Origin of the sequence: Streptomyces sp. NPDC032161, from assembly GCF_040636995.1 — a bacterium.
Lineage (GTDB): Bacteria > Actinomycetota > Actinomycetes > Streptomycetales > Streptomycetaceae > Streptomyces.
In genome coordinates, this window is the sequence record NZ_JBEZVN010000023.1 from 1 (window position 1) to 52893 (window position 52893).

Here is a 52893-nt window from a genome sequence, read left to right on the forward strand (position 1 = left end):
CGCGGACGATCGCGTCGTACTGCGCCTTGGGCCAGGGGTCCTTGCCGTCGCCGAGGTTCTCGCACTCCCAGCCGTAGAACCGGGCGTTGCCGTCGACCCCGTTGGCGTTGCCCTTCGTGGGAGGGGTCGGACGGCTGCCGTACGACTCGGCGATCACCTGGTCCAGGACCCGAGGGTCGCCGCCCCCGGCGTGGTTCGTCCGGCCCCAGCCGACCATGTGAACCCGGCCGTCCTTCGCGATCATCCCGTGGCACAGCGGGCCGGGGAGATCGTCGTACCCGTCACGGCAGAGGAACACCGTCGAGGTGGTGCCCTTGGTAACCGTGTGGTGCACGATCGATCCGTTGACGGGGCCCCACGCGCCCTTTGAATTTCGGTTGTGCGTCCGCCAGTTTCCGACCTCGACGACACGGACGCCCTCGGCGCGCAGCGCGGATATGACAGCGGCAGCGGACAGTGGTGTAGCCATGTCAGCCCTCCTTCTTCGGTACGGGGGTTGTTCTGGGCACCCGGAGTCGGTCCCACGCCGCCTTGTCCGGAATACCGCTGGTGTCTCCGCTGCCCTCCAAGCGGAGCGTGCGCTGGAAGGCGGCGAACGCCCGCTTGTGCCCGTTCGTCCAGTCCGGGCCGGCGCTCTGGCCGGTGTCCCAGTGGCCCGTCTGCTTCAGGCGGCGGGCCATGGCCTGAATGACAGGGCTGTTCCGGCCCCCGTGGAAAAAGCCGGTGCCCGGGTACGGCTCGTACAGGGCGCTGTCGTCTGTGGACGAGCCCCCCGAGTCGGGGCTGGCCGCTGGTTCGGCGGCCGTTGGGGCGGCCGGTTCGGGTGTGCTGGATGCGTCTGGCTTGGCGCCGCGGTTCATCGGTGGCTCCCGGAGTCGATGCGGGGCTGATGCCGGTCGCTCCGTCGCAAAGAGGCAGGCGTGTGCGGCGCGTTGTGCGTGCGGATCGTGAGATCGGTGGGCACTGTGCCCGTGCTCCTGCACTCCCCGCGCCCAGAGCTGTTGGCTGGTGTGCTGCTCCGGTGTGGCCGGTCGCAGTCCCTCGAGGATTGTGCGGGGGCGGAGGGTCGCCTTGCGGTTCAGCGTACGGGTGTGCGAGTGCGGTGTTGCCCCTGGTGATGGTGTGATCAGGGTGCGGTGTCGGCAGGGGAGGGCTCCACGGGGGTGGGGGCGGGCGTGTCCGGGGCTGGGTCCGGCACGGGTTCGGGAACGGGACGGAGGTCGGTGATGGGCTTTCCGCACCGGCCGCACTGCCCCATGTACCGGGGCGGATCGTATGTGCCGTACGGGTAGTACGTGCCGATGAACTCCTGCCCCTCGACGGGGCATCCCGATGTGTGGCAGACAGCGATGAGCTGTACGGAGGGCGGGAAGTCGTCGCCCGGGTCGTCGGTCATCGAGGCTCCTCAGGTGTTGTAGCCGTAGACGAACCAGTGGACGGATACGGCGGTGGTGTTCTGGCGGGTGGCCCAGATGGTGAGGCCGGCGGAGGTGAGGTTGGTGAATCCGACGCCGGTGACGCCGTTGTTGGCGGCGGTGTAGCCCGGGGCCGGGTTGGCGATGGACACGAAGGCGCGCAGGGTGTTCCCGGCTACGGCGAGCCCGGTGACGCTCACGGACGTGGGGGTATTCGCCGCTGATGGGGTGATGGCGACCGACCCGCTGGCGAAGTTCTTCGCAGCCATGATCCCGTTGACCGTGGTTACGGGTGACCGCATGTAGATCTCGTCGCCCTTGACCTGAAGGACCGAGCTGCCGCCCGATGTGCCATTCTGCGCGTACAGCTCCAGGAGCGACGTGCCGGCTGCGGCCCCGTCTGCTCCAAAGATGTAGGCGTAGTCGCGTGAGGTGGAGGTCGTCACCTTGAACTGCCCGCCCTGGCCGACGGCGGGTGACGCAAGGTCCAGGCGCGCGCTGCCGGAGTCGACGTACGGGGCTTGGACGACCGTCATGGGCTGGGTGGCTGTGCCTACGGTCGTAACCGCAGACCAGAGGAGTCCGGGTGCGGTCTCGGCGGCGGCGCCGGAATACAGGGCAACCCCTGGGATTCCTGTGCCCCCGGCGTTGGGCCCCATGGTGAGGCGGGTTCCGGTGGTTCCGGTCTGGATGACGGACCCGGTCACGGTTCCGCCGGTGATGGTGCCGCCAGTGATGGTCTTCCCGTTGAGGGCGTCGACTGCGATCAGGTCGGCGGTGATGCTCCCGGCGACGAGGTCAACGGTCGCTGCCTTCCGCGGCGTCCCGGCCACGGCCGGGGTTGCCTCGGACACGGCGCCACTGCTGCTCCGCGAGCGGAGCTTGACGTGCCATTCGGTGTACGGGAGAGGGATCGAGGCCGTGCCGCCCTGCGGAGTTTCGATCGTGTCCCGCAGCGTCCCCTGGGCAGGGACGAAGTCGGGCGTGGCCCCGACGTGGACCTCGCACCGCATCCAGTCCAGCGGGGCCGCCGCCGCACCGTCGAAGGTTCCGTTCCATGTGACGGTCAGCGCCGCGAGCGCCGAGGCGACCGCAGGCGGGGACGGGACGGGTGGCACCGGTCCGTTGACGATGTTGACGGCGGTCGTACCGTCACCCTGCTGCCCGACGATCGCCCGGAGACTGCCGTCGCTGTCGCGTACCTCGAGGGCGGTGTCGTCCAGAGACGCGGAGGACAGGCGTGCGGAGCGTTCGACCGCGGCGAGTCTGCGCTCGATCCGGGCGAGGGTGGCGCCGATGTCGGTCATGAGACCCCTCCGTACTTGTAGGCGTCTGCGGGCTTGAGGTCGATGACGGCTTGGGGTCCGCCCGGGGCGTCCGGTTTGAGGGTCCAGCCGGTGACGCGGCGCCAGCCGACGTAGTCGACCCAGGCGTTGTGGACGCGGACGTACACGTCGTCGCCGACCTGCCAGGACCCGAAGGGGGCGGCCGGGGTGTCGCGGATGGTGATCTGGTCGACGGATCCGAGTACCTCGCGGCGCCCGCGCTCGGCGGCGGTGAGGGACGCGAGGACGTCATTCCCCTTGGTCTCCGGGTAGTCGGCGACGTGCTCGAGGCGAAGTCGGCCGTTGCGGACGGCCGAGATCTGGCGGCGTTTCGCACTCCCGTCACCGGCGCCCATACCGATGACGACCTGCGCGTATTCATCTCCGCTGAACGGGACCTCGGGATCTTCGATGATGTTCGTGCCGGTGGTGAAGGTGATGTCGGTGCGGCGGGCCCCAAGGCGTGGCCAGCCGAGCCGGATCCGTCGCACCGGAGCGGTCTTGGCGGGGTCCCAGGCGGTGGTGCAGGTGTAGTCGGGGCTGGCCTCGGCGGACACCATGTCGTCAACGATGTCGCCGAGGGCGCGCCCGTCCCACCAGGTCGAGTCGTAGCGTTCGGCGGGGGTACCGACCGTGGAGGTGGAGGTGGTGGGGTCGACGACGACGCCCAGGCTGCCGTCGGTGATGGACTGGGCGTACGCCCATACGTCGCGGATGACCTTGCACCGGTCGGCGTTGACGTAGGGTCCGCGGCCGCCGAGTTGCCCGTCCACGTCGTACCGGTGCATCAGGTACGAGGACCAGCCGGCGGCCTCGATCTGAAGGGTTTCACCCTGGGGCCGGATGTCCCAGATGATGCCACCCCACCGGAGCTGTCCGGCGGCCTCGACGTAGATGAGCGTGTTGCCGGGGTCGATGAGGGCCGGGGCCTGGGAGAGGAGGCGGGGTGACAGTGTTCCGGTGAGGGCCCCGGGCCCGTTGAGTTCGTCACCGTACTCCAGTTCCTGCACGGGTAGGGCCAGGCTCAGCCACGCCCCTGTCAGGGCGTGCTGGGTTAGGACGCGGTCCGGGACGGGGGAGGTCACCGGGGCCCCTCTTCGAACTCGACTTGGGCGACGAGCGTTGCGGCCGCATCCACGTTCATTCGCCCCGTGTTCCCGGTGGCTCCGGCGCCCTGCGCGCGGAGGAGTTGCGTGGTGCCGCGGTAGGCGTCGGGGATGGTGAGGGTGTCGGCGGCGAGGGTGTTGATGCGGCGGGTACCGGACTGGTTGTCGTCGAGCGTGGTGGCCTGCACGATGAGGGACGCGCCGAAGGTGGCTCGGAGCACGCCGTAGAAGGGGTTGACGGTGAGGCGGAGGCCCGCGACGTCCAGGCGGATTCGGGCGGTGCTGGCCCAGGTGGGGACGGGGATGTTCCAGCCTGCGGCGGTGGTGAAGTAGGCATAGGCGAGGGAGCTGCCTGTGATGTCGGCGGAGGCGGTTGCCGGGGATTGGGTGAAGAGGCGGCTCTCTCGACGTGGTGCGGCCATTTGCCGAATGTCCTTGATCATGGCAGTGGTGATCGTGGACGTGGAGGCCGGAATGTCGATGCGGGCCAGCGCAATGCCGGTGCGGCCGTCGGGGATCGTTGTCGCGGTCGAGGAGACGTTCGGGATGACCTCGAAGTAGTTGACCTGGTCAACGGCGGGGTTGAGGGTTCCCTCGTACTCGGGGTCCTCGACCCGCAGGATCACCATGTCCGACCGGGCAGTGCCGCCCGTAGCAGCGATCGGAACGGTGGCGGCACCGATGTTGCAGACCGAGTACGTGCCCTGGAACGCGTTGACGCGGCCGCGGACGACACCGGATCCGTCGCCGACCTGGACGCTCGCGCCGGGGGTGGGGAGTTGGGTGACCTTGAGGTCGGCGCCTTGGGTGATGCCCTCGGCGCCGGATACGAGGTCGCGGACCATCATGCGGAACTGCTGCGCGGGGTGTTTGGCGCCGTTCGTGAGGATCGGCACGGGGAAAAGGGCCATGGTGTGTGCCTCCTCAGAGGGCGGTGTAGGCGTCGCGCCAGGTCAGGCGCATGCGGGCGGTGTTCGTGTTGTCGTAGCCGGTCCAGCGCATCTCGGACTGTCCGGGCGGCAGGCTGAACAGGTCGATGCGGGAGGCCGGGGCCAGGAGGGCGGCGGCGTTACCGCCGTTCTCCCGGATGACGGTGCGGTACCCGGGCCGGGTGTCGATCTCCACCCATTGGTCGGCGGACGTGAGGCTCAGCATCGGGAACGACAGCTGCCGACCCGACGCGACATGCGTGATGGTGACCGTGGCGACCGGGCCGGTGATCCGAATGACCGGCCACGCGTTCCCCGTGCCACCGTTCATGACCCAACCAGGCCGGTCCGCGGCCGTTGTCCCAGACTGCACGTAGATCGGAGCGACGACGGGGGCCTTGAAACCGCCACCGGTCAGCCACCCCAAGGGGATCTCGGTGGTGGTCTCAGTGTCGGCGTAGAACGTGGGGTCGGTGGCGATGAACTCGATGTCGATCGGCACGTATCCGTGGATGGCCTGCTTGAACTCCGGGTCGAGCTTTCTCAGCCGCCCGTTGAGGACCTTTACAGGCCGGCCGGGACGCAGGATCCGCAGCGGCATCGTCGCACCACCGGTCAGGCGCACGGCCGGGTCGTCGGCGGCGGCCTGAAGGGCGGCGACGATGTCGTGGCAGGCTGCCGGATCCCCGGGAACCCGGACCGCGGCGTCGAACTGCACCTGCCGGGCGGCGTAGTAGTCGGGCCCGGCGAAGACGCCGTCCATGCCGGGCTGGTCGGCGTCGTTGTCCCGTACTGGCGGCCGTCCCAGACCCGTAGTCTCCATCACCTGGACGCTGGTACCGGCACCCATGAGGACACCGCCCAGCTCGTACTGCCAGTCCGTGAGGTCAAGCGGCGGCACGGGCGTTCACCCCTCCCCTGCGGGCCCGACGTACAGAGCGTCCGACCTGCGATGCGATGTCGGTGGCGGATGCTCCTGTGCGTACGGCGGTGACGTTGACGTTGGTGTCGCCGCTCTCGCGGACCACGACGACCGGCCGGGTTGCGGACATGTCGGTGAGGCCGAGCCCGAACCGGCCTGCGACGTCGTGGAGGACGCGGGTTGCCGCGGACCGCTTCGAGGGGCCGAGCGGGATGTACGCCTCCCCGCCGGTCTCCGGTTCTGCGAAAGTGACGGCGCCGGCGCGGGTGGCGTAGATCCCGGACCGGATGCCGCCGTCCGCGTAGCTCAATCCCCTGTTTGCGCGGGCCAGGTCGGCGAGGAACTGAGCGGCTCGGGAGCCGAGCGCGTTCTTGATCTGGGTGGTTGCCTTGTTGGCGATGGTGATGATCTCGTCCTCGCCGTACCCAGTCGTGTCCGCGACGGTGTGCAGCCCGGTCTTGCTGGTCTTGACTGCGGCGATGATGGCGACGAGCTGCTGCACCTGGTCCGCGGTGAGCGCGTTGCTCGCGGTCTTCGCGGCCTTGTTCGCGCTGGACGCCTTCTTGTTGTCCTTCACCGCCGCGGCGGCGAGGTCGGCGGCGGCCTGGTCGCCTTGGGCGGCGAGCTGCTTGGCGAGGTCTCCGTACCCCTTCGCAGACAGGGTGATCAGGTTCTTCGCGAAGGCGGCGTCGGCGGTGTTCGCCTTCGACAGCTGCCGGGTGTAGTCGGTCAGGGACGCCTTCGCGGTGGCGGCAAGGCCACGCAGCGCCTTCGACATCTCGTTGACGTATTTGGTGGAGCCCTTGGCCATCTTCGCGGTGAGCTTGATGCCGTCCTCACCCATCGCGGCGAGGGCATCCGCGACATCGGCGCCGGCCCGGTCCGCGACCGTGGTCAAGTTCTTCGCCCAGGTAGCGGTGGTCTTGGAATTCGCCTTCAGCTTCTTCTCGAGGGCTGCCAGGTCGAAGTACTCGACCTCTTTCGTCTTCGTCTTGCCCTTGGCCTTGTATTTGACCTTCTTCGTCTTGTGGGCGGCCTGTCCGGCGTCGGAGGGGGAGTACAGGGACCCGGTCGCCGGGTCGTAGGTCCAGTCGGTGACGTTGCCGTCCGCGTTCCACTGGACGCTGCGGGGGTCTCCCCCGAGGCGGCGGATGGTTTCCTCGGCGATGGCGCGGGAGCGGCGCCGTTTGGATGCGGCGAGGGGGATGTACGCCTCTCCCCCGGTCTCTTCCTCCGCCCAGACGCGCCAGGCGCCAGCTGGGGCGATCTGGGCGGTGTGGTTCTCTCGGATGCCGCGGCGGTTGGTGCCGCCGTCGGCGTAGAAGTCGAGGACGGAGCCGCGAGCCTGCTGGGCTTGGATCATGTCGGGGACGCCGTTGGCGTCCTTGTCGGAGGCGGTCGCGGACAGGTAGACGCCGATGCCGACCTGCTTGCCGTGGATGTTGTCGATGGCGTTCTGGATGATGCGGGCGTTGTATACGGCGTCGCCGGTCGGCACGGCGATGGTGACGGTCTTGCCCTTGGTGTTCTTGATCTTGAAGCCGAGGTCTTCTAGGTTCTGCCGGGCTTCGTCAGTGGGGGCCTTGATAGAGAGGGTCTTACCCTTGGTGGCCCGGACCTTGTCCTGGATCGACTGGAGCTCAGACCGCACCTTGCCGGTGGGCGCAGTGATGGAGAGGGTCTTGCCGTTCGTCTTGCCCAGCTTCGCGATCAGCAGGTCCAGCTCGGCGCGGGCCGCCGCAGTCGGGGCAGTGATCTTGTACTCGCGGGTGCCGGGAATCAGCTCGATCTGATAGCCGATCTCCTCGAGCTCCTTCTTGGCGTCTGCACCGAGAGCTTCGACCTTGACGGTTTTCTTGTCGGGGAACCGCTCGAACTCGGCCTGGACCCCGAGGAGCTCCGCGAGGGTGGTGTCGACGCCTTCGGTCTGGAGGAGGATCGACACCTGGCCGGGAATGAGCCCCATGGCGTCCGCGACACCGGCGGCCTGCTTCGAGTCCAGCCCGTATGCCTTGCTGAGCTTGATCGCTTCGTCGCGGGCGCGCTGCATTTCCCGTGTCGCAGCCTGAATCGACTCCGGTACCGACTTGTGCTGCGACTGTGCGAAGTCGTAGGCGGCGATCGCGGCGGACGAGGAGCTGTCCGCGATCGTGTTGAGCGTCGAGAAGAGCTGTTGACCGTTCTTCGTGGTCGTGTCCAGGGCGCCGTTCACGCCGACGAGCGCCTTGCCCCATCCGTCGGCCCGGTTGATTCCGGACGCCATGGCGTCGTTGGCCTGGGTGAGCGCCTCGTTGACGCGAGCCTGGGCGGCCTGAAGGGATACTGACCCGCCAGACAGTAGGTCCAGGGCATCTCGGAGAGCGCGGGTGCGGGAGTCGGCGTCGGCGGTCTTGTCCGCGAGCGCGGCCACCGCGTCCTTGAGCCGGGTGTACGCGCTGACACCGTCCCCGGACTTCGTCGCGGCGTCGAGCGACTTTGCCTGTTTCGCGGCCTCGGAGGCGTCGCCGGACATGGCCCGGAGCTGTTTCGCCGCGAGCCCGTACTCGGCGGCCCGCTTCAGGGCCTCGCTGTCGCCCTTCTGCAGCTCCTTCTTGGCGAGGGAATCCATCTCCGTGGCGAGCTTCTTCACCGAGGAGCCCTGGCCGAGGTAGGCGTCGGTGACCTCGGACAAGGTATGGCCCTGACGCTCCAGGACCTTCATCAGGTTCGTGTTGACGCCGAGGTTCTGCTGCTTCAGTTTCGTGTCCGCCAGGGTTTGCGCGGCCTGGGCACGGACGCTGGAGGTGATTGCCCCGTTGGACTCCCTCAGCGCCGTCGTCAGTCCGTCGACGGACGCTTTGTGCTGGGACGCTGCTGCGGCGGCATCCTGCTGCACGTCCATGTATGTGCCGAGGAGCACGGTCGCGCCCATGACGGCCAGACCCCACGGCCCGCCGAGCGCCCCGGTCAGGCCGCTCATCGCGCGCTGCAGGCCGCTGCCAGCCGCCGCGGTCACCCCGCGCAGGGTGCCAGCAAATCCGGTGCCTTGCGCAGAGGCGTTCCGGAATGCGGCCCCCATCGCGCCGATGGCTGGGACCCGTGTCTGGAGGACGGCCATTGCGGCCCCGTACCGGGTCAGGGACTGCCCGGCCGACGCGGCGAGCGACCGCTGTACGGCCATCTGCTGGCCGAGGCTGCGGAACGCGCCGACCGTACGCCCGCCGACCGTGGTAGCAAGCTGAGCCATCATCGGCTGCACCCGGCGGAACAGCAGCATCGCGAAAACCGCCGTTTGAACCGGGCCGGGAAGGCTGGCGAACAGCGACACCAGGCCGCCGACGACGTGCCCGATCGGGACGAGGACTCCGGACAGGGCGGACACGGCCGTCGCAGCGGCATCCAGCGCGGCTACGACGATGTCGAGTGTGGTCGCGGCGCCGCTCCCCTCCCCCACGAGGTCGCCAAGCGCGGATACGACCGGCTCCACCCCGGCGGCTAGGTTCTTCAGGACATCGACCACCATCTGTCCGGCAGTGAGCAGCACGTGCAGCACGGACGCGACCGCGTCGCCGCCGAGTTCCTTGAACGGTGCGAGCATGCCTGCCGCAGCGTCGCCGATCGCCCCGAACTCGCGGCGGGCAGCGGCGGCAATGTCGGGACCGAACAGGGCGGCGGCGTCGTTGACGTACTGGAAGAATGCCTCGATCTTCGGGATGGCGCTGGAGATTCCCGAGGTGACCCCGCGGATCAGGAACTCCAGACCGGGTGCCATTCCCGTGTACAGGGCGAGGCCAGCCTGCTCGCTCTTGGCCTTGAGCTGAACCATGGCGCCGGCGAGTCCCTTGCCCTTCGCGGCGGCGATGTCGGAAGCGGCACCGGTCTGGGACACCGCCTGCATCAACGCGTCGAAGGAGTCGGTTCCCTGATGGGCGAGGGCGATGGCGCCGGACATGGCGGGCTTGCCCATCGACTTCTTCACCGCGGCGGCGAAGTCCTGCTGGGACATGCGGTGCTGGGCCTTCGAAAGGCCGTCAATGACGTACCGGAGCCCCTTGAATCGGCCCTGGGCATCCCATGCCTGGATGCCCATGTCCTCAAGGCCCTGAGTCATCTGCTTCGTGGGCGCGGCGAGGTTCGCCATCATGCCGCGCAGGGTCGTACCGGCGGTCTGGCCGAGGATGCCCGCCTTGCCGAGCATGCCGACCGCGCTTGCGGCTTCCTGCATATTGACGCCGAGACCGTGGGCGACGGGCCCGGCGTACTTCATGGCGTAGTAGATGTCGATGATGTCACCGCTGGCGCTGTTCGCCGTGGCGGCGAGGGTGTCCGCGGCCTTCCCGGCCTGGTCGGCTCCCATCCCGAATTGGTCCATCATGTCGCCCAGATATCTGGCGCTGTCGGCGGCGCTGACATTAGCGGCAGAGGCGAGGGTCAGAGAGGCCCGGGTCGCGGTGATGGCCTGGTCGGTTCTGAAGCCCGCCTTTGCCAGTTCGACCATGCTCTCGGCTGCGCCTGCTGCGGTTGCGGCGGGGAGTTTCAGGTCACCACCGAGTTCGTTCGCGGTCGCGGCCGCGCGCCGCATCTGCAGCGCGGTGGCTCCGGTGACCGCCCCGAAGGTGTTCATGCTCTGCTGGTATTCGTTGCCGTGCTTGAGCATCCCCCCGAAGCCCATGACGAGGGCTCCGCCCGACATGAGGGCGGCCACGCCGGTCATCTGCTGTCGGAGGCGCCCGGACTCGGTAGTCATGCGCCGCAGGCTGCGAGTGCCGCCGTCTCCAACGGTCCGCATGTGAGTGGAGGCGCGCTGGGCGGCCTGGGCCAGGCGGAGCAGGTCCCGGACGGCTGTGTCGATCTGTCGTGACACGGAGGCGAGTTGCCGTCCGGTGGTGCGGGAGTTGTCGCCGAGGCTGTTGACGTGCCGGTTCGCGGTGCGGGCGGCGTCTCCGTATCGGCCGAGCTGTCGTCCGGCGGTGCGGGCGTTGTTCCCCAGGGTGTTGAGGTGGCGGCCGGTGGTGCGTGCGGCTGTGCCGAGGGTGCGGATGTGCCGAGTGGCGGCCTGGGATGCCTGCCCGAGTTCCCGAACCTGGGTCTTCGCGGTCTTCGCTGCGGTGCCCAGGGTGCGGGCGTGCTTGGCTGCGCTCTTGAGGGACTGGGCGAGGTCGTTGCCGTGACCGCGCAGGTCCACCGAGAGGTTCCAGTTCGCCACCGGCCCGGCCCCCTTCCTTCTCTGGTCGCTCAGTCGTGCGTGTGCTTCGTGGTGAGTTCTCGGTGCGCCCGGAGCGCGGCGGCCTGGGCTGTCGGAATCAGCGCGATCTTGACGCCGTGGGTGTCAGACCCGTGGTCAGCGAGTTCGGCTTGCTTGTCGGCGATGACTTGGCAGCCCACACACCGCTGCGCCGTGACCGCGTACGCGTCCTCCTCGCCGGGCCCGCCGTGGTCCCAGTCGTCGTACCGGGTCCCGCACTGCGAGCACACGGTCCGCTGGTACTCCAGGTACGCCATCGCTTTGGCCCGGTCACGTGCCGTCCAGGTGCCGTCACCAATGCCGCGGAACAGGGAGTGCGGGATGCCCCACCGATCGCAGAGTTCGAGTTCGCGACGCAGACGCTCATCCCGGGTCAGCCTTTTCCCAGGTCCATGCGTGCGGTTTCCTGAACGTTCCACGCGGCGTTGAACAGGGCCGCGGCTTCGGCCTCCGACCAGGTGTCGAGGTACTCGCGGGCGTCGTCCACCGTCATGCCGTCCATGGAGGCGGCTGCGATCAGGTCTGGGCCGAGCGTCTCAACGTTGAGGTCGTGCCCGTCCTCGGCCTGCTCCTCCGTTGCCGGATGTCTCTTCTTCAGTGCTTCGAATTCCAGGCGGGGCAGCGCTTGGAACCGCAGGACGATCGCCGCGGCGTCGTAGGTTTCCTGGGCGTCCGCCAGGTCCCGTTCGGCTGCGGCAACGGCGGCCGGGCCGGTGGTGTCGTCCGGTCGGTCCTCGGCGGCGGCCTTGATACGGCGCAGGGCGTGCTTCGCGGACTCCAGGACAACTCGGATGTCGAGGTCGTCACAGATCGTCAGTGCGATCGTCGGGCGGTTGCGGTTGCGGAGCTTTTCCCGGGTGGCAGTCCAGTGGGCGTCCTTCGCGACGGCAGCAGCCGGCGGGGCGATGACGGTTGTCTTGGCGGGCATCGTGGTCCTCCATTAACGGGGAAGGGGACCCGGCCGGGCGCCGCGCGGCGCCCCTTCCCGAACGTCGTCGGGCCCGGCCGGGAGTAAGCGGGAGGCGGGTCAGGGGCCGGTGGGGACGGTCGCGTTAAGGAGCGGCCGGTCGGTGATCGCGAACGCGACCGTGATCTTCGCTGCCTCGTTGTCGAGCGTGATCGCCGCGCTGTTGGAGGCGACTGTCACCGGGAACACGTCCATGCCTGCGGCGCCGGGCGTCCTGCCCTTCCGGCAGATGATGATGAACCCGGTCGTCCCCTTGGCGAGGTCCGTCTCGATGTCGTCGAGGGTGTCGTCCTCGTAGAACGTGATGCTGGAGTCGGCTGCGGAGTCGTCACCGGAGATCTTCGAGACGAACGTGGTCGCGAGGTCCGGCGTTTCGATCATCTGGTTTTCGAGACTGAAGCCGTCGACCGCATTGATCTGTCGGCTGTAGTCAGTGGCGCCGGTCACCTCGGCGCTCGTTGGCATGTAGCCGGGGTCGGCGATCGTCTCCGCGAAGAGGATCTTTGTGTTGCCCTTGCGGCTGAACCTGGGCATGGTGGTGGCCCCTTTGCATCTCACGCGTGTGTGGGAGTCGGCCACCGAGTGGTGGCGCGTCCGCGCTGGGGCCGCCGCGGTGCGGTGAAGCAGCCTGATCAGAAGTCAGGCGGGGGTCAGATCGAATCTGAACCTGATCACGTAACTGATGATGGCATCGGTCGGGTCGTTCGTTCCCCCCGGTTCGACGTCGACCTCCCGGCACATGACCTTCACGCCGGGAATCGTGAGCGGGCTGGACCACTGGCCGGTGCCGGTGTCACGGCCGAGGATGGCGCGCTTCGCCTTGTCGACGAGCCACTCCGCCTGGTCGACGGTGCCGGTCGAGCCGGGCTTCGTCGGGTCCGGCCCGGACGCGCAGGTGAGTTGGTAGACGAACGAGGCGTCCTCGTTCTCGTCGGCGAGCGGCGCCCCGCTGGTGGTGCCGTCGAGGGAGTACAGCAGGTAGTACGGAGGGCTGGACTGCGGCATGCGGCCCCGGCCTACCGGCATCCCGGTGGCGGAGGACAAGAGCGCGGCCAGGGCGGCAGTGAACGGACGGCGCTCAATCACCGGTCCTCCTCATGCAGCTCACGGCCGTCGAGTGAGTTGTGCACAACGATCCAGTTGACTGAGCCGTCATCACTTTTCTCGGGCCGCGTTCTCGGACCGCACACGCAGTCCGCTTGCCCACTGGTGTCGTGCTCGGTCAGGTCATCGATAGGTTCCACGTGGAAGGTGGTCACCGAAGCACCTCCGCGACCGCGAACCGCATCTCCATCATCAGCGTCGACCCGATGTACGGGATAGCCGGTCCGACGTGCGGGAACGGGGGCTGGTGGTAGGTACGGCCGAGGCTGTCCGTCATGCCCATGAACCCGAACTCCAGACGGCGCCCCTGTGGCGCGTTTGTGCCGATGGTGCACATGGCCCCGTACGGCAGGCGGCGGGTCTGTGTCTGCCACGAGTTGCGGTAAGTGCCCGTGATGACGTTCGGGCCCGGTCGGCCAGAAGCGTTGCCCCGGATCCGGGCGCGGCCGAGCTCTCCGGTGTGCTGCACAGCCCGGTGGATGGCGGGGCCGACACGGGTGGCCGCTCGTTCGAGACGGTCGGCGAGTTCGTCGGGGGTCATGCTGCCTCCGCCCGGAGCTGGTCAAGCGGGGTAATGCGGACGACCTCGACGGTCCCGGCACGCCCGGGGTCGACACAGATCCAGGACCGGCCGAGGAGCCCGGTACGTGCCGGGTCGTGGACGGCAACCACGGTGACGACGGCGTCCTTCGAGGGGATCGGCGCAGGCAGAGGGGTGAAGAGCCGGTACCGGGAGGTGGTCTCCTGCACCCACGGCAGGTTGTGGTCCGGGACGGCCGTGATCTCGGCCTGGGCGGACGAGCCCTGCACGGCTCCGGGCCCTTCGTAGAGGACCTCGCCGTCGGGGTACTCGAGCTGGCCCGTGGTCTCGTTCAGGACGGGGTCACCAGCGGGAAGGGTTACGCGGACGGTGTCGATGAGGAGGTTGTCGCCGATCCATGCGGTGACTCCGGCGAGCGCGGCGTCGAGTCCGGTCATCAGGTCCTCCCCTGCGCCCAGTCGGCGAGTTGCCGGAGCATGGCGGTGGTGAGTTCGTGGCGGGTGCCGTCGAGGTCGTCCCGGTCCAGTGCGGCCGCCTCCAGGCGGGCGGGGTCGATGTTCGCGAGGAATGCGGCGACGATCTGCCCGTCGTCCTGGCCTGCGTCGGCGACGGCCACGTGGGCGAACCCGTCGAACACGGTCCCGGCTGCCGGGGAGGCGTACAGGGCGAGGAGGGGTGGCTGGCCTGTCCGGTGTTCCAGGGTGTAGCCCTGGATCGACTTGCTGATGTCGCTGCCGTCGACGGTGATGGTTGCAGCCCAGCCATCCGCTGTGATCTGTACGCGGCGGGGCTCATCGGCCATCGTGGGGGCGTTCATCGCGCACCTGCCTGTTCCGCCAGCCAGCGACGCACCGTCTGGTTGTGGCGGGCATCAGCGAGAGCGTTGTGCTCACCATTCTCTTGCTGCGGCAGGTCATCCCACGCGAGGCCGAGCCGGGCGCGTTCCTGCTGGATGTCGTGGGTGGACATGGGGACGCCTTCAGGGAGGTCGATCATGCGGCCCCAGAGCTGGGCGAGGCAGACGTGGTCGTAGGCGCCGTAGTTCGCCCACAGCTCCACGTCGGGCCCGGCCCCCTGAATGAAGTCGCGTACCTCGTTGGCGATCTGCTTGCGGGACTTCACGCGCCGGTCGGCGTAGTGGAACAGCCACCGCTTGGGCATGGTGATTCGCTGGTCACCCTGCCCCTTGGGCAGGTGTGGGACGACATTCTCCATCAGCCATTTGTGCTTGCGGATGCGGCGGACGGGCATGTCCCGGTTGACGGCGTAGTACTCGCGGCCGTCGTCGCACACCATGCCGATGGAGATCAGCTCGATGGTGCGCCCGTCCTCCAAAAATTCAAGATCATAATCGATGGCGGTCATGCGGGGTCTCCTGAGATGAGGCCGGAGCGGTTGTTCAGGTCCGGGCGCGGGATCCACTGGCGGATGCAACCATGGTGGGCGGCGGGGTACATGGAGGCGTCGTCGATGCTGCGGATCGTGCCGTTGGCGTGGTCGGTGTCGGGGTGGCTGACGAATCCACAGCTCGGACCATCGACGCACTGCATCCACTCGGCGTCCAGCTCCCACCGGGCGGTGTTCACGGCGCCTGTGTTTGCCGCCACGACCCCCTGCCACAGCAGTGCGGACCGGGCCCATGCTTCGACGGGGTGCCGGGATTGGTCGGCGTAGATGACCGTGGTCAGCGGGTGTTCGGCGGCGAGGCGGGTGCTGTCAATTCCCTTGTGCTGCCGTCCCGCCGCAACCTCGCGGGCAGCGTCCTGTGCGGCGCGCGCGAACGCCTGGGCGCGGCGAACAGCCTCCTGTATCCGGCGGACCAGGTCGACGTAGAACGTCGTGGTGAGCGGGGTAAGCGCTGCCTGGTGGTCGGTTGTCCACCGGAACAAGGCCACGTCGCGCTGGGCGCGGTGCAGGGCTTGTAGGGCGCCGTCGCGGTACGCGGTCGGCAGGTCGATGGCTGCCCACCGTTCGGCGAAGGCAGTGGCGTCACGGTCGAAACGGGCGATCTGCTGGTTGTACTCGCGGACCGCTGCCCGGATGCGGGCGATGGAGCCCCGGCCGGGCCGGACGCGCTCCAAGGCGCGGAGAAGAGTGTCCTGCGCTATGCCCAGGGAGCGCCAGGTGTAGGCAAGGCGGGCTGCGAAGATCGCGACCTGGGCAACGAGCTCCTGGCGGTGGTCGGCTTGCGCCCGCGTTGGGGTGGTCATCGTCGGGGCCGCTCGATGAGGCGGATGATCCCGAACCCGGTGCCAGATCCGTCGTCCGGGTCGTCAGGGGCCGGTGGCTCCCCCTCCATGAGCAAAGCGAGCTGCCGCTCGTACGCCTTGATCGTCTCGATGAAAGACACTGACACCACCCCGGACACGGAGATCTTGTCCGGCTGGCCGCGCAAGGCGGCGAGACGGCCCCGCACAACCTCCATCGCAACCGCCCGTGCGGACCCGAGGCGGGCGTACCGCTGCTCCAAGTCCGTAACGTCGGTGTCCTCGCCAAGCTCGGCGAGGAGCCATGCACGTACGGCTTCGTCCATCAGTGCCTCCGGGAGGGAAGGGGGCAGAGGCGGGCCCGTTCCAGCGCCCCACCGGGTCGGGCCCGCCGCCGCTTACTGGCCGCCGTCGCCCTCAGCGGCGGCCGTCCGGCCCCGGGCCGGCTTTCGGGCCGCGCGCTTGGCGGCCTGCTTGGACTCCGCTGCGTCGGAGTCGGAGGTCGACTCCTCGGCTACGGTCACCGCGTCGGGTGGGACACCGTCTTCCCACGCTGCGGGGTTGGTGACCAGGGCCGCCAGGCGCGGCTCCGGGGTACTGCCCATGTCGAGGATCACGGTCTGGCGGGTTTCGGGGTCGGTGACGTACACCGACGCCGCCAGCTTCCCGGCCATGGTCAGAACACCTTCGCGGTGATGTGGATGTCCGGCACGTACAGGACCGGCATGGCGACGGCGGCGCCCTTGGTCCACACCTGGACCGGGTCGTCCGTCCAGCCGTGGGTGACGACGATGCCGGGGGCTTCCTCCCGTTCGATGGCGGGGTTGCCGCCGGAGGAGAGGACGAGAGACTCGGCCGTGACGCCGTACTGGGTCTCGCCCCACGTCCGGGGGTTCGGCGGGAGCATGATCCACCGGTCTTCGGGGATCGGGCGCTGCATGGTGCCGTCGTCCAGGGGGATCGGAACGTCGTAGACCTCGATCGGAGGGAGGCTGTAGCGGGCGCGCACAACGTCGACCTCGTTGGGGGCGAGGACGGCGGTGGGGATCGTGGATGCGGAGTTGACGGAGCCGTAGTACGCGGCCCGGTAGGCGTTGTTCGCGGCGAGGAGGCTGCGTGCCTTGTAGGAGGTGATGACGCGGGCCGGGAGCGGGGCGCCGGAAGCGCGGAGCGTCTCGATCCACGCCATCTCGTCCTTGAGGGCGTCTGCGGTCGGGTCGGTCCACGGGACTGCCACGGTGGGCATGTTCGCGGCAGGAACCTGGGCGTCGTACTCGACGGTGAGCCCGTTCTCTCCGGACAGGGTGAACTTGCCGTCCGTGAGGAGATCGCCGACGGCGAGTTCGAGGCGGGACTTGATGGACTGCACGTGCGCGGCAACGTCCTGGTAGAGGAGCTCCACGAGCTCGGACGCGTCGGCTCCGCGGGAGGTGTCGAGGAGGATCTGCTCCAGCTCGCCGACGAGGTACTTCTGGCCGAGGGGCGGGAGCATGCCCTCGGTGACGATGCGCTTCGCCTCGCGGGTGGCGACGGCGGTCTGCGCGTCCCACGCCCGGTACTTCGCGGCGTTCACCCGGCGGGAGGTGGACTTGATGCGGAACTTCACCGAATTGATGGTGCGTTCCGGCATCACCGACAGGGTCAGCGCGTAGTCCGCAGGGGTCTGCACGGCCCGCGCGAACGCGTTGATCTCGGTGGCGTCGATGTCCCTGAGCAGGGTCTCAAGCATCAGTGATCAGCCCCTTTCTCAGGAGAAGTGGATGAGGTCGGTGCGGCTGGCCGCGTCGGGCACGGTCAGTGCGACGGGCAGCTTGGCGATGTCGACGTCGCCGTGGACCAGGAGCGCCCCGCCGACCTTCGTGGAGGCCGGGTTGAAGTGCGTGTCCGTGGCGAGGAGCCCGGCGAGGACCTCGGTGCCGTCGGACGCGGCCGAGTCGTAGGGGGCGTACAGCCCGGATGCGGTGATCTTCCCGAGCGGCAGTCCGGACTTGAGTACGGCGTACGGCTGCTGCGGTGTGCCAGGCAGGTAGTGGGTGCCCGCGGCGAACTTGGTGATGTCGACGGTGATGGTCGCGTTCATGCCCGAGCCGTGCAGGTTGCGCAGCCACCGGCGGTCGGCGGTCACGGTCTCGGTGGTGGTCATCGGCTGGAGGTCCACGCCGATCTCCTCCCGTGGAATGGGGGTGGCACTGGGGTGCGGACACCTGTCTGGGTGTCGTCCACGGGGTGGTACGGGGAGGGCGTGGTCCCTCGGCTTCGAAATATCAGTCGGCGTCCGGGCGCCGGAAGCCCATCTGCTCGGCGCGCTTGCGGGCACGGGCCTGGACGTCGTCCTTCGCAGCTGGAGTGCGCGGGGCCCCTCCAGCTGGGGCGCCGCCCGGGGCAGGCGGCAGAACCGTCTGGGCGGCGGGGGCCGTCTGCCCGAACAGGGCTGGACGCCTCTCCTTGAGTGCTTCGGCGGCCGCGGTCACTGCGGATTCGTCCGCGTCGGGCTGCCCGGCCAGGTCGCGGTCGAGGATGGCGAGTGCGTCGTCGAGGTCGGCTCCACTGGCCCCGAGTCCCATGACGGCGGCCTTGCGGATCGTGGCCCGTTCCCGGGTGGTGGCTGCGGTTTCCTTGGCGGCGAGCTCCTGCTCGCGGCGCTCCAGTTCCTGGCGGCGCTTCTCGTCCTCGGTGAGGGCGTCCTGCTGGGCCTGTCGGGCGGCGGCGATGAACGCCTTGGCGTCGTCCACGTTGGCAAAGCCGTGCTCGGTGGCGAACTCCTCGAGGGCGGCACGGGCCCCGGCTCGCTGGCCCTGGGCCTTCTCCTTCGCGGCGAGCGCCTCGACTTCGGCCTGGGTGAACGTCCGCTGGGCGGGCGGGGCGGGCTTCGGAGGGTCGGCCGGGTTGGGGGCACCACCTGTGGGCGGGTCGCCGCCGTCGTTGTAGAACACGGCGAGACCGCTGATGCCGGTGTACGGGTGCGCCCATGCCGTGCTGGCCGGGATGTGGTGCTGCGTGGGGCGACGCATGAGGGCAGGTCCTCCCAAGGACAGTCCAGGCCCCGCGCCTGAGATCAAGGAAAGCACGGTCCAGCTCATTCGTTGCCCCTGCTCCCCCGCCGGCCCTCCGTAGCGGGGTCGGCGGCGGCCTTCGCTTCGGGCAGGTCGGGCAGGCGGACGAGTGGGGCTGCTGCCTCGTCCGGCGGGCGTCGGCCGAGGAACGCGGCGACTTCTTCAGGGTTGCCGAGCGCGTCGGCCAGCATCCTGGCCTGCTCGAAGGACCGGGCTTGGATCTGCTGGATCTCCTTCTCCGCGTTGTCGATCGGCCACCCGGCCTCGGTGAGCATGCGGATCGCGGTCTCAAGGCTGATGACCCTTGCCTCGTACGCGGTGGAAACCTGCTCGAGGACGGCGGCCTTGTCTGTGGGGGTGTACGGGCCGCGGACTATGCGAGCGGGGAGCGGGGTGATGCCCACCCAGTCGGGGTGCTGGCCAGCGAGGTAAAGGCGCTGCACAAAGCGGAGGAGGAGGCGGTCCTTGTGGTCGCGAGCGAGGCGCATCCCGGCGATGAGGGAGTCCAGCGGGCCGAGGGAGAGCTGCAGCGCGTATCCGGAGGGGACCTTGGAGGGGTCCATGGTGCCGAGGGATACGGCGGGGAGGCGGACGACGTTCGCGGCCCGGTCGGCGAGGTCGTGGCCGTGGGCCCGCAGTTCACGGAGAGCGGGCGAGGTGTCGATCGCGGTGAGCTTGCCGTTCTCTCCCAGCTTGAAGAGGACGCCGGGCCCGACGGACTGTTCCTGGCGAGGGTCGGTGATGCCGGAGATGCCGATCATCGGAAGGCCTGTCGTGGCGGACGCGCGGGCAGAATCCGTGTCGGTCGATGCCAGCTCGTCGAACGCTTGGAGCGCCTTCGCGAGGCTGCTCTGCCCCCAGTGTTCCTCGGCGGGCGGGACTGTGTTCGGGACGTGGATGACCGGGATGAAGTCCAGGTACAGGTCGAGGCGGTCAAGAACTTCCCCGTCGGAGCGGGTCGCGAACCTGGCCTTGTCCATGGGCAGGGAGTCGACGTCGACACCGCCCTTGAGATCGCCGAGGTCCCAGGTCGCGTCGGTGAGGTAGCACGTGCGGTACGACGGGCGGTCGTTCCACGGGTACTGACGCGAGATGCCGCCGCTGTCGTCGACCTGGTCGCCGCGGCTGAGCACCGGTGCGGCCGGGGTGTCGTCGCCGGGGTCGGACATGACAGGGGCCCGGACAGGACGCCCGGCCCGGTCGACTCCGGGCGCGGTCGCGGGCCGGATCCAGTCCAGCTCGTACGTGATCCGGCGCAGCCGCGGCTTCAGGCCACGCTTCTGGTCCTCAGGCAGATCCCAGGCAATGTGAACGCGCTCCGGGTAGTCGGCCCCGTCCCCGTCCGCGGGCAAGACGGGGAAGTAGAAGCCCGGGTCGTACGTCTTGAGGCGGGGGCGCTGCTTGTCGGGGTCCCAGTACAGGAGGTACACCCCGTCGCCCAGGCCGACCGCCTTCCGCTCGGCCTGGAGCATCCGCATGGGCAGCAGCTCGTCGTCCGCCCACGTACGGAGAAGGTCCTGAACACGTTCGGCTGCCGCGGCTGCCGTCTGGTCCCCGGCGTCGGTCTGCTCGGCACCGGGAACGGTGATGTGCTGCTCGCGGCCCATGACGTGCGCGACCAGGGTCTCGATGAACATGGATGGGTCGCCGTACTCGCGGCGCTCGCGGGCCGACGGGCCGTCACGGAGTTCGGCGAGTTCACCGGCCTGGTTGTTGTCGTATGCGGCGAGGAGCTTGTACGCGGCGAGACGCCGTTCGTCATTGGCCGGCACCCAGGACGCGTAGGCCTCGGGGAAAGCCCGACGGTTAGGCATGCCGCGCTGGTCGCTGTAGACGGGCTTGTAGTTCAGCCATGACCAGGCGTCGATGACCAGGCTCTTGAGGCCCACAGAGGTTCCCTCCGTACCAGGCCCCGCGCCATGTGATCAGGGTACGGGCGCGGGGATCTGAGATTGCCCCGGGCTAGCGGCGCCCGGTGAGCCGTTGGTCCCGGTACGGGGAGCTCCCGACGGATGCCGCAGTCGGATCAGCGAGCTCGGTCAAAGCGTGCACCGCGGCGTCCATCCGGTCCGGTGAGTCCATGCCGGGGATCCAGGTGACCATCTGGGTCTCCAGGGCAGGGAACTCAGCCGTGTGGTGCACCTGCCCGGTCTCGTACAGCTGGGCGATCGGTTCCGCGCGGAGGCGTTTGCCTTTCTTCGCGTTGACGTCCACGATCCGCGGCATCGACCGGCCCTGGGTGTTGCCCTGTCGTTCCAGCTCCTTCCATGCCTGTATGACGTTCTGGCGGGCCATGTCGCCGCCGTAGTTCGTCTCAACGACGATGGCGTCGGCGGCCAGTTCGATGGCGAGGAGGCATGTTTCCCGGCCGCGGGCTTCGGCGGAGTGCTTTCCGGTGCGGTCTGCGAGGACGTAGTAGTGGCCGTCGGTGGAGCGCCCGGCGGCAACGATGCCGGATTCGTCGTGGCCGGGGGTGTCGCCACCCGCGGGGTCGAGGGCGACGACAACGCGGGTTAGGTCGACGCCGCGGAACGCGATGGGGCTGATGCGGTTACTGGTGATCCAGTCCCATCGCCAGACGCCGCCTTCGAGGGGTCGGGGTTGCTGCTGGTAGAGGGCCCACCAGACGCGTTCTCCGACGGCCTTCTTGGTGCGGGCGAGTTCTTCGGCGTCGTATTGGGCGGGCCAGAGGGCTTCGCCTGGTTGCCGTCCGAGAGGGTCGTCGTCGGACAGGGCGAGGGCGGGGAGGTCGATCAGGGTCCAGTTCTCGGGTTCTGTATCGAGGATTTGTCCGGAGAGGTCGAGTTCGTGCCACCTGGTGTTGATCAAGACGATGGACGCGCCGGGGGCGCGCCGTGTGTAGAACACGGACCGGTACCAGTCCCAGACGCGTTGTCGTTGGGCTGGGCTGTTCGCGTCGTCGGAGCCTTTGAACGGGTCGTCGATAATGCCGAGCGAGAATCCTTTGCCAGTCAGCGAGCCTCCGACACCTGCGGTAACCATGCCGCCTCGGACGCTGGAGCCCCGAGGGGTCTCGAGGTCGAACCGGTTCGCGGCGTGGGATGCCGGGTCGAGGCGGACCCCGAGGGTGTCGCCGTGTTCACGGAGCTGGTCACGAACCCACCGTCCGTGGTCATCGGCGAGTTCCGCACCGTAGGAGGCGAGCATGACGCGGGCGGTGGGGTTGCGGCGCAGGTACCACAACGGTCCCCACCGAGAGGCGCGCTGACTCTTCCCGTGACGAGGAGGACAGGTAATCATCACCTGCATGCGTTCACCGGCGGCAATCCGCTGGAACACCGCGTCAATCATGTCCAGGTGCGGGGCCTGCTTCTCTCTGCCCTCGGTGAGGACTGCGGCGAGGGCGCCCGGGGAGCGGTCCATGGCCATCTGTCGTTCCACCCAGGCCAGGCGCAGCCGAACGTTGGGGCTGGCCTGGGTGGCGATACGGCGCCGCTCCTGAACGGGCAGGGTGCGGTAGTGGTCGAGGAGAGCGTCCTCGAGGACGTCACCCCTCGTTGCCACCAGCGTCCTCCGGGTTGTGGTCCTCGACGCCTACCTGGCCGGCGAAGCCCATGAGGGCAATGAGTTCGGCAAGGCTTCCGTTCCCGAACGGCACGGCACCCCCGTCAGGGCCGGACAGTTCGGTGCGCACGGGCATGTCGAGTCCGTTGAGCTTGGCGCGGCGCTCCATGATCTTGAGGACGGTGTCGACGGCCTTCAGGTCGATGGACTCTCCGATCTCGGCGCCTTCCTTGTTGAAGACGGGGCGGAGCTCGGTGGCCATGGGCCAGGCGGCAGCGAGGAGGGCATCGAGGCGTTCGTTCTCCTCTTGCCGGTACGCGGAGGCTTCGGCGGCCTGTTCGTCGCGTCGTTCGCAGATGGCCCGGTAGAAGTCCTTGGTCGCGGCGCCCCGCGAGGAGTAGCCGAGGTCGAGGATCTGAGGGTCTTCGAAGGGCACGCCGGCGCGCCGGAGCTTGATGAGCTTGGCGCGTCGTTCGGCGACTTCGGCCATCTTTGCTTTGGGGTGGGGCATGGCGGTCGGGGCTCCCGCGTGTGTGGTTGTCAGGCCCCGCGCCTGGTTCCGATGATCCCTGATGTGGTGGTTTTCCTTCCCCCTGCCCGGATGGGGTGGCATCCTGCGCCGCATGAGACGTATAGGCGGGGCGGGGTTGCTGGTTGCTGTGGTGCTGATGTTCGGGGCCGCGGGGTGCGGGTTCAGCAGTGGCGGAAGCGGGGAGGCCAGCGGGGAAGCGAGCGTGTCGCCGTCGGCGATGGGGGTGAGCGAGGCCCTGGCCGCGTATACGGCCGCAGCGGCTCCTGGGTGTGAGACAGCGGACGAGTGCCAGGACCTGACTGCGGCGAAGCTGGTTGCCGCTATGGATGTGCGGGCCGCGATGAAGGCGGAGGATCCGGTGAAGTTCGCGGAGCCGATCGGTTTCGTGGACCTGGCGGAGAAGCGGGCCGAGCACTACGGCATGGACAACCTGGGGGCGAAGGGGAACTCGTTCGCGGTGTCGCAGCCGTTGCAGAAGATGGTGGCGTGGTTCCGGGAGCACCCAGAGGCTTCTTGACGAAGGCCCCGGCTCGCAGTGTCGGGGCAGATGGATGGGGTGAGGCCGACGTCGAAGCGTTGGCCTCACCCCGTTCGGGTCAGTACCGGGCGATCAGCCAGGCGATGACCATGCCTGTGGCGAAGTCACCGAGCCTGTACGCCACGCCGCACATGAAATTTGTGTGGACGCTCTGTCCACGGCTGACCAGCAATTTCCGCAGGTGACGGGCTACTGCCCCATGCCCTCTGTCTACGTTGAAGCTGGGCCCGGAGGGCGGTTTCGCGTTACTCTCCATGTGGAGTCCTTCCGTCTTGCTGATGTACGGACGCCGCGCAAGGAGCCCCCTCGACTCATGGCCTAGGAACCGCGTCGAGGCAGCGGGGCTCCTTTTGCGTTGGTGAGAAGTCTACGTACCGAGACCGTCATCCTGGACGTTCAACTACCTCTCGGCCGCGAGAACATGATGCTTGGGGTGCCGGGCGGGAAACTTGGCCGCACTGATCAGCATCATCTCGCACGGACCGGCACGAAGGACTACGCCGCAAAACTCTCGGCAGAAACTTGGCCGTTCGGCGTGTCGCCGTCCGAGAGAGGCTGTGTCGTGGCATGCGTCGGCCCCACCAGCGCGGGCACTGGTGGGGCCGGGTTGAGCCGTGTGCGGCTGGGGGGGGCCGCGGGTCGGCTCGGATGCGGTGGTCTGTGGCACGGCCCGTGTGCGTTGTCCGGGCGCGGGGACACCGTGAGACTCGGCAGTCCGGGCCGTGCAGTACCAGCGTGACGTACGGGAGGCCGTTTGTCCGGGCTGCTATCCCCAGGTACTTGCTGGTGGTGGGCGACGAGGTGCCGCCCACCGGGGAGGCGGTCACTACGTGGGTGCATGGCTCGGTCACTTGGGCAGTTGGTTGCGGGTGTGGGCGATGACGCCGCGGGTGTGGGTGTTGATGCTGCGCTGGTCGACGGTGGTGTTGCCGTTGTAGTGGTTGTGGACAGGCGCGGGTGCCGCTTCGACGACGGCTTTGGCCTTGCCGACGAGGCGGGCGATGGCGAGGACGAGCACGGTAGGTGCCCCGAAGGCGATGGCGCAGACTGCGGGGTCGGCGTATCCGGAGGCGAGCATGACGAGGGAGGCGCTTCCGCCGACCATGAGGCTGGCGGCTCCCCCGGTGAGCATGAGGGTGCTGGCGTCGGTGGCGCGCTGGCTCATGGGTGGCCGTCCGGGCTGGGGAATGGGCGGGGTTGTGCCGACGGTGGGGAGCGGGGTGTCGTCTCGGTAGGCGGTGGGGGTGGTCAGTGCTTCGTTCACGGCGGCGATGAGCCGGTCCGCCTGGTCGTCCAGGGCGGGCTGCTTCGGGTCGGGCAGGCTGATGTTCATCGGAGGCGGTTCCTTTGCGTGGCGGCGGGCGGTGGGAGCAGATACAGAAAGCCCCCGGGTACGACCCGGGGGCTTTCCTGGTCGTGTGGCTGGTCAGTCGTCGTCCGGCTCGTTGCGTGACTGCTCGTTGAAGTAAATGGCGGCGAACCGCACTGCCGAGTCCTCGTGGAGCCCGGCCTTCTTCAGGCCAGCGATCAGCTCAGCCATGTGGAGCATCGCCTCGTCCATCGGCGTCATCTTCAGGTCCGGGAACTCGTCCGGCTGCATCAGGAACCTCATCGCATTCGATTGCCACTGCCGCGTAGGTTCCATCATCGCCCTTGACGAGCTTGTTCTGCAGGCCGAGTTTGACGCACAAGTCACGGAAGGTTCGGGCCGACCTGTCGTAGCCGGCCCTGGCCATCAGCGGGTACACCTCGGACGGTTTGACCGGTCGGCCCTGGGCCGCGAAGAGCTCGACCGCAAGTTCGTCGTTCGACTTTGGGCGCGGTGACGACTTCGCGAGTTCGATCGCGGCCTCTTGCTGCGCGGCCCGCTCGAGGGCGTCGTCGTCGATCAGGGCCTCGGTCAGGCGCGGGATTTCGGCGCTCTTCCCGGTCAGGGGCGGGGCGATCGGGTCTCCGTCATCGTCGGTCATGCGGCCGAGCAGCAGGCTGCAGGGGACGGGGGTGTCCCATGAGCTGTACAGCTCCCACACCGATTCGTGCATTCGGTCGGGGGTGACGTTGCCGTAGGCATCACCGCGCAGGTTCGGGATGATCCGAGCCCAGCGCTGCGACCACGCGAGGCCCATGGCCTTCGCCGTGATCGGGTCCATCTCCGGCCGGATCGGCGAGAGCTCGCGGGCCGCGTCCATGAACAGGGACTGCATCCGCGCGTACTCGTCCGAGCCTTCCTGGAACGCCTCGGCCATGGTGGCGTACGCCTTCGCTGGGGTCGGCTGGAACGGCCCCTTCGTCGTCGACATGTACGCCACCGTGCCCGGGTCGGTGAAGATTGCCATGTCCGGGGCGCCGTTGTCGGGGAACAGCATCTGCAACTCGGACGAGTTGTTCGTCCGCAGGCCGATGCGGCCCGGGGTGAGCTCGTCCATCGTTCCCGTGATGTACTCGCGGGTCGCGCGAAGCCCGGTGTTACTCACGCGGACGTTGACGCTGCGCCCTTCCTCGATGATGAAGTCGAGGCCGGCGAGGACGTCGTCTGGCATGCTCTTGGTCTCGTCGACCCGGATGTGAATGGCCGGGATGTCCGGACGAGCCGGAAGGTTGTCGACGTCTTCGTCCTCGAGCAGGTCGGCGTACTCGGTCTTGCGGGCAGCGATCGCCGCCTGCGCTGCCTGGATCACGAGGCGGCACTCGTCCTCAGTCGTAGCCGGCCAATCGATCAGGGGGCGGCCGATGCCGTGCCGCAGGTACGGGTTCACGAAGACCGCGGACATCTTCGCCGAGGTGTCGAGGTCGATGACGATCGCGTCGACGCAACGGACGAGGCCGAGGCCGAGCGTCTTCATCAGGGCCGTCTTGCCCGAGCCCTGCGCTCCGATCGCGATGAACCCTTCGTCCTTCAGGTTCAGGCCTGCTTCGGCCCCGTTGCCGACGACGCCGAAGCCGACCGGCTTGTTGATCGTGGTCGGGGTCAGGCGCGGGTACGGGATCGCCCCCGACATCATGTTCTTCCGGGTGAGCGCGATGAAGACCACGTTCCGGGGGACGTCGGGGCCACCGGCGTTGAAGGAGACGCCGCCGCCCTTCGGGAGGTGGAGGGCGCCGGCGAGGGCGGCTTCGTATCCGCGGAGGGCGTCAATGTTCAGGTGCGACGGCAGTGTGATCTTCACGGTTTCGCCTGCGCCGCTCGGCCACCTGTCGACGACCGGGTCGGCGACGGCACCCTCGATGCCGCACACGTCCTCGAGCAGGCGTGCCCATGAGTCCTGCGCGCTCTTGATTTTTTCGCCCTGTTCAAGCTGCCGGTCGAGCTCCTTCTCGGCCGCTCGGGTTTCCTCGCCCCACTTGTCCATGCCGATGTTGACGGCCGCGCCGGTCGCCCAGATCGCACCACCGAACGCCATCTTCAACAGGGTGGGGCCTTCGGCGAGGGTGTACGACAGCCATCCGGTCATGGACAGCCACGAGGCGGCTCGGGCGACCGTGACGCGCCGCCATGATCCGCGCGCCTTCTCGTACGCGACGGCTGCGCCGGTGCAGATGACACCGGCACCGGCACCGGCTTCCCACGGAATGTCGGCAAGCGGGGCGACGAGCGCGGACGCGACCGCGAGCTCGCTGCCCCATGCGACGAGCCGGCCAGGGGTGACGGCGTCTCGCGAGAAGTCCCACTTCTTCGGTTTGTCAGTGAGCGTCACCGGCAGTTCTGCACTGGACATGGCCTGTCTCCCTTCCTGGTTACTCGGACGACCCGCGTCGGCCGACGACGTCCCACTTCCGTTCGGCGCGCGCTCCCTTGCCAGCGCGGCCCTTCGCGTTCAGGCGGAGCTCGCGCTGGTGCGCCTTCTGTGCCGCCTTGATGGCCTTCTTCAATTCGTCCGAAACGCGGCGTACCTGCCCGGCGGTCCGGGCGACGGTCTCGTCGACGACGCCTTCGGTCGGCCACGTCTTTTGCATGCGCCGGTAGAGCTTGTTGATCGAGTCGGCGACGACATCAACGCCAGCCGCGCTGCCAGCGACCTCGGACAGGACGACGACCATGTGGCCCTTCGTGAAGCCCTTCATGAGGTTGATCAGCTTCTTTGTGCTGCCGTCCGAGGCCGGTACGAGCTTGCTGCCTCCCTGCTTCCCGCCACCTCCCGACGAGCTACCGGCGGGCAGGGCGAGGCGTGCCGAGTTTGCCGAAGCGATCGCGGCGCGCAGTTTCGCGGCGTCGAGTGTCCCGGGCGCGTTGCGGATGTTCCACCGTTCCTCGCCGATGCGCGGGTCAAGGACGCGGATGATGTCCTCGCGGTGCGCCTGCACGAAGACGACCATGATGTTCTCGGCCATGACGCCGGCTGTCCGGGCTGCCACGGCCGCGTTGTTCAGGTGCTTGATCACTGACGGGTGGAGGGGTGCGGTGCGTGAGAGAGCGCGTCCGGCTTCCTGCACGGCGGTCGACAGGTTCTTGCACATGTTCGGGATGCCGGTCAGCTCGACGATGTGGTCGGCCATGTCGGCGTCATCGTCGCTGTGCAGGCCGTGGGCGAGCTGGTCGGCCATGGCGCGCAGGATCGCGTAGGCCGTGGAGCCTCGGAAGTCGATCTGTCTCGCGAGGGCGACACCGGCCGTGCGGGTGCTGGTCGGTGCGACCTGAATCGCGGGGTAGTTCACGGGTGTGCTCCTTGGTTTCTCTGCTGCCGCGGTCAGGGCGAGCAGCTGGTCCTCGTGGTGCAGTTCGAGGTCGATCTGGCGATTCGCTTCCCGGATCGCTTCGAGCTTCACCTTGTGCGGGTCGCCCATGTCGCCGTCCCGTGCTGCCTTCTCGGCGGCTTTCTTCCCGGCGGCAATTGCCCTGCGGCGTCGCTTCGTCTCGCGCTTCGCACGGACGAGGGCGATGCGGTCCTCGTCGATCACGTCGGCGTCGATGATGTCGTCGGGGTCGGTGGCCGGCTTCGGGGGGAGGTCGTCGTCGACGAGCTCGGCGTCGACGTACTCGTCCGGGTCGTAATCCGGCTTCGGCGGCAGGTCGTTATCGCCACCGTTCGGCCCCTTCGGATCTTTCGGGTCGAGGCCGTCCCGAGCGGTCGAGCTCGAAGCGTCGTCGCCCTTCCCGCGCTTGCGGTCCTTGCGCTTCTGGTCCTGCTTGTCCTTCGGCTTCTTCGGGTCGAGCCCGTCGGGTGAACTTGTCCACGGGGTATCGGAGCGGTCCTTCTTGGACTTGTCGCGCTTGCGCTTCCCGGCACTGTCCCCGCCCAGGTCTGCACCGTTGTGCTTGCTGTTCTTCGGCCCCTTGCGCTTGTCGCCCTTGTTCGGCTTCAGCTTGTCGGCGAGGCCTTTCCCGAGCTTGCCGAGAGTGTCGGCGACCGGGTCCTTCGTTTTCGGCCGCCTATTGTTCCCGGTCCCGTCGGTCCCGCCACGCCCGTCGCCGGGCCCGTTCGGGGAGCGGTGTCGGCCGCCGCCGAGGTTGTTGTTCGTGCCCCCGGCGCCGTTGTTCCGACCGCCATTTCCGCGCCTGTTCCCGGAGGGATCGCGGCTCGAATTCGAGGCGCTGGACCTGTTCTGGTTGGCGTTCTCGTCGTGCTCGCGGCGCCGTGCGCGCCACATGATGGCGGCTGCCGCGACCGGCATCACCGAGCCTGCGATGACGGCTCCGACGGGGCCTCCGACGAGGAATCCGGCCCCGATTGCCGCTGTCTCCCCGCTTACGCTGTGTGAAATCGCGGCGTATCCGTTTCGCAGAGAGTTGCCCGCATTGCCCCGAGAAGGGCGCGGGGCGGGGCGGGGCGGGGCGGTACTCCGGGGCTGCTGAACGACCACCAGGGGGCCTTGCGCCCCGTTGTCGCTTCCGCCCCGCCCCGCCCCGCCACCAGTTCCGTCACTCACGGTAGCCGATGCGGGTGTCGTTGAGCCAAGATCAAACGAAGAAATCGTGTCGGCGCTCACCTCCCACACTTCCCTTCAACACGCTCCGGCCGGATGGTCTGGATGGGCTCTCCGACGTATCCGGTGGCCTCGTACGGGTGCTGGTGTCGGAGGTCCTCGATGCTCTGCAGGGCCGCGAACAGCTCCTCGCGGACCTGCTCCATGTCGAGTTCCGGAGTACTGACCTCGGCCGCCTTGAGGGGGTCGTTTCCCAGCGGGATTGCCGGGCCAGGAACAATTCCGACGAGGCAGGTCCCGTCCTGCTCGTTCATTAGTCTTCGCTCCCCTTTCGGGCCTTCTCAAAGGCGGCGTGCATTTCGTTGTAGAGGTCTCGGAGGGTCTGGTCGGATTCGCCGTATCCCAGCTCGCGCCATTTCTTGATGAAGGAGCGCTGAGAGGGCTGGCCGAGGTCGGCGTAGACGCGGAAGGCGCGGGCCTTTCGCTCAGCGTCGGTTGCTGCGGGGTTCGAACGTGGCTGCGGCTTGTCGGCGTGCGGCTCGCCTGCGTCTTCGGTTCGGTTGGCGGGTGCGGCTTCGGTAGCCGCGCTGGTCAGAGGGGTGAAGCTATGTGGAGCAGCCGCGTCCAGTTCTTGCGTCCCCGTGTTCGACCGCACCCCTCGCATCAGCGCCGTCTCGAAGTGCTCGCCGCCGATCTGCATCCCCTTCTCGTAGGCGATGCGGTCTACCAGGCTGGCCTCTGCCATCTGCCGCTCAAGCCCTTCCAGGCCGTGCAGGGCGGCCCGGCCGGATTTCACCAGAGCGTGCCGGTACATTCGGCCGGTCATGTGCCGGGGCTTTCCGATTGAGTTCAGGTTTACGAATCGGTCGGCGGCATTACTTCGGGAGATCGCTTCGGCATCCGCACCGCGGGAGCCGATGCCGAGTCGGCTTTCGAGGCGGTTCTTCTGGTCGGTCCACATGCGGGCGAGGATGCCGTTGGACTTGATCTCGACCTTGCCGAGCTTCGCTTCGAGGCCAAGGAGTTTGTGGAGGCCGTAGGCGAGCATGACCGGGCCGACGATGCGGACGAGGGCGGTGCCAGGGTCTTCGTGTTCCTGTCGGACGACCTCGACGGCTCCGACGGCTTGGACGAAGACGAGCAGGTACGCGGCCCTCGTCGCCCCCTTGTCGGTGAATGCCCAGGCGTAGACGGACAGGCCGAGGACGATCGCTTCGAGGACGAGGCCGACGGTCATGTGCCACGGCGACTCCATGTGCAGACGCTTCTCCGCGAAGCGGGCGGAGGTGTTGGTGGACAGGGCAAGGCCGGCGATGACGACGAGGCCCATGCCAAGGAAGCCGATGATGCTGCGGCGCCTCTTGGTGTCGCGGGGCTTGCGGCGGGCTTGGGTGGAGCGGAGCTTCTGGGCGAGGTGGTAGCCGAAGGCGAGGGTGGCGAGGGCGAGGAGGACGGCCCATGCCTGGCCGGGTACCTGCTCAACCGCGTTCTGTACCTGGGGAAGCATGGGCGGCTGGTCCTTTCGGGGCTGTGGTGGGTGGTCAGGCGGCGGGTGCGAGGGGCTCGTCGGGCTGGGCCGTGGTGTGGGCGTCGTGGTCGGCGAGGTCCTGGTATACGTCGAAGTCGTGGTCGGTCCAGGTGGTGGGGTCGCCGTGCTGGTTGCGGAACTCGGTGGCGGTCACGGGCTGGCCTTCCTGGTTGTCGGGGCTGGGTGGCTTCGTCAGGCGGTGGGCTTCGGCATGGCGCGGCACTTCTCGGCGTGCGCCTGAGCCCACTCGCGGGTTCGCTCGCCGTAGAAGCTCTCCAGCACCGGGCCCACGAGGTTGATGTAGAGGCCCTCGTAGGTGCTCTCGTGGCTGTCCGTGCAACCGGTGCATTGGGCGGCCAGTGCGATGTCGCCGACAGTGCGGTGGTCCCTGTCTTCCTTGCGTGTGATCTGGGTCTGGGTGGTGATGTCGACGGTGGCGCCGCCGACGGTCAGATAGCGGGCGATGACTCCGGTCGGCCAGGCGGTGGTGGTGGCCATGGCGGTGCTCCTTCGATGGTTGGTGCGGTGCGGAGTGCCCCGGGCCGGATTCGATCCGGTACCCTCACGGCGTACTCCGGGGCGGTGGGTTAGGACGTCTGGTTGGCGTCGGCGATGTCCTTGAGGGTGTGACCCTGCGCCTGGGCGGTGCTGACCTTGATGTTCATGTCGTGGAAGGTGTAGGAGTCGGGGTCCTGCTGGTGGGCGCGGACGGCATCGGCGGCGGCCTGGAGGGCGTTGTTGGCCATGGCGGTGGGCTCCTTCGGTGGTTGAGTCTGGCTACTTCGGCTGGGTGGTGCGGATGTCGTGGTCAGTGGCGCCTTCGGCGCGGGCGGCGGTGACGGAGTTGCGTGCGGCCTTGAGTGCGCTTGCTGCTTCGGGGCTTGTCAGGCCGTAGCTGTTGATGACCGTGGTGGCGGTGGCGACGGCGTTCACTGCGGCCTGTGTAACGGCGGCCTTCTTGCTCATGTGGGTGTCCCTTCGGGTCAGTCTTGGTCGAGGCAGGCGATGTGCTTGATGCGGTGTTCGGGGAGCAGCTGGAGGAAGCCGCTCTCGTAGCGGAGCACCAGGAAGTCGCCGTCGTGCTCGTAGGAGTCCAGGAGTGGCTCGTCACCGTCGAGGCTGGCGAAAATGCGTCCCGTCTCGGGGCGGCCCTGGGTGTAGATCTCGTTGTCGGTCGTGACGATCTGGAACGTGGGCGTGCCCATGCGTGGTCCTTTCGGATGGGGGTGGTGCGAGGGTCCGGCCGTCTGTCGGCTCGGCGGCCGGACCCCGGCGGGCTGGGGACGACGGGGCGGGCCGGGTCAGACCATGTCGCGGAACTCGGAGGCCATGTCGCTGGCGTAGGCGAGGTGGCCGGCGGCCTTCTTCAGGAGGACCGTGCGTTCGGTGTCGTCGGTGGCCGTAGCGGCGTCAACGAGGTAGGCCGCGGCAGCTTTCAGTTCGTCGGTTCCGTTGATGCCGGCGGCATCGAAGTTGTGGGTGGAGGCGTACAGCTGGGTGGCGAGGTCGGCGAGCGTGGTGGCGGGGTCCTCCTCGGCGACGAACGCGATGTCGGCGGCGTAGTCGGCGAGGATGCTCTCGGCAGTGATGGTCTTCGTGGCGGTCATGACGGTTCCTTTCGGTTGGGGTGGGGGTTCGGTCTGTCGGCTTGGCCGGGCCCCCACGGGTTGGGTGGTCAGTCGCCGTAGTTCTCGGGGAGTCCGTGGCGTCGCAGCCACTCGCCCTCGTAGTCGCTACGGCCAACCGACTCGAAGGTGGCGCGGGCGTCGTTGACCTCGGCGTTGGTCATCTCGGGGGCGGTCTTGTTCGCCCAGCTCTTGCCGGTGAGGTCGGGCCAGCGGTCGGCGGATCCCATGAGCGGTCCTTCCTGGTCAGTGGCTGCTGATGGCGGCGGAGGCTTCGGATGCGTGCTGGTGAAGCTGGGGGTCGGTGAGGTCGTAGACGGCGGTTTCGCCGTGCTGCTGGGCGGCCTTTTGGCGGTCGAGGGGGAGGTGGCGGAGGGCGGGGTTGGTGTCGGCGGTGGAGAGTCGGGCCACGAGGTGGGCGAGGGCGGTGAGGATGTCGGCGCCGTTGGATCCGGCGAGGGCGGCAAGGAGGGTCTGAGTGCGGTCGGCGCTGTGGCGGTCGAGGGCGAGGAGGCGGATGCCGGAGAGGATCTGGTCGATGCCGGGGTGGATGCCGGCCAGGTCGTCGAAGAGTCCGTCGAGGTCGGTGTCGAGGGGTGGGATGGCGTTGCCGGGGGTGTGGACGGGGTTGGTGGTCACTGCTGGCCCCCGGTGAGTTCGGCGAGTCGGGCGGCGGCTTCCTGGGCGGCGGCGAGGTCGGCGGCGGCCTGGGCGCGTGCGGCTTCCATCGCGGCGACGGCGGCGGCGTGCGCCTGCTGTTCCTCTGCGGTCACGGGGCACCTCCGTCCCATTCGTCGGTGACGAGTTGTTCGTACGCGGCGAGGGAGGCTTCGGCGTCGGGGCTGTTGAAGACGTCGGTGAGGTAGGAGTCGGGGTCGACGGTGGCGAAGTGGTCCTCGAGCTGGGCGATGAGGAGCGGGTCGATCCCGGCCCCGAGACTGGTGCTGTTCTCAAGGGCGGCGATCGCGGCGGCTACCCCGGCTGTGGTGAGGTCGAGGGCCATGTGGGTGTTCCCGGCCGCGTCCTGGAGGGTGAGCCGAAGGGTCGGCTTGCTGGCCCTGGGGTCGAGGTCGCGGAGCGCGGCGATGAGTCCGACGCCGAGCCGGATTCCGTCGTCGCCGGCCATCACGCGGCCGCCTTGAGGACTCGGCCGGAGCTCGTCCAGGCGGTGCAGATGGCACCGACGGTGTTGGCGGTCTGGTCGTGGACGACGATCGCGAACTGGGCTGCGCGGCGCTTGAGGATGCGGCGGGCTTCGTCGCGGTCAGTGGTCACGCCGAGGACCTCGTAGATGCCGTCCGCAGTGCTGTAGACGACGCCGGGCTTCCTCGGGCCGATCTGGTCGACGACTACACGGCGCAGAGCCTCAGAGGCCCAGAGAGAGCTGGGGGTGGAACTGGTACCTGGTGTGCGATCCTGGTTCATGTCGGATCGAGCCTCCTGATGTAGCAGGTAGGGCAAGGTCTGCATCCAGGGCCTGGTGTGCGATCACCAGGCCCTTTTTGCTGCCCCGGGTGGGGCGACACCGATGAAGTTACTCGCACTGCAAGTGCGAGTCAACCGTGCTTGCGATTTTCAGTGCGAGCTAGCAGAATTACTTCACATGTGAGACTGTGCGCATGACGAATGGAGGAACAGTGACAAGCGGATTCGCACTCAACGTGCGGTTCACGTGCCGCGACGCCGACGCAGCCCAGCAGTTCGACGCCCTGGTCGCCCGCACGCTCGAGGGCATCCGCAGCGAACCCGGAACGCTCGTCTACGTGAGCCACGCTCCGGTCGAAGAACCGCTGGTACGCGTCTTCTACGAGCTGTACGCCGACGAGGACGCCTTCCAGGCGCACGAGAACCAGCCCCACACGAAACGCATGCTGGCCGAGCGCGAGCAGTACCTGGCCGGCGTGGAAGTGGAGTTCCTAAACGAGAAGGCCGGTAAGCGGCCGGAATCACCGGAGGCGCCATGAAACCAACGGGTAGGGAGGTCGACCCGAAGGATCGCGCCTTCGGACGACATGTTCAGCGCCTGCGTAAGGAACGCAGGCTGACCCAGCAGCAGCTCGCCGCGAAGATGCAGAAGACGTCCAGTTGGATGTCGCAGGTAGAACGCGGCGTGCAGCCTGTCGAGCGCATCGACGTACTACAGGACCTTGCGGACTCCCTTGGGGTGTCCGTTCAGCAGCTCCGCCCTGGCGCCCCCATGCCGAGCGCCGCCAACGGGAACGTTCCTTCAGCCGAGTACAGGCCGAATGACCTGGAGGAAGCGCGGAAGCTGATCTCTGGGCATCCCGCGATCGGCACCCTGCTCGGCGCAGTCCGCCCCACACCGCGGCGTTCCGTCGAGGAGCTGTCCTCTGAGGTGGAGGCGATGTGGCAGGACACCCACCACGGAAACCATGCTGACGTCAGCTCCCGTCTGACAGACCTGCTGCCTGACTTGGAGCAGACGGTCAGGATCGCCGACGAAGTTCAACGCCCGGAGGCGTACCTCCTGTTGGCGCGCACCTACCAGGCCCTCGCGGCCGCGTTCGTCCGGCAGGACGAAGCCGACGCCGCATGGGTGGCTGCGGACAGGGCCATCTGGGCAGCAGAGAAGTCCGGGGACCCGTTGCACGTGGGCGCCGGTGTTTTCCGCATGGTCCAGGCATTCGTCCGGCTGAAGCGGCTGAACCAGGCCGAGCACGCAGCGAGCACGGCGATCCAGGCCCTCGAGGTCATCAACGCCCAGGGCACTCTCACCGCAGAGGGCATGTCGGTGCTGGGATCGCTGCACCTGGCCCTGGCTCTAGTCCATGCTCGCGCGGCCCAGAGGTCCGAAGCTCGGGAAGAAATAGGGAAGGCTCGCACCCTGGCGCGGCGAATCGGGGAAGATCGAAACGACTTCAACCTGGAGTTCGGCGTCACCAACGTCGAAATCCAGGCCGTGTCCACTGCGGTCGAACTCGGCGACGCTGGCGAGGCCCTGGACATCGGTCGCGGGATCAATGCCGAGGCGCTTTCACCGGAACGGCAAGGACGACTGTTGATGGACCTTGGGAGGGCTCACGCGCAGAGGCGCCACACAGGCGAGGCATTGGCCTGTCTCCTGCGCGCTGAAGAGCTGTCGCCGGACCTGATCCACAACCACATCGCCGCCAAGAAGGCGATCCGCGAGCTGTCTCTGGTCGAGGGTGCGGATGCTCCCCCCGAGCTGACGGACCTGGCACGAAGGGCTGATGCTATGGAGTAGCCGCCTGCGTTAGACACCCGCAAGAACTAGTACGGCCGACCAGCCCCGTAGGGCCGACCGGCCGCCCCTGCCGACGCTGACCTGCGAAATCGTCGTCGGGAGGGGAACCCCGGTAAGGAGTCCACCTTGAGCCTACTTCCTTTGAACGGAAGTAATCGAGCCCGGGCGCGCGCATGACCGAGCGCAAAGATCCCGACTACATCTCGTTCACCGACGCTGCCGACCTCATCGTTCGTCACGGCCTCGCAAGCAGCATGACCCCCCGCGGCCTCCGCCACATGGCCCGCGCCAGGAGCGGCACAGAGGTTCCAGCGAAGCAGCGGTGGCCCTTCGGTGACGGCCCCGGGCGGGAGCCGTACCTGATCGCTGGCCGAACACGAATGATGCGCACCCAGCGACTGCTGGACTACCTCCAGCAGTACCCGCCGACCGGTCGCGGGCCAGACAGAGGCCCGCGAGCCCAACCTGGCGCGTCGTGACCGGATTAGCTGACCAGCAGTTCCTTGGCTGGGCCAGGAACGCGGAAACGGCCGGGGAGTCAGTAGCTCCTCCGGCCGTCCAAGCGCAACAGCGGGTTGCCGCCCGCTGCACAGACACTCACCCTCTTGAAAGCTGAGGTGTCCCTGTGAGGGTACCTGCGTACGTCCCTTCCAACGCAAGCCCACGCTCCGTGATCGTCCGCACGGTGAGGGTGATCGCGTGAGGAAGCGAGCGTCGAGGCCGCACCGGTTCGCGGCCGTCGAGAACAAAGCGATCGACGAGCTCCTTTCAATCCTGGCCACCGGTCTGCTGACGAAGTTGATCCGCGCCAGGGATGGCGAGGAGGTAACGGTCGACGGCCTATGCAGGACACACGTCGAAGGCCGTGAAGCGCTGACCAAGGCGATGCGGATGCTGGTCGACAAGGCGTTCGTCGTGAAGTTCAAGATCCAGCGGGCGGCATCCGAGATGGTCGAGGAGAACGGAGAGCTTGTCGCGAAGCGTGGGGGTTCTTGGTACACGACGTTCTCGGTCGACTCGGTGAAGTTCACGGTTGAGGACGTTGCCGCGATGCTGGCGGAGATCTACGCGGGCGGGAACGTTCGGGCTCACCGGATCGAGCCCGAGTACCTGGACCCGAAGAAGAACGGATCCGAGTGGAGCCGACCGACCGCAGGAAACCCGTCGGTCGGTGCGACCTGCGAGAACGCCGAGCATTGGCCAGAGGGTGACTTGCGACCGACCTACGGCTCACCGACGGTCGGTCCACCGACCGTCGGTCGCCCGGCGGCTCATATAAGGAAGAAGACTGTTCTTTCTGAAACTGAGAGAGAAGACGAGATGCCCCTGGCGGGGCGTAGCCCCGGGGACGTCCGTAGGACTTCAACCTCAGGTAGTAGCGCGCGCGAGGCCGAAGGCGGCTCCGCCGCGTCCAGCAAGAACCAGCCCTCCCCCGCCCAGCACGACGACACCCAGCAGCCGGCTCGAGGGCAGAAGGGCGGCAGCAAGAAGGCGGTGCACACCGCGGCCGAGCTGAAGACTGTGCGGGCCGTCCGAGCTTTCTTCCCGGCTGGCCTCCTTTCCGGTTGGACCAGCCCGGAGACCGGCCAGCAGATCGGGGCGCTGCCTGACGTACCGAGCCTGTCGCAGGCGATCCTCGACGCACTCGCCGGTGACGTTCCCGGCGCGGAGCGGACCGTGGCGCAGCTCGGGGCTCGGATCCAGCAGCGGTGGAACCACCACGGCTGGGCGTCGAAGTACTACGCCGGGGAGATCGACTCCCTTGTTGGTGCTGCGGTCGCCATGGTGCGGCCGTTGAAGGCATCGGACCGGTACGGGTGTGCGAACCCCCGGTGTGAGGCCGGGGCGGATGTCGACACTGGCGAAGGATGCACGGTGTGCCCGGAGCGGATCACGGCTCGTAAGGCTGAGCGGGCCCGCCCGGGTGCCCAGGAGGACGCTGGCGGGGCAAACTCGGCTTCTTTGGGGCCTGGTTCGAGTGGTGCGGTGATGCCGCCCCAGCGGGACTCTCGCGACTTCAGCCGGGGTGCGGAGTGCGATGGGCGGGATGGCATGTGCGGCAACCCGACGGCGCCAGGGTCGGACTTGTGCTGGCGGTGCGCCGCGGAGGACGTCAATCAGGGCATTCCGGCGCCGTTCTGAGCGGCTGCTGGCCTGGACGAGAAGGCGTCTGAACGGCACGCGAAGCCATATGACTCATTGCGTGCGCCATAGATTAGGAGCTAGCTTTGGCTGCGCCCCACCGGGCCGAGCCCACTACAACTCGTAGGCCCGGTGGGGTCAACAGCCACACCCATCCAGGAAAGAGAAGGGGCGTGGACGCCGCAATCCTGCACAGTCCACACCCCTTCTCGCCCCTGGACGGACCGTCGTGACCGAGACCCGCCAGCACAATGACCGGAACCAGACCACTTCCACCGCGGTTGCCGAGAAGCCGCTCATCGTCGTGAACGGCAGCGGCAACACCATCACCCTCGCCACCGCCCAAGACCATGGGCGCCAGACCCTGACAGGTGGCCCAGTGCCAGCCCCAGAACCTCACTCGTCTCGGTTCTGGGCCAACGGTCGGCGCGTAGGCGCCTTCCTCGTCGGCGCCACGACAGTCGGAGCCAGCCTCGCGGCCATCGCACCGTCCTTCAGGTGACGACGAGCCAGGTGTTCCGAGCCGTCCTGACAGGCCAGGGGACGGCGCCAGCCGTAACCGTCGGCGGGCCCCGTCCCCTCCTGGTGTTCGTAGTCGTTGAAGAACCATGAGCAGCAGAGAGAAGCACCTTTCCCTCGCCATCACGTTCGCCAGCCAAGCGCAGGAACTGGCCGGGGCAGGCGAGTACGAAGGCTCAAGGGCGGCCGCGGCTGTTTCTCAGGCGCACGCCGCCATTGCCCAGGCTTGGGGCGACTACGAACCGCCTGTCGCCGTGACCAGGCCGAGGGAGCCGCTCCCGGAGTGGTGCGGGCAGTGCGACGGCCCGGAACCTGGCCGCCGGCTCGTCGACACGCCTCCACAGCCGGGCAGGGAGAACTGTCTTCCGCCGATCGCATGGTGTCCGCGCTGTGAGCCGAGGTCACCGCACTACCAGGCAGCGCACCCCGCACCTCAGAACGGTGCCCACCCTGGCCTCAGCCCGTCGACGGGCACCTTCACGGAGAACGGACACCGATGAACCCCAACCACCTCCCCGACCTCGGCCGGGCCCTTCGCGTCCTCGGCGAGCACGGTGACACCATCACCCGCGACACCCCCGTCGAGAAACTTCACGAGATCCGCGCCGACCTCCAGAAAGCCCTCGCCCTCCTGGACACGGCCACCGGACCGAAGCCGCACACCAGGTGCCGCGAGCACCCGTACGGAGCCGTGGACGAGGAAGCACCGGACCTGTGCCTGATCTGCCACACACGCCGACGGCGCGGCGAGGAAGCTCAGCGGCGCGCTACTGGCTGGTCTCGGCCTGCTCGGTAGCAGTCAGTCAGATCCGATGCCGTTCCCTTCTGCTGATCGTGTTCCTGGCAGTAGTCACCATCGCGGCCGGAATCTCCCGAATTCTGGCCAGCGACCCCGGTACGGGGATCGAGGATGGGGGCTTGTCGAGCATGTGCGCGCTCCTCGACGCTGCGGCCATCGAACAGGCAATCAACCCAGCTTGATGTCCCCGTGAGGGGGAACGCTGGTGGCGTACTCTGGTCCCCCATCAGCTGCACTTTGGGGAGAGCCATGCCCGAGGCTTCCGCCAACCATCTGCGCACTCTCGCTGCCGACGCCGAGGTACTCCAGCGGCGCCTACACGACGCCCTTGATGGGCTGGACGGGCTGACGCCCACCGTGAGCTTCCAGCTTGGAGAGGCGTTTGCCTCGCTCGGGTCGGCCGTGCGGACCCTAGAAGGGGCGGCCAGCGAGGCCACCTCAGCCTGATCTCAAGGTGAGTCCTGGGCCAGGTTGAGCTGGGCAAGAGGGTGACGACTCGTTTCCCGTATCCCTGTCGTTCGTTGCGCCAGGCATGACGACCATCGACACCACCAGCGGGCCGGCCATCGCCGAAAGCCTCCTCCACGGCATCGGCAACGAGAACTGGCAAGCAGCAACCCACCTCCTCGGAGCGCACCGCGACGGGTACTGGCTGCGCCGGTTTCTCGCCGAGGAACCGGCCGTTCTTTCCGGCCTGTGGGGCAGCTCGCAGCTGGTCGCCTCGACAGACGCCGACGCTCCGTCGATCGACTGGGAGGCTGTCGGCGCTCGGCTCGCCGCGAACGCGGGGAACTGGCCCAAGGCGTCGTCCAGCGAATCCGCCGTGCTCCAGGTCGCAGCGTCCTTGATGGGCAAGTGGACGGTCGACCTTCTACGCGTCGTTCACGTCCTGGACGATGTCGAGCTGCGCCTCGTCCTTCGCGCCCTTGCAGAGGTCGGCAACGTCAACATCAGCACAACCTGAGCCACGGCCGTGCCCTGCCCGCGACGTGACGCAGAGCCGTCATACTGGCCAGTAGCCGCGCGTTTCGTGACGGCTGTATGTTACGCTGCCGCCCGCGCCCCCCGGACGGCGCGGCGGCGTGCGGCCCGGGACCGGCATCGGCCCGAGCAATACCGTGCGTCCCGCCTACGCCCCGCCCCTGCAAAGTTCGGGCGGCCGCACACCGGGCAGGACAAAATCCGGACCAGGCGCCGCTCGTCGGCGTAGAGGGCCTGGCCATACAGAACGCGGAAGTCCAGGCGGTGCTGCTCGATCCGGCGGTCGCGATACGCCTGGGCACGGCAGGCATCGTCACAGTACCGGCGCCGAACCGGCGCTTTCCTCGGCAGCACGGCACCACAGGAGCCACAGCACCGATAGCGGGCCACGCCTCCAGGATGCTCCCGAACAGGCCCCGGTTCCGCCTGACCACGGAGACCACCCAGCAAGAGCGCTTCCGCGACGCGCCGAACCGTCCTTCCCGGAATCCGCGTGCTGGCGGCACGTTGCCGTCAGCGACTCCTACGATGGGAGTCGGCCGCACCGCGTCGGCCCGACTCCGAGCCGCATCCGCCCACGCCGGGAACGGTGATGAGGACAAGGGGCACTGCCTCACGCATCCACATCCATCTGTCCGTGGCCACAAGCCCGCGGCGGGGAATGCGTGGGATCACCCCCGCCGTCGCCGGACTCGGGAGAGACCGTGACCACCGACAAGCACGCCAAGCGCGCCGCCCGCGAACTCGCCACCCGCGAAAACATCTCGTACACCGCCGCCCGCCGACGCCTCGCCGAACCAAGCAACGTCGACCAGGAGCAGCCGCCACAGCTCATCCCCATCGCCATCGACATCTGCCCGGAAAGCTGCGACGGATCCGGGCACCCCGGCGCCCTGTGCCGCCCGTGGCGCGCCCGAGACGTCAGCGGCAAGACCGCACGGTGGGACGTACGGCGCGCTGCGGATCTGCCCGCCGGCCGGGCCGACCAGGTCGCGGAACGCGCCGAAGGCTCCGACGCTCGGTCCTACGGGCGCTACCCGATCCTTAACGACGCATGGCTGCTCGCCCTGGTGTACGGGATGCTCACTGACCAGGAGCCCGAGCTGCGCCCCGACCGCGTACGGCTGCGGGCCGCGGTGGAGGCGGACGACCTAGCGGAGGTCGACGCCGTGATGCGCCCGCTCGATCGTGCGGCCGCTCGCCTGATGACGAAGAACCCTGACGTGTGGCGGCACGAGGTAAAGCCGCGTCTGGATGCCTACGCGGACGTCATGGAGTCGGACACCCGTGAGCTTCCTACCTGGCCCACTCTCCAGGAGCTTGACGACCGGGCGGCCATGGACCGCCTCGTGCGGAAGTGGCGAACGGCCTGGACACCGGCGCAGAACTACAACGGCTACTGGGACCCGCCGGGCGTCATGTGGATGGCCCCGAAGCGCTGGCTCGACTCCCTCCTGATCAGCCAGCACGGCGGACACGCGGGCCGGGTCCGTCTCGCTGGCGGCCGCCCCGCCCTCGTGTACGCGGTGGAGTGGGGCGAGGAAGGGCCCCCGATCGCCTACCACGTCCGGGAGATGGAACCGGGACGGCACGGGAACGTCGGACGCCTCGTGCCTTCGCTGACCAGCGACGTGCTCGTCCCAGCCGCCGACTGCCGGACGGACAAGCCCTGCCAGGTCTGCGGACAGGATGCCGGGATGACGGAGGCGCTGTGCGACGGCTGCGCCGCTAACCGCAAAGGTTCAGAGCGCACGCCGTGATCCATTCTGGCCGGGGGCGGAAACGGTCCGCCACTACGGAAGGGGAAGAAGCCACCCCGCCGGACCACCAGCCGGTGGTGGCAAAGTCGGCGGCATTCGGCTGCTTCGCCCAGGTCAGGCTGGAGGTCGGTCCACCGCGCGGGCCCGTGCCGCCGCCGGAAGTGAAGGGTGAAGGTAGACGACGAACTGCGGGACCGCGCCGGGCGGGTGGAGCTGAGTGCCGGCCCCCGATTCGTTCAGTCCTCGCCGTCCCGGATGATGCCGCCTGGCACGTGCGGGTCGAATCGGCCGACGCGCATGGCCTCGATGCACTGCAGGACACGGGCGAAGGAGGTCAGCCCGTACGTGATGTATCGCGTAGGCGAGTCCCCGAGGACGCTTTCACTCTCGACGGGAACGCCACCCATGATTGCCGAGTACGTGTCACGCGCCTCGTGCTCGGGGTGAGCCCCGATCCACGCCATTTCGACGTCCGACGCGAACTCGTTGGCGGCCGTGCAGGTGTACTGGTCCCATCCCTCGACGGGCTTGGTCGGGTCGAGCGCGGCGATCGTGCGTACCTGCTCGATGCAGCACTCGTAGATGCGGGACAGCTCGGCGTCCAGATCTCGGCTCATCAGGTTTCTCCCTCTCCCACGCCGGACCGTCCGGCGACTGGTGAACCCTGCCCGAGGTCGCGGTGGAACAGTCGCGTCGCCTCATAAGGATTCAGTGGCCCGAGGGGGTGAAATTCGACGGTTCACGTACCGTTGACCACGGCTGGGTTCGTTCACCTCTGGTGATGCGTTCTTCACCCCGGCCGCTGTGCCCCGGATCAGCGCTCTGGCCCGGGGCACGGCCGTGTCTCCACCCGCTAGACGGCCCGGTCCGGCACCCTGTGCCCATGACCGACGTCTTCGACCATGCCCCGCAGGTCTGGAACGCCGCGCAGCTTCGCGACGCGCTCAAAGACATGCCCGACGACGCACCCATCCACATCGGCGTCGCAGAGGACCCTGGCGACTTCGACGGGTACCGCGAGGGTGTTCTCGTGGACGCCCACCAGGTGGAGCACTGGTGGCCGGCTACCTCCACCGAACCGGAGCGCGTCGAGACGGAGAAGGCGATCACCTTGTTCGCCGACTGGCAGCCAGGCGCGTACAACCGTCTCGACTGACTCAGGTTCGCTACCGGGCCGCCGTCACCCATCGCATCCAGCTCATCAGGCCTTGAGTTGCGGCCTGCTCTCGCGTCGGCCACTTTTCCAACGACCCGGTCGGCCCCAGGGCGGCGAGGTGATATTTCCACCCGTCACGGCCGCTGCGTGACGCGCCTCCGTACGACGGGGTCACGACCACCAGGACCGTGCCGTCCTCGGCCGTCACATTCCACGCGCGGGTCGTCGACCAGTCGCCGGCCTTCACCAGCCGTGCCCCGTCGGCAATGGACCGCGCCTTCGTCTCACTGAGCCTCTTCGGCCGTCCGGTAGTCATGCCACGGATCATTCCAGGCCGATGACAGCCCAGATGCGGCGCCCATCCGGCCCGGTGTCCGTGCCGCACCCCGTCACCCCGGCCTGCGCGGTGATCCGGTGCAGGACGTCATCGCCGTCCGGGGCGTGCCCGGGTGCGAGGCCGGCCTGATGGGAGAGGGCAAGGATGCACGCCTGCCGGTCCTGGTCGGACAGATGCACGCTGACACGGCGACCGCTGTCGGCGACCGCGGCCGCGACGACGAGCCCGGTGACGGCCTCGACAACCTCGGCTACCACCGGGGCCCGCTGGTAGCCCCACTCCTCCAGCTGCGCGGCGATCTTCCGCTGGGCGATGCCAACGGCCCACGGGGCGGACTCCAGCGTCCAGTTCACGCCGCGGCGATTCCGCATCGCGACGCCGCGCCGCGCGGTCCGTGCCAGCGGGGCGGGGCCGGCCTCGGGCCGGTCCGCTGTTTCCGGGCGGGGCGGGGAGATGGGCCGCTTCGGCGGGGGTGGTGTTTTCGGCGGGTACGACGGTGGGGTGGGCTGTTCAGTCGTAGGCGCGGTCATTGCGGCCTCCCGTCGTCCTGGGCGCGCTGGTGACGCCCTGGGGGCAGCGTAGGCCGGTGCCGGGGTGGGTGGGGCGACTTGGGCGTATCCGTGCGGCGTAGAGCGGGCCGCAGCGTCGACGCTCCGGCCTCACATTGTCGGGCGTGAGGTCAACAACTGCGGGGCACCGTAGTCACCCTTCCCTCATATACCATTGCTTACGCAATAGGTTATTGGGTAATGTGGGCACCCCGCTCAGCGCCGCTAACCCGACCAGGGGCAACGCGAAAGCGAAACAGCGCGACGCTGAGAGCATCCCTCCCCGATCCCCGGAGCCTCTGATGACCGACGAGACCCCGCTCGACCGCATCGCCCGCGCCCTCAGCAAGGTCCCTATCCGGCACACCGATGACGGCATCCCCGTCTGCCTCGACCTGGCGATCTGCCTGGAGTACGCCCACGTAGCCCTGTCGGTGATCCGCCCAGAGATGGACCAGATGAAGCAGCGCCTCGCCGAGCTGGAAGGCAGCCAGCCCGTCCGCGTCCTGCCGGCGAAGTTCGTCACCGACGCCATGAACCGGATCCCCGACTCCCTGCCCCCGGACTTCGCCTGAAGCGCAGATGGGCGGCCCCGCTGATACCGGGGCCGCCCCACCGCCCACCGTACCCACCACCAGGAGGACCCCGTGACCACCACACCCGCCGACGAACTCCGCGCCGCCGCCGAGCTGCTGCGCGCAGCAGCCCTCGCGGCCGCCGAGCACAGCGGCAGCACCACCTGGTACTCCAAGCGTCACTTCCCCAACCAGGACTCGGACTTCACCGTGCTGACGGCCGGACCCGGGCGTCCGCTCCACTGCGGCGGCGGCGGTGGTCGGGGTCCGGCCCCGTACATGCACGCACCGGTCAGCGAGTACATCGCCGCCGTGGGCCCGGGGGTCGGCCTCGCCATCGCTGACTGGCTGGGCAGCTGGACCGGCGTCGACCTGTCCGAGCACGGCCCGGCCCCCGAGGACGCACAACACGCCCTCGCGGTTGCCCGGAAGATCCTCGGCACGACCCCGGCCGCGACCATTCCGTGCTCGCTCGCAACCCTCCGCCGCGTACACGCCCCGCACGGCTGGGAGCCGCAGCCCGGCATGGCGCCCGTGCACTGCCCCGGCCACCCCTCCGGAGCCGAGCAGTCCGACACCGGCAAGCAGGGACCGAAGGGACTCAAGACCGTGACCGAGCCCGCCGTCGTCTCGCCCACCGCTGTACTCCTCGCCACCCCGTGCGCCGCCTGCGAGCACACCCTCAACTGGCACACGGGCTACGCCGCATGCACCGTCCGATCCTGTGGCTGCGGCCGATTCCAGCCGCCCGCCGACGAGCCCGCCCCCGCCGTGACCGAGGGGCCGGGCCGATGAGCGACCGCCCGAAGATCACGGCGCTGTACGCAGAGTGCGCCAGCCCCGAGAGCATCCGCATCGAGATCAAGAAAGCCCGCGCTGCCCGTGACCGGTGGCAACGGCACATCGATGGTCTCGCCCGCCTGCTCGACACCCGCCTCGCCCAGATCGACGCAGGCACATGGCCGCCCACCACCGAGGAGACGACCCGATGAGTGACCGCATCCGCCTCAACGACCTCACCGACAACGACCTCGACCAGCTGTACGACCAGCTCGACGCCACGTACCGCGAACGCGCCCACCTCGTCGCCCTGCTCGCAGCCCTCCACCCCTCCCACATCGGCCACACCGACCCGAACACCCCGGAATGGGCCGTCGTCACCATCGAGACCCCCGCCGGACAGATGACCTGGCACATCGCGCCAAGGGACATGGACCTCTTCACCCACGTCCAGCCCACGAACCGGATCTGCCGGGGCTGGGACGGCCACACCACCGACGAGAAGTACGCCCGGATGCGCGACCTCACCGAGGGCGCCCCGAACCTGCTCTCACTGGAGGTCGTGGCTGACCAGCAGGCCGAGCACATCAAGCAGCTCACCGCCCAGATCGCCACGCTGGAGCACGTCGCCGCAGGCAACAAGCGGCACGTCGCCACCATCGTGCCCGAGCTGGAGCGCGCCGAAGCCGCCAACGACCGCGTACGGAACTACCTCGAAGCACGCCTCGGCCAAGTTGCAGTGGACCCGGCTGAGGTCTTCAACGTCCTCACAGGAGCGGCCGACCCCGTCGAGCACCCCACCACGGAGGGCACCCCGTGAGCATCTACGCATCGATCGGCGGCGTGGACGACACCGAGCCGTGCGGCCCGCCGTGGACGTACCCGGGTCCCCGCATCGTCCCCAGCATCACCGATCCCCGCGAAAGCAGCATCAGCCTCGCCCGCATCCCGTCACACATCACCGCCGACGGGCGGGACGACCAGCCGGAGGACGGGCACCCATGGCCCTGGCTGCGGGTGTCCGTCGACGACTACAGCACCGGGAGGGGCGCTGACGTGCTCATCAATCCGGAGCAGGCGCGGCATCTGGCCGCACAACTCACCACGTGGGCCGACCGGGCCAATGGCCAGCCGCAGCAGCCCATCACCACGGCGGAGACGACCGTGCCCGTCCCCGCCGAAGCCCTCGACGCCCTGGTGAGAGTCGCCGCCCACGTGTCCGTCGGCCGATCGGCGGCGTTCCTCACTCCCTACCCGGACGCCACCGCCCGTCGGGCCCTCGGCGCCCTACACGACGCCGGACTCCTCACCCTCGCCGAGCCCGTCGACCAGCCCGCCACCTGACACGCCCGGCCGCCCCGTCCAGCCACGGGGCGGCTGTCTTCAGCGAACCGAAAGCAAGGACCGGCCACAGCCAGGCGGAGCCGGAACACGGGTTACCTGCATGGCAAAACTGACACGTCCAAAGACGTGAACGAGAGACGGTAGGGAGAGCGCGAACTCGGGCCGGGCTGCGATGTTTCCGACCGCACGCATCGGTAAACCCCGTCCGAGTCCCTGCGCTCACCCCAGAACCGTGCAACGGGACGTGCGGCCCCCGCACTGCGGCGTCTCCACATGGCCACCAACCCTGAAACGTGCTGGCCGACGGCCCCGCACCGTCATCATGGCGGAATACCGAACGCATATCTTCGGGCACTTTTTATTACGAAACCCGGCATGAATATTTAGACTCCAGCGGGGTCAACACGGGAGAAACCACAGGGGGATTGCCCGCAATGCACAAAAAGTCGCTACGCGAGTTTCTTCGCGCACGACGCGCCCTGATCGCCCCCGAAACCGTCGGGCTCGCCCGGCCCACCGGCCAAGGACGCCGCGCCGCCGGCCTGTCCCAACAACAGGTCGACCAACTCCTCGGCCGCAGCATCCACACCTGCTACCGCCTCGAAACCGGCCGATACCCCAACCCCCCGGCCGACCTCCTCCGCGACATCGGCGTCCTCTACCAGCTCGACGAACACGAGTGGGTCATGCTCCACCGGTACGCCTTAGAACAAGACCCTCCCGGCCCGCTCCTGCCCGAGTCCGGGTACCAGGTCCCCGGGGCGTGGCAGGCCGCAGTCGACGGGATCGGTCACATGGCATACGTGTGCGACGCCGCCTGGCACGTCATCACCCACAACCAAGCCCTGCCCAGCATGTTCCCCTCCGGCAAAGTCCCGTCGAACATCCTGCGATGGATGTGCCTCGCCGACGAGGCCCGCACCGTCCTCGCGGACTGGCCGACCGCATGGGCCCCCCGCGTCCTCCCCCAGCTCCGTGCCGCTCTCGCCGCCCGCCGCGACCCCTACCTTCAACAGCTCGAGACCGATGTGCTCGCCGACCCGGTCGCCGGCCCCCTCTACGAGGCCCCCGGCGTCGTCAACCATCCCGACGGTGACGAACGTCCCCTCAACCACCCTGTGCACGGGCCTGGGTGGGTGACCATGTGCTCCGCGTCCCCGGACTCCAGCCCCGGCGCCCGCCTCATGATCCTCGTCTACCGGCAAACCCCCCACACCCACCCGACCACGCTCCGGGCCAACCCCACCAGCACCACCAACCCCACAGACCCCACGCAAATCAGCCAGGGGCAGTAATCCAGCCGCCGGGGGCTACGTTGAGCGAACTCGCCCCCGGCCCAGTGGAGGACCCGTGCCCGCCCATGTCACCGCCCCGCAGGTCGTGCTCCCCGCCCACAAGGTCACCACCGATGAGATCCTCGAGGACATCCGCACCCGCCACCCCAACCACCCGCGGCTGCCCGTCATCCTCCGCGCGATAGGTAACTGCGGCGTCCAGACCCGGCACTTCACCCGCCCCCTGCACTCCCCCACCATCGCCGGTGATGCAGACGTCCACGAACGCACCACCGCGGCGTTCGAGGACTCCCTGACCATGGCCGCCGACGCAGCGACCCGAGCCATGACCGCGGCCGGCCTGGCCCCCGACCAGATCGACACCATCGTCACTTCCCACGCCACCGGCTGGGCCGTCCCCAACCTGGACGTCCACCTCATCCACGCCCTCGGGCTGCGCCCCACAACCCGCCGCATCCCCATGACCACGCTCGCCTGCGCCGGCGGCGCCCAAGCCCTGATCCGGGCCGCCGACCAGATCACGGCACGCCCCGACAGCGTGGTCCTCGTCGTCGTCACGGAGACCCTGTCGACGTCGTACAACCACGCCGACACCACTGTCCCCAGCATGATCTACAAAGCGTTGTTCGCCGACAGTGCGGCCGCAGCCATCGTCACCGGCCACCCCATCCAGCCCGGCCTTCGTATCGACGACACCCTCGAGTACTGGCTACCCGACAGCCTCGACCGCTACCAAGGCCGCCTCGACCACACGGGCATGCACTTCGACTCCGACCGGACAGCCCCGGCATCCGCCGACCAGGCCATGCCCGCCGTCCTCAACTGGATCGGCGACCGCACCCTCCTCGACTTCGCGGTCATCCACCCCGGCAGCCCCGGAATCATCCACTACGTCGCCGCCGCCATCGGCCTCGACGACGTCGACGCCCACCACTCCTACACGTCCCTCGCCGACAACGGAAACCTCGGCGGGGCATCCGTCCTCGACATCCTCGCCCGCACCCACACCACGCCACCCCACCACGATGCTCAGGGCCTCATGGTCGCGTTCGGGCCCGGCTTCACCACCGCTGCCATCCGCGGCACATGGGCAGCCTGACACCAAGCGCAGATGCGCCCCGCCCGGCCATGAGGCCGAACGGGGGCGCAGCCGCTTTAGCAGGTCATCGCCGCCAGACGTTGACCTTCTCGGTCGGCAGGAGAGGGGCGCCCTCGGGGCCCTTCACGTGGGCTGGCACCCACGTTTTCCGGCGCAGCGACCGCTCAGGTCCGTGAGCCTGGTTCCGCCAGTGCCCAGACACGATCCACCGGTTCCGGTACGTACGCAGGTCGCTGCCCGCATCTGGGTCTCGGTCCTGCGGGGTGTACTGGCGCCGGAGGTCCACGATCGTCACCTCAGGCGAGGGAAGGCGATCCCGGGCGTAGGCGCGGGCAGTGGCCTTCTCCGCCCGTTCCTGTGTCCGGTCGACGAGCTGGGGCTGCTGCATCAACAGCCACGCCGCGGCAAGGGCCGCGACGACCGGCTGTGGAAGCTGCGGATCGACCTCCGCCAGGGGCGCCGGTTCGGCGGTGACCGGAAAGGTTGCCGCACAGATCGGGATCAGTGGCGGGATCGCTTCCTCCGCGACCTTGTACCGACCGATCCGGGCAACCTCGGAGGCGAGGCGGCTGCGCGACATCAACAACCAGAGCAGCAACCCGGTCTCGTGCGGTCCCCACACGCATGCCTCGACCGGGACCTGTACCCCGTTGGCGTCCACGTGCCCGACACCCTCATCCCAGTACAACAGGCCGCACGGGGACGGCCGGTCGGCCGTTGCCCACCGGGTGGCGGCCAACTGGCTACCGGAGTGCATGGCCAGGGCCGTCATGTCCTGCCCGACCCAGAACAGGTCCGCGACCTCCAGATGGGACGCGAGAGCATCCAGACCCGGCGCCGTACCACGGCTCGTGTTGGCCCGCAGAGACGATTCCGGATCGCGCAGGTGGCGCAGTGTCTGGCGTCGAAGCCGCGGAAGCTGCGTAGGGCGGACCGTCACGCCGCGGTCCTCTCGGCGCGGTTGCCCTTCCCGGGGCGCTTCGCCAGGGCCTCTCGGACCTCACCGGCGCGGAAGTAGGACTGCGGGCGGCCCGACTTCGGGTTCGGCCCGTGGTAGAACGCCTTCACGCCGAGGCGGCACATGGTGCGGGATGCCGCCTTGGCTGGCTTCTGGGCCGTGGACTTCAGCTCGTCCTGGGCGATGTCCTCCAGGGTGAGCGGGTCGTACCACTCGACGATCTCCCCGAGGTTGATGCCCTCGACACACGCGGCGATGTCGAGGCGGCCGTTCTCGTCGACCGGGTAGCCGTCGAACTCGTCGTCGTCCGGGTAGGCCGGCCCGATGAACTCCTCACCACAAAGGAAAACGCGCGCAGGCAGCGCTTCCTCGATCGCATCCCGGTACGCCTTCGTGATCTCGGCCAGGGCGCCGGATTTCTCCAGGAGTTCCCGCCAGTCGGCGTCGCCGCCGTTGACGAAGTCGAGGACATCGGCATCGGGGCCGGCGCTGTAGGTGTTGATGCGGTTGGTCCAGGTGCCGTAGCTGGTCGTCGTGGTCATGGGTGTTCTCCTTCGGGATGAGTGCGGCGGGTGTGTCAGAGGGCGGCGACGGCGGTACGGACCGCGGTGAAGATGCGGTCGGCGATCTCGTCGCGGTCGAGGGAGCGGGGGTTGCCCCAGCCCCACTTGATGTGGACGCGTCCGTCGGCGGCATCGAAGTAGACCTTGTCGACGGCGGTGGCAAGGCGGCCGCCCTCGGCGTTGGAGACCTTGTCTCCGTCGAGGCTGGCGTAGCTGATGGCGCCGGACTTGTAGTGGTCCAGCTCCAGGCCGGGGACGGTCTGGAAGTCGTTGAGGTAGACGCGGTCCATGCCGTTCTTCTGCCAGCGCTGGCCGCCGATGGCGGTCATCGTGTCGACAGTGAAGGCGATCGTCTTCTTGGCGGGCTTCTTCATGGCGCCGATGGCGATGCGGCGGGCGAGAGAGGCGGCGTCGATGACCCACCGGCCGGCGACCTTGGTGGCGGCGACGATACCCCGGCGAGCCCAGTCGCGGATGGTGGCGACGGTGACCTTGGCGGTGACGGCGGCGGCGGTGGTGTTCATCGGGTTCCCTCCCTTGGCGACGACTCCATAATGCCGTACGTACGGCATTATGGTCAAGGGGGCCACCCGAAAACACGAACCACCCGATCCGCAGACCCCCACAGCCTGCAAAGATGCGCCAAATCCGCCCCAGCGCAACGATCGGAAACAGCAACCCCTACTGGCCCCAGGGAGGCGCGCATGCCCGCCACCGTCTGGACAGGTGCAATCTCATTCGGCCTGGTCACCATCCCGATCCGGGTCACCGCGGCCACCGAAAACCGGTCGATCGCCTTCCATCAGTACCACCTGGAAGACATGGGCCGGATCCGAAACCAAAAGGTCTGCGAAATCGACGGCGAGCCCCTCGGCCACGAAGACATCGGCAAGGGGTACGAGCTCACCAAAGACAAGGTCGTCCCGGTTGCCGACGAAGAACTCGACCAGATGCCGCTGCCCACAGCGAAGGCCATCGAGATCGTCGCATTCATCGACCGCGCGGCCATTGACCCGATTCGGATCTCGGACAGCTACTACTTGTCGGCGGACGGCAGCGTAGCCGCCAAGCCCTACGTCCTCTTGCGCCGCGCCCTGGAGCGGAATTCGAAAGCCGCGATCGCCAAGTTCGCGTGGCACGACCGGGAGCGCCTTGGCTTGCTCAGCGTCCGCGAAGACGCTCTCGTCCTCCACTCAATGAAGTGGCCGGACGAAGTGCGCTCACCCGACGAGCTCGCCCCTGGCCCTGCCGACCTGGACAAGCACGAACTCGAGCGGGCGCTCGAGCTGATCGACCGCATGACCACCGACAGTCTCTCCGGATACCGCGACCAGTACCGCGATGCACTGAAGGAGCTCATCGCCGCGAAGTCGGAGGGAAAGACCCGGCCCGCACCAGCCGAAGAGGGCAAGGCCGCCAATGAGGGCGTCCTGGACCTGATGGCCGCTCTGAATGCCAGCGTGGCGAAGGCTAAAGAGGCCCGCGGGGAAGCCGGTGAGCACGCCACGGTGCACGAGATGAAGCCCCCCAAGAAGGCGGCGAAGAAGACACCGGCCAAGGAGGCCGCAGCGAAGAAGACGAGCAGCCGGAAGCCGACGAGCGCCTAGCTCAGACCGGTCTCAGGCCGGCACACCTCGCACGGTTCAATGTCCGGCTCGGCCAGCGCAATCATCGCTTCGTCCCGGTCGAGGAATCCGAGCTGAGCGTTGTACAGGCCACACCCGCCGCGGTGCAGCATCGCGGGCGTCCCTGCCCGCTGCGGCTGCAGCTTCCACGAGCTCTCCGCCCGCGCCCGTTCCCGGCGCCACCGATCCTGCTCCTCCGCGCGCTCGAGGTCACGGATCCTGCTGCGAACCTGCCACAACTGGTACTCCAGCCACTGCTCGAGCGCCCGGTTCTTGTCCAGGTCAGAGATGCCGTCCGGGCCGGGCACCGCTACGCCTCGTCGCCGGATTCGTGGGCGTGCTTGAGCATCATGCGCGCCTCGACCAGGTCCGGGCCGCTGAATGCGTCCCAGTACGGGTGCGTCGAGACCGCGGTACTCAGTCGGAGCAGCTCCTCCCTGTACCGGGCGACCTCGGACTTCTGCTCGTCGGTGTAGCCGGGGCTGTCCGGCTTCCCGGACCGGTACGAGCTGTGGAGCTGCTTGTCGCCCTCCCAGCCGGGCAGCGGCTCGACCGACCACGGCAGGGTCTTGGCGTACTCGTCGTACGCGGCGCGGGTCTCATGGAGGGCGGCCTGGGCTGCGCGGAGATCGTCGGGGAAGTCGGGGGCTGGGCTGTTCTTGGGCACACGGCGATGCTACGTCTGTTCGAATATCGGATGCGAATGACGCGCCGCACGACCTCTACCGCAAGCCTATGGTGACCTCTCGCAGTGAAGGTTGAGCGTTCTCACCGAACCTTGAG

At 68.4% G+C, this 52893-nt stretch carries 66 protein-coding genes and 1 pseudogene (1 of these 67 only partly in view); 16 read left to right on the forward strand and 51 right to left on the reverse strand.

Translation table 11 applies throughout. From position 1 onward, the window contains the following. From AB0E67_RS27030 to AB0E67_RS27155, 26 genes are all read right to left on the reverse strand, one after another. Positions 1–469, reverse strand: a 469-nt coding sequence (locus AB0E67_RS27030; protein ID WP_362031347.1) for an N-acetylmuramoyl-L-alanine amidase, incomplete at its 3' end; no start/stop codon positions are given. Position 470: 1 nt separating this feature from the next. After that, a complete protein-coding gene (locus AB0E67_RS27035; RefSeq protein ID WP_362031349.1) occupies positions 471–680 on the reverse strand; it encodes a hypothetical protein in 210 nt (69 codons plus the stop codon). A gap of 446 nt (positions 681–1126) precedes the next feature. Beyond that, a complete protein-coding gene (locus AB0E67_RS27040; protein ID WP_362031351.1) occupies positions 1127–1396 on the reverse strand; it encodes a hypothetical protein in 270 nt (89 codons plus the stop codon). Positions 1397–1405: 9 nt separating this feature from the next. Then, complete coding sequence (locus AB0E67_RS27045) at positions 1406–2722, reverse strand: hypothetical protein (RefSeq protein WP_362031353.1); 1317 nt, start codon at positions 2720–2722, stop codon at positions 1406–1408. Beyond that, on the reverse strand, positions 2719–3825 hold the full coding sequence (locus AB0E67_RS27050; protein WP_362031355.1) for a hypothetical protein: 1107 nt from the start codon (positions 3823–3825) through the stop codon (positions 2719–2721). The genes AB0E67_RS27045 and AB0E67_RS27050 overlap by 4 nt, the downstream gene beginning before the upstream one ends. After that, on the reverse strand, positions 3822–4757 hold the full coding sequence (locus AB0E67_RS27055) for a hypothetical protein (RefSeq protein WP_362031357.1): 936 nt from the start codon (positions 4755–4757) through the stop codon (positions 3822–3824). The genes AB0E67_RS27050 and AB0E67_RS27055 overlap by 4 nt, the downstream gene beginning before the upstream one ends. Before the next feature lie 13 nt (positions 4758–4770). After that, a complete protein-coding gene (locus tag AB0E67_RS27060) occupies positions 4771–5676 on the reverse strand; it encodes a hypothetical protein (protein ID WP_362031359.1) in 906 nt (301 codons plus the stop codon). Beyond that, entirely contained in the window at positions 5663–10882 is a 5220-nt protein-coding gene (locus tag AB0E67_RS27065) for a phage tail tape measure protein (RefSeq protein WP_362031361.1), read from the reverse strand. Before AB0E67_RS27065 ends, AB0E67_RS27060 begins: the two co-directional genes overlap by 14 nt. Before the next feature lie 29 nt (positions 10883–10911). Further along, positions 10912–11178: a hypothetical protein gene (locus AB0E67_RS27070; protein WP_362031363.1), complete on the reverse strand. Its 267-nt coding sequence runs from the start codon at positions 11176–11178 to the stop codon at positions 10912–10914. 116 nt (positions 11179–11294) lie between these two features. After that, entirely contained in the window at positions 11295–11849 is a 555-nt protein-coding gene (locus AB0E67_RS27075) for a hypothetical protein (RefSeq protein ID WP_362031365.1), read from the reverse strand. Between the two features lie 99 nt (positions 11850–11948). Beyond that, the gene (locus AB0E67_RS27080) at positions 11949–12422 is read right to left on the reverse strand and encodes a hypothetical protein (RefSeq protein ID WP_362031367.1); all 474 of its coding nucleotides are present in this window, start codon (positions 12420–12422) and stop codon (positions 11949–11951) included. Between the two features lie 105 nt (positions 12423–12527). Next, on the reverse strand, positions 12528–12974 hold the full coding sequence (locus AB0E67_RS27085; protein ID WP_362031369.1) for a hypothetical protein: 447 nt from the start codon (positions 12972–12974) through the stop codon (positions 12528–12530). Next, complete coding sequence (locus AB0E67_RS27090; protein ID WP_362031371.1) at positions 12971–13147, reverse strand: hypothetical protein; 177 nt, start codon at positions 13145–13147, stop codon at positions 12971–12973. The genes AB0E67_RS27085 and AB0E67_RS27090 overlap by 4 nt, the downstream gene beginning before the upstream one ends. Then, positions 13144–13533 (reverse strand): HK97 gp10 family phage protein, encoded by a 390-nt coding sequence (locus AB0E67_RS27095; RefSeq protein WP_362031373.1) that lies wholly within the window; start codon positions 13531–13533, stop codon positions 13144–13146. The genes AB0E67_RS27090 and AB0E67_RS27095 overlap by 4 nt, the downstream gene beginning before the upstream one ends. Next, positions 13530–13970 carry a DUF6093 family protein gene (locus tag AB0E67_RS27100; RefSeq protein ID WP_362031375.1) on the reverse strand — a complete coding sequence of 147 codons (441 nt, stop codon included), beginning with the start codon at positions 13968–13970 and terminating at the stop codon, positions 13530–13532. The genes AB0E67_RS27095 and AB0E67_RS27100 overlap by 4 nt, the downstream gene beginning before the upstream one ends. Beyond that, the gene (locus AB0E67_RS27105; RefSeq protein ID WP_362031377.1) at positions 13970–14350 is read right to left on the reverse strand and encodes a hypothetical protein; all 381 of its coding nucleotides are present in this window, start codon (positions 14348–14350) and stop codon (positions 13970–13972) included. The genes AB0E67_RS27100 and AB0E67_RS27105 overlap by 1 nt, the downstream gene beginning before the upstream one ends. Further along, complete coding sequence (locus tag AB0E67_RS27110) at positions 14347–14898, reverse strand: 3'-5' exoribonuclease (RefSeq protein WP_362031379.1); 552 nt, start codon at positions 14896–14898, stop codon at positions 14347–14349. Before AB0E67_RS27110 ends, AB0E67_RS27105 begins: the two co-directional genes overlap by 4 nt. Next, positions 14895–15743: a hypothetical protein gene (locus AB0E67_RS27115; RefSeq protein ID WP_362031381.1), complete on the reverse strand. Its 849-nt coding sequence runs from the start codon at positions 15741–15743 to the stop codon at positions 14895–14897. Before AB0E67_RS27115 ends, AB0E67_RS27110 begins: the two co-directional genes overlap by 4 nt. After that, entirely contained in the window at positions 15740–16066 is a 327-nt protein-coding gene (locus AB0E67_RS27120) for a hypothetical protein (protein ID WP_362031383.1), read from the reverse strand. Before AB0E67_RS27120 ends, AB0E67_RS27115 begins: the two co-directional genes overlap by 4 nt. Positions 16067–16138: 72 nt before the next feature. Then, on the reverse strand, positions 16139–16414 hold the full coding sequence (locus AB0E67_RS27125; RefSeq protein ID WP_362031385.1) for a hypothetical protein: 276 nt from the start codon (positions 16412–16414) through the stop codon (positions 16139–16141). A gap of 2 nt (positions 16415–16416) precedes the next feature. Further along, positions 16417–17469, reverse strand: a complete 1053-nt coding sequence (locus tag AB0E67_RS27130) for a major capsid protein (RefSeq protein ID WP_362031387.1) — start codon at positions 17467–17469, stop codon at positions 16417–16419. Between the two features lie 18 nt (positions 17470–17487). After that, positions 17488–17898, reverse strand: a complete 411-nt coding sequence (locus tag AB0E67_RS27135; protein WP_362031389.1) for a head decoration protein — start codon at positions 17896–17898, stop codon at positions 17488–17490. A gap of 106 nt (positions 17899–18004) precedes the next feature. Beyond that, positions 18005–18751, reverse strand: coding sequence for a hypothetical protein (locus AB0E67_RS27140; RefSeq protein WP_362031391.1), 747 nt, complete (start codon positions 18749–18751; stop codon positions 18005–18007). A gap of 65 nt (positions 18752–18816) precedes the next feature. Next, positions 18817–20682: a hypothetical protein gene (locus tag AB0E67_RS27145; protein WP_362031393.1), complete on the reverse strand. Its 1866-nt coding sequence runs from the start codon at positions 20680–20682 to the stop codon at positions 18817–18819. 73 nt (positions 20683–20755) lie between these two features. Further along, entirely contained in the window at positions 20756–22318 is a 1563-nt protein-coding gene (locus tag AB0E67_RS27150; RefSeq protein ID WP_362031395.1) for a terminase family protein, read from the reverse strand. Further along, positions 22302–22829, reverse strand: coding sequence for a hypothetical protein (locus AB0E67_RS27155; RefSeq protein ID WP_362031397.1), 528 nt, complete (start codon positions 22827–22829; stop codon positions 22302–22304). Before AB0E67_RS27155 ends, AB0E67_RS27150 begins: the two co-directional genes overlap by 17 nt. A 112-nt stretch (positions 22830–22941) precedes the next feature. Between AB0E67_RS27155 and AB0E67_RS27160 the strand changes: the two genes are divergently transcribed. Then, complete coding sequence (locus AB0E67_RS27160; RefSeq protein ID WP_362031399.1) at positions 22942–23367, forward strand: hypothetical protein; 426 nt, start codon at positions 22942–22944, stop codon at positions 23365–23367. A gap of 868 nt (positions 23368–24235) precedes the next feature. Here AB0E67_RS27160 and AB0E67_RS27165 read toward each other — a convergent pair. From AB0E67_RS27165 to AB0E67_RS27240, 16 genes are all read right to left on the reverse strand, one after another. Then, complete coding sequence (locus tag AB0E67_RS27165) at positions 24236–24721, reverse strand: hypothetical protein (RefSeq protein WP_362031401.1); 486 nt, start codon at positions 24719–24721, stop codon at positions 24236–24238. Between the two features lie 199 nt (positions 24722–24920). After that, positions 24921–27104: a hypothetical protein gene (locus AB0E67_RS27170; protein ID WP_362031403.1), complete on the reverse strand. Its 2184-nt coding sequence runs from the start codon at positions 27102–27104 to the stop codon at positions 24921–24923. 19 nt (positions 27105–27123) lie between these two features. Beyond that, a complete protein-coding gene (locus tag AB0E67_RS27175) occupies positions 27124–29313 on the reverse strand; it encodes a hypothetical protein (protein WP_362031405.1) in 2190 nt (729 codons plus the stop codon). Continuing rightward, positions 29310–29564: a hypothetical protein gene (locus AB0E67_RS27180; RefSeq protein WP_362031407.1), complete on the reverse strand. Its 255-nt coding sequence runs from the start codon at positions 29562–29564 to the stop codon at positions 29310–29312. Before AB0E67_RS27180 ends, AB0E67_RS27175 begins: the two co-directional genes overlap by 4 nt. Continuing rightward, a complete protein-coding gene (locus tag AB0E67_RS27185) occupies positions 29564–30757 on the reverse strand; it encodes a hypothetical protein (protein WP_362031409.1) in 1194 nt (397 codons plus the stop codon). Before AB0E67_RS27185 ends, AB0E67_RS27180 begins: the two co-directional genes overlap by 1 nt. A gap of 34 nt (positions 30758–30791) precedes the next feature. Further along, positions 30792–30932, reverse strand: coding sequence for a hypothetical protein (locus tag AB0E67_RS27190; RefSeq protein WP_362031411.1), 141 nt, complete (start codon positions 30930–30932; stop codon positions 30792–30794). Between the two features lie 38 nt (positions 30933–30970). Continuing rightward, positions 30971–31276 (reverse strand): hypothetical protein, encoded by a 306-nt coding sequence (locus AB0E67_RS27195; protein ID WP_362031413.1) that lies wholly within the window; start codon positions 31274–31276, stop codon positions 30971–30973. An 89-nt stretch (positions 31277–31365) separates the two neighbouring features. Further along, positions 31366–31524, reverse strand: a complete 159-nt coding sequence (locus AB0E67_RS27200) for a hypothetical protein (protein WP_362031415.1) — start codon at positions 31522–31524, stop codon at positions 31366–31368. A 31-nt stretch (positions 31525–31555) separates the two neighbouring features. Then, complete coding sequence (locus AB0E67_RS27205; protein ID WP_362031417.1) at positions 31556–31744, reverse strand: hypothetical protein; 189 nt, start codon at positions 31742–31744, stop codon at positions 31556–31558. 17 nt (positions 31745–31761) lie between these two features. Further along, positions 31762–31983, reverse strand: coding sequence for a hypothetical protein (locus AB0E67_RS27210; RefSeq protein WP_362031419.1), 222 nt, complete (start codon positions 31981–31983; stop codon positions 31762–31764). 96 nt (positions 31984–32079) lie between these two features. Continuing rightward, positions 32080–32385, reverse strand: coding sequence for a hypothetical protein (locus AB0E67_RS27215; protein WP_362031421.1), 306 nt, complete (start codon positions 32383–32385; stop codon positions 32080–32082). Positions 32386–32453: 68 nt separating this feature from the next. After that, positions 32454–32633, reverse strand: a complete 180-nt coding sequence (locus AB0E67_RS27220) for a hypothetical protein (RefSeq protein ID WP_362031423.1) — start codon at positions 32631–32633, stop codon at positions 32454–32456. A gap of 16 nt (positions 32634–32649) precedes the next feature. After that, positions 32650–33042, reverse strand: a complete 393-nt coding sequence (locus AB0E67_RS27225) for a hypothetical protein (RefSeq protein WP_362031425.1) — start codon at positions 33040–33042, stop codon at positions 32650–32652. Further along, positions 33039–33176 (reverse strand): hypothetical protein, encoded by a 138-nt coding sequence (locus tag AB0E67_RS27230; protein ID WP_362031427.1) that lies wholly within the window; start codon positions 33174–33176, stop codon positions 33039–33041. The genes AB0E67_RS27225 and AB0E67_RS27230 overlap by 4 nt, the downstream gene beginning before the upstream one ends. Continuing rightward, entirely contained in the window at positions 33173–33529 is a 357-nt protein-coding gene (locus AB0E67_RS27235) for a hypothetical protein (protein ID WP_362031428.1), read from the reverse strand. The genes AB0E67_RS27230 and AB0E67_RS27235 overlap by 4 nt, the downstream gene beginning before the upstream one ends. After that, entirely contained in the window at positions 33529–33828 is a 300-nt protein-coding gene (locus AB0E67_RS27240) for a hypothetical protein (protein WP_362031430.1), read from the reverse strand. The genes AB0E67_RS27235 and AB0E67_RS27240 overlap by 1 nt, the downstream gene beginning before the upstream one ends. A 212-nt stretch (positions 33829–34040) precedes the next feature. On the opposite strand from AB0E67_RS27240, the gene AB0E67_RS27245 reads away from it, so the two are divergent. From AB0E67_RS27245 to AB0E67_RS27270, 6 genes and pseudogenes are all read left to right on the forward strand, one after another. Continuing rightward, positions 34041–34367, forward strand: coding sequence for an antibiotic biosynthesis monooxygenase (locus AB0E67_RS27245; RefSeq protein WP_362031432.1), 327 nt, complete (start codon positions 34041–34043; stop codon positions 34365–34367). Beyond that, positions 34364–35629: a helix-turn-helix domain-containing protein gene (locus AB0E67_RS27250; protein ID WP_362031434.1), complete on the forward strand. Its 1266-nt coding sequence runs from the start codon at positions 34364–34366 to the stop codon at positions 35627–35629. Before AB0E67_RS27245 ends, AB0E67_RS27250 begins: the two co-directional genes overlap by 4 nt. Positions 35630–36328: 699 nt before the next feature. Further along, positions 36329–37771: a hypothetical protein gene (locus tag AB0E67_RS27255; protein WP_362031436.1), complete on the forward strand. Its 1443-nt coding sequence runs from the start codon at positions 36329–36331 to the stop codon at positions 37769–37771. 1015 nt (positions 37772–38786) lie between these two features. Next, positions 38787–39032 (forward strand): annotated as a pseudogene (locus AB0E67_RS27260) (hypothetical protein); the annotation flags it as partial. Positions 39033–39621: 589 nt separating this feature from the next. Further along, positions 39622–40053: a hypothetical protein gene (locus tag AB0E67_RS27265; RefSeq protein WP_362031438.1), complete on the forward strand. Its 432-nt coding sequence runs from the start codon at positions 39622–39624 to the stop codon at positions 40051–40053. Positions 40054–40774: 721 nt separating this feature from the next. Next, positions 40775–41830 (forward strand): hypothetical protein, encoded by a 1056-nt coding sequence (locus AB0E67_RS27270; RefSeq protein WP_362031440.1) that lies wholly within the window; start codon positions 40775–40777, stop codon positions 41828–41830. Between the two features lie 236 nt (positions 41831–42066). On the opposite strand, the gene AB0E67_RS27275 is transcribed toward AB0E67_RS27270, so the two are convergent. Beyond that, complete coding sequence (locus AB0E67_RS27275) at positions 42067–42447, reverse strand: hypothetical protein (RefSeq protein ID WP_362031442.1); 381 nt, start codon at positions 42445–42447, stop codon at positions 42067–42069. A gap of 266 nt (positions 42448–42713) precedes the next feature. Between AB0E67_RS27275 and AB0E67_RS27280 the strand changes: the two genes are divergently transcribed. Beyond that, on the forward strand, positions 42714–42986 hold the full coding sequence (locus AB0E67_RS27280) for a DUF6225 family protein (RefSeq protein ID WP_362031444.1): 273 nt from the start codon (positions 42714–42716) through the stop codon (positions 42984–42986). Positions 42987–42996: 10 nt separating this feature from the next. On the opposite strand, the gene AB0E67_RS27285 is transcribed toward AB0E67_RS27280, so the two are convergent. Both AB0E67_RS27285 and AB0E67_RS27290 read right to left on the reverse strand, forming a co-directional pair. Continuing rightward, a complete protein-coding gene (locus tag AB0E67_RS27285; RefSeq protein WP_362031446.1) occupies positions 42997–43302 on the reverse strand; it encodes a hypothetical protein in 306 nt (101 codons plus the stop codon). Positions 43303–43310: 8 nt separating this feature from the next. After that, the gene (locus tag AB0E67_RS27290; protein ID WP_362031448.1) at positions 43311–43676 is read right to left on the reverse strand and encodes a hypothetical protein; all 366 of its coding nucleotides are present in this window, start codon (positions 43674–43676) and stop codon (positions 43311–43313) included. A 497-nt stretch (positions 43677–44173) separates the two neighbouring features. Here AB0E67_RS27290 and AB0E67_RS27295 point away from each other — a divergent pair, with 497 nt between their 5' ends. From AB0E67_RS27295 to AB0E67_RS27325, 7 genes are all read left to right on the forward strand, one after another. Next, a complete protein-coding gene (locus AB0E67_RS27295) occupies positions 44174–44446 on the forward strand; it encodes a hypothetical protein (protein WP_362031450.1) in 273 nt (90 codons plus the stop codon). A gap of 72 nt (positions 44447–44518) precedes the next feature. Beyond that, positions 44519–45241: a hypothetical protein gene (locus AB0E67_RS27300; RefSeq protein WP_362031452.1), complete on the forward strand. Its 723-nt coding sequence runs from the start codon at positions 44519–44521 to the stop codon at positions 45239–45241. Continuing rightward, positions 45238–45438, forward strand: a complete 201-nt coding sequence (locus AB0E67_RS27305; RefSeq protein WP_362031454.1) for a hypothetical protein — start codon at positions 45238–45240, stop codon at positions 45436–45438. Before AB0E67_RS27300 ends, AB0E67_RS27305 begins: the two co-directional genes overlap by 4 nt. Beyond that, complete coding sequence (locus AB0E67_RS27310) at positions 45435–46046, forward strand: hypothetical protein (RefSeq protein ID WP_362031456.1); 612 nt, start codon at positions 45435–45437, stop codon at positions 46044–46046. Before AB0E67_RS27305 ends, AB0E67_RS27310 begins: the two co-directional genes overlap by 4 nt. Beyond that, the gene (locus AB0E67_RS27315; protein WP_362031458.1) at positions 46043–46570 is read left to right on the forward strand and encodes a hypothetical protein; all 528 of its coding nucleotides are present in this window, start codon (positions 46043–46045) and stop codon (positions 46568–46570) included. The genes AB0E67_RS27310 and AB0E67_RS27315 overlap by 4 nt, the downstream gene beginning before the upstream one ends. Positions 46571–47004: 434 nt before the next feature. Beyond that, positions 47005–47865, forward strand: coding sequence for a helix-turn-helix domain-containing protein (locus tag AB0E67_RS27320; protein WP_362031460.1), 861 nt, complete (start codon positions 47005–47007; stop codon positions 47863–47865). A 55-nt stretch (positions 47866–47920) separates the two neighbouring features. Continuing rightward, positions 47921–48964, forward strand: a complete 1044-nt coding sequence (locus tag AB0E67_RS27325; RefSeq protein WP_362031462.1) for a PhlD — start codon at positions 47921–47923, stop codon at positions 48962–48964. Between the two features lie 64 nt (positions 48965–49028). Here the strand turns inward: AB0E67_RS27325 and AB0E67_RS27330 are convergent, their stop codons facing one another. The 3 genes from AB0E67_RS27330 to AB0E67_RS27340 are packed head-to-tail and all read right to left on the reverse strand — an operon-like array spanning position 49029 to position 51009. Beyond that, positions 49029–49904, reverse strand: coding sequence for a hypothetical protein (locus AB0E67_RS27330; protein WP_362031464.1), 876 nt, complete (start codon positions 49902–49904; stop codon positions 49029–49031). After that, entirely contained in the window at positions 49901–50464 is a 564-nt protein-coding gene (locus AB0E67_RS27335) for a hypothetical protein (RefSeq protein WP_362031466.1), read from the reverse strand. The genes AB0E67_RS27330 and AB0E67_RS27335 overlap by 4 nt, the downstream gene beginning before the upstream one ends. Before the next feature lie 35 nt (positions 50465–50499). After that, complete coding sequence (locus AB0E67_RS27340) at positions 50500–51009, reverse strand: hypothetical protein (protein ID WP_362031468.1); 510 nt, start codon at positions 51007–51009, stop codon at positions 50500–50502. 180 nt (positions 51010–51189) lie between these two features. Here AB0E67_RS27340 and AB0E67_RS27345 point away from each other — a divergent pair, with 180 nt between their 5' ends. Further along, positions 51190–52092: a Ku protein gene (locus tag AB0E67_RS27345; RefSeq protein WP_362031470.1), complete on the forward strand. Its 903-nt coding sequence runs from the start codon at positions 51190–51192 to the stop codon at positions 52090–52092. On the opposite strand, the gene AB0E67_RS27350 is transcribed toward AB0E67_RS27345, so the two are convergent. The 3 genes from AB0E67_RS27350 to AB0E67_RS27360 form a co-directional block, all read right to left on the reverse strand. After that, a complete protein-coding gene (locus tag AB0E67_RS27350; protein ID WP_362031472.1) occupies positions 52089–52418 on the reverse strand; it encodes a DUF6233 domain-containing protein in 330 nt (109 codons plus the stop codon). The genes AB0E67_RS27345 and AB0E67_RS27350 overlap by 4 nt on opposite strands. A gap of 2 nt (positions 52419–52420) precedes the next feature. After that, on the reverse strand, positions 52421–52777 hold the full coding sequence (locus AB0E67_RS27355; RefSeq protein ID WP_362031474.1) for a hypothetical protein: 357 nt from the start codon (positions 52775–52777) through the stop codon (positions 52421–52423). A 101-nt stretch (positions 52778–52878) separates the two neighbouring features. Beyond that, positions 52879–52893, reverse strand: the final stretch of a protein-coding gene (locus tag AB0E67_RS27360; RefSeq protein ID WP_362031476.1) for a hypothetical protein. Its footprint extends 180 nt past the window's final position; only the last 15 of its 195 coding nucleotides appear in the window; its start codon lies beyond the right edge, outside the window; its stop codon occupies positions 52879–52881.

Bases quoted from the DNA above. Each gene is read 5' to 3' on its own strand.
- AB0E67_RS27240 (WP_362031430.1), bottom strand. From the start codon at position 33,828: ATGAACCAGGATCGCACACCAGGTACCAGTTCCACCCCCAGCTCTCTC.
- AB0E67_RS27055 (WP_362031357.1), bottom strand. From the start codon at position 4,757: ATGGCCCTTTTCCCCGTGCCGATCCTCACGAACGGCGCCAAACACCCC.
- AB0E67_RS27100 (WP_362031375.1), bottom strand. From the start codon at position 13,970: ATGACCGGACTCGACGCCGCGCTCGCCGGAGTCACCGCATGGATCGGC.
- AB0E67_RS27130 (WP_362031387.1), bottom strand. From the start codon at position 17,469: ATGCTTGAGACCCTGCTCAGGGACATCGACGCCACCGAGATCAACGCG.
- AB0E67_RS27235 (WP_362031428.1), bottom strand. From the start codon at position 33,529: ATGGCCGGCGACGACGGAATCCGGCTCGGCGTCGGACTCATCGCCGCG.
- AB0E67_RS27205 (WP_362031417.1), bottom strand. From the start codon at position 31,744: ATGAGCAAGAAGGCCGCCGTTACACAGGCCGCAGTGAACGCCGTCGCC.
- AB0E67_RS27170 (WP_362031403.1), bottom strand. From the start codon at position 27,104: ATGTCCAGTGCAGAACTGCCGGTGACGCTCACTGACAAACCGAAGAAG.
- AB0E67_RS27105 (WP_362031377.1), bottom strand. From the start codon at position 14,350: ATGAACGCCCCCACGATGGCCGATGAGCCCCGCCGCGTACAGATCACA.
- AB0E67_RS27275 (WP_362031442.1), bottom strand. From the start codon at position 42,447: ATGAGCCGAGATCTGGACGCCGAGCTGTCCCGCATCTACGAGTGCTGC.
- AB0E67_RS27140 (WP_362031391.1), bottom strand. From the start codon at position 18,751: ATGCGTCGCCCCACGCAGCACCACATCCCGGCCAGCACGGCATGGGCG.
- AB0E67_RS27115 (WP_362031381.1), bottom strand. From the start codon at position 15,743: ATGACCACCCCAACGCGGGCGCAAGCCGACCACCGCCAGGAGCTCGTT.
- AB0E67_RS27180 (WP_362031407.1), bottom strand. From the start codon at position 29,564: ATGAACGAGCAGGACGGGACCTGCCTCGTCGGAATTGTTCCTGGCCCG.
- AB0E67_RS27155 (WP_362031397.1), bottom strand. From the start codon at position 22,829: ATGCCCCACCCCAAAGCAAAGATGGCCGAAGTCGCCGAACGACGCGCC.
- AB0E67_RS27320 (WP_362031460.1), top strand. From the start codon at position 47,005: ATGCACAAAAAGTCGCTACGCGAGTTTCTTCGCGCACGACGCGCCCTG.
- AB0E67_RS27210 (WP_362031419.1), bottom strand. From the start codon at position 31,983: ATGGGCACGCCCACGTTCCAGATCGTCACGACCGACAACGAGATCTAC.
- AB0E67_RS27080 (WP_362031367.1), bottom strand. From the start codon at position 12,422: ATGCCCAGGTTCAGCCGCAAGGGCAACACAAAGATCCTCTTCGCGGAG.
- AB0E67_RS27110 (WP_362031379.1), bottom strand. From the start codon at position 14,898: ATGACCGCCATCGATTATGATCTTGAATTTTTGGAGGACGGGCGCACC.
- AB0E67_RS27185 (WP_362031409.1), bottom strand. From the start codon at position 30,757: ATGCTTCCCCAGGTACAGAACGCGGTTGAGCAGGTACCCGGCCAGGCA.
- AB0E67_RS27160 (WP_362031399.1), top strand. From the start codon at position 22,942: ATGAGACGTATAGGCGGGGCGGGGTTGCTGGTTGCTGTGGTGCTGATG.
- AB0E67_RS27310 (WP_362031456.1), top strand. From the start codon at position 45,435: ATGAGTGACCGCATCCGCCTCAACGACCTCACCGACAACGACCTCGAC.
- AB0E67_RS27035 (WP_362031349.1), bottom strand. From the start codon at position 680: ATGGCCCGCCGCCTGAAGCAGACGGGCCACTGGGACACCGGCCAGAGC.
- AB0E67_RS27250 (WP_362031434.1), top strand. From the start codon at position 34,364: ATGAAACCAACGGGTAGGGAGGTCGACCCGAAGGATCGCGCCTTCGGA.
- AB0E67_RS27125 (WP_362031385.1), bottom strand. From the start codon at position 16,414: ATGGCCGGGAAGCTGGCGGCGTCGGTGTACGTCACCGACCCCGAAACC.
- AB0E67_RS27040 (WP_362031351.1), bottom strand. From the start codon at position 1,396: ATGACCGACGACCCGGGCGACGACTTCCCGCCCTCCGTACAGCTCATC.
- AB0E67_RS27295 (WP_362031450.1), top strand. From the start codon at position 44,174: ATGACCGACGAGACCCCGCTCGACCGCATCGCCCGCGCCCTCAGCAAG.
- AB0E67_RS27265 (WP_362031438.1), top strand. From the start codon at position 39,622: ATGACGACCATCGACACCACCAGCGGGCCGGCCATCGCCGAAAGCCTC.
- AB0E67_RS27340 (WP_362031468.1), bottom strand. From the start codon at position 51,009: ATGAACACCACCGCCGCCGCCGTCACCGCCAAGGTCACCGTCGCCACC.
- AB0E67_RS27070 (WP_362031363.1), bottom strand. From the start codon at position 11,178: ATGGCGTACCTGGAGTACCAGCGGACCGTGTGCTCGCAGTGCGGGACC.
- AB0E67_RS27075 (WP_362031365.1), bottom strand. From the start codon at position 11,849: ATGCCCGCCAAGACAACCGTCATCGCCCCGCCGGCTGCTGCCGTCGCG.
- AB0E67_RS27095 (WP_362031373.1), bottom strand. From the start codon at position 13,533: ATGACCCCCGACGAACTCGCCGACCGTCTCGAACGAGCGGCCACCCGT.
- AB0E67_RS27220 (WP_362031423.1), bottom strand. From the start codon at position 32,633: ATGGGATCCGCCGACCGCTGGCCCGACCTCACCGGCAAGAGCTGGGCG.
- AB0E67_RS27285 (WP_362031446.1), bottom strand. From the start codon at position 43,302: ATGACTACCGGACGGCCGAAGAGGCTCAGTGAGACGAAGGCGCGGTCC.
- AB0E67_RS27165 (WP_362031401.1), bottom strand. From the start codon at position 24,721: ATGAACATCAGCCTGCCCGACCCGAAGCAGCCCGCCCTGGACGACCAG.
- AB0E67_RS27215 (WP_362031421.1), bottom strand. From the start codon at position 32,385: ATGACCGCCACGAAGACCATCACTGCCGAGAGCATCCTCGCCGACTAC.
- AB0E67_RS27345 (WP_362031470.1), top strand. From the start codon at position 51,190: ATGCCCGCCACCGTCTGGACAGGTGCAATCTCATTCGGCCTGGTCACC.
- AB0E67_RS27120 (WP_362031383.1), bottom strand. From the start codon at position 16,066: ATGGACGAAGCCGTACGTGCATGGCTCCTCGCCGAGCTTGGCGAGGAC.
- AB0E67_RS27195 (WP_362031413.1), bottom strand. From the start codon at position 31,276: ATGGCCACCACCACCGCCTGGCCGACCGGAGTCATCGCCCGCTATCTG.
- AB0E67_RS27305 (WP_362031454.1), top strand. From the start codon at position 45,238: ATGAGCGACCGCCCGAAGATCACGGCGCTGTACGCAGAGTGCGCCAGC.
- AB0E67_RS27200 (WP_362031415.1), bottom strand. From the start codon at position 31,524: ATGGCCAACAACGCCCTCCAGGCCGCCGCCGATGCCGTCCGCGCCCAC.
- AB0E67_RS27335 (WP_362031466.1), bottom strand. From the start codon at position 50,464: ATGACCACGACGACCAGCTACGGCACCTGGACCAACCGCATCAACACC.
- AB0E67_RS27280 (WP_362031444.1), top strand. From the start codon at position 42,714: ATGACCGACGTCTTCGACCATGCCCCGCAGGTCTGGAACGCCGCGCAG.
- AB0E67_RS27045 (WP_362031353.1), bottom strand. From the start codon at position 2,722: ATGACCGACATCGGCGCCACCCTCGCCCGGATCGAGCGCAGACTCGCC.